This window comes from Okeania sp. (genome assembly GCF_035285525.1).
Taxonomy (GTDB): Bacteria; Cyanobacteriota; Cyanobacteriia; order Cyanobacteriales; family Microcoleaceae; genus Trichodesmium.
Genome location: NZ_JAYKGW010000210.1, coordinates 1 through 57,671 on the forward strand (window position 1 = coordinate 1; position 57,671 = coordinate 57,671).

Sequence of the window (57,671 nt, forward strand, 5' to 3'; positions counted from 1 at the left end):
TACACCTGACATTCCGATACCCATACCAGAAGCAGTTAACCCTATTCCAGAAGTTGTTAACCCTATTCCAGAAGTTGTTAACCCTATTCCAGAAGTTGTTAACCCTATTCCAGAAGCAGTTAAACCAATACCAGAAGTGGTTAAACCTACACCAGAAGCAGTTAAACCAATACCAGAAGTTGTTAAACCTACACCAGAAGCAGTTAAACCAATACCAGAAGTGGTTAAACCAATACCAGAAGCAGTTAACCCTACACCGGACATAGTTTGACCTACACCAGAAGCAGTTAAACCTGCACCGGACATAGTTTGACCAATACCAGAAGCAGTTAAACCTGCACCAGAAACATTACTACCAGATGCCCACATTCCTATACCAGATGCCATAGCATAAGAACTTAGTCCTTCCTCTATCATCTGGCCAGAACCTGGAACCATTTGCACAGAACCAAACATAGAACCAGCAACTCGCTGTTCCTCAACTTCAGCAATAGCAAACATTTCCTGATGAATATTATTGGGATTCTCGTAAAAACTAATTTCACGACTAGTAGGAACCAGTTCCATAAAAGTTTTGCCACGCAAATCTTCATCCCAACTAACTGTAATAAATTGGTCATCAATCCAATCTGAGGGATAAACTGGAGGAATATGTACTCTCTCAGAACGAGCCAAAATTAACCACCGACCATCAGCACACCGATATCCTATTTCCAAAGTATAGTCGCGATCGCTTACTGGAATAGGTATGTACCATTCACGAGCTAACTCATCGCAAGGATATTCTTGAATACTATGAGGACTTTGGTATTCCAAGTTAATATCTGTTACATCATATATGCGCAGAGCTAACTGCTGTCCACCTTGACGACGTAGTGCTTCTTTCAGTTCATTCGGAATATCCCAATAAGCGTATGCCCACTCTGGGTCTCTTGGCATTAATACTATTTGGCTTTTACCATAGCCATTGGGCAAATCTTTTAAACCTTCATCAACTGATGAACTAAAATCATCAACCTTGTTTTCGTGCCCCAACTCAAACTTTTTTGCTTCTACTTCTTCTTGTACCTCTAAGGTTGGCAGTGGAGCAGATGAGACATGATTTATATTGATACCTTGAGCTTCCATTACTGCTGAGAGCAGTTGTGCTTTACGCATTCTGCTGTAACGAGAGATACCTAGTTCACTAGCTACTTTCCGTAGCTGTCGTAAAGTCATCTCTTCTAGAGGTGGACGTTCTCTAACCATTGTGTATATCCTTGGTGTTTCTTTACTTTCTTTATTCTCAAAATCTACCAAGAAATTATTTGTAATCACTTGTTTCTTTTGAGACTACTTTTCCTTATCAAACTATTAATGAGATAAGCATTCAGCTATTAACTATCAGCTATCAGTAATAAAGTCTTTTGCTCAAACACGGCGTTTAAATGGACATAAACTTTAGAGTTGACTTTTGCAGTTCGTTTCTTAGTCAATAAAGCTTTTATCAGTTACTAAAAGCAATAGCTGACGGCTGAATGCTTACTTCATGAGTTTGATAAATGCCTAGAAACACTTAACATTTTAGAGAGAGAGATTCTAGACCAAGAAAAGCATTTTTTTGGGATCGTTTAGATCGCCTTATAACAATATAGTTTTGCAGAGAAAATCTGATTTGGTCAAGGGTAGTTACTAAGAAATTATGAACATATATGCGGGTTTATAGGTAATTATGGATTAGTAATGTTATGATTTCTTAACTTTATTTCAAACATCAGAAATTAAATCAAATTAGTTAATAAAATTATTTGATAGTTTGATTAATTTTTTTTATAATATACTAAATATAATTATTAGTAATTAATTAAACTAATGCCAAGGAAATTGTGTATTTTTAACAAAAATATCACAGCAATAAATCGAGTTTATTAGTCGCTTTGCGAGGTTCTGTTAATTTTATAGGACTCAAGCCATGAGGTAGGAAAAACAGGGGTTTGAGATTGCTTCCTGTTGTCGTATCGGACGAAAATAGGTTGCACTTGCGTAAGTCCTGTTTTATTTAGGAGTTTAATAATTAGGTTTGGCGCTCAAAAGTCTTACAGCGCTTTTCAAATGAATGAACCACATCGCCATAACCAAAATTTTGTAGGGACGTTTTCCACGCTTGAGCGGAAATGTTTGCGGAGCATTCCGTAAGGAAAACGCATTTTTGCCGATGGAACGTCCCTACTGTGGTTTACTGAAATGAAAACTGCTGTATGGGTCGGAGAAGACAGGAAACCCACCCCTAACCCCTCCCAGGAAGGGAAGACAGGAGGAGTAGGGAATTTACAGGAGAGCGGTTTTCATAAAGGTAGACTACAAAACTTCTTCCTTCTTCCTTCTTCCTTCTTCCTTTTATCTCACTATCTTCCAATTACTAATTTGCCATTTTTCATTCTGACGAACTAAACTATAACGAACCAGTAAGTTTTCATTATTAGAATTAGTCAATCTGTCATTTTCATAAAAACTAACCCTTTCTCTAACTTCAGCCTCTACCTGAGCTTGATTCGGATTTGTATTATTTACATCAACACTCTTGACCTCCAAATCATGCTCATATCTCCGGTAAGATTTCTCTTCCTTCAAAGTATTAGCTGTAGACACCCAACGAGAAAGTGCTGGATCTACTAGAATATCCGGTAACTTTTCAACTTGATGATTAGGACCAAAAGCAGCAGCTTTAATCTCCAACCAATTTTGAATCGCTAACTGTGCTATTTCTTTAGTTATTGTTCCTGACTCTTCGAGGCTAACCTGATTAAGCTCTGGAATTTCTATTGGAGGTCTATCCAATTGCACCATAGGTTCTTCCATTTGGGAAACTGGTCTAACTAACCCTAGAGCAGTTGCTAACCAACCAAGAACCTGAATTATCATCCACCCAATTATTCCTATTGATAATAATCCCAAAATAGCAATCAAAACTAAACGACGAACCTTAAAAGGTTCTCTTCTAGTAGAGGTTCTGTGTGGATTATACTCTGACATAGATTGAGGTAATTGTTCACTTCCTAGTGACTTACCCTCATTAAACAGAGGTAAATTACTCTGACTTCTTTCCCTCTTTCTGGCTGAGTAGCGACCATAACTCGTATTAGTTAAATGTTTTTGCCCACCTGTCAATGATGATTTTTCTGATTCTTGAACCAATTTTTCAGAATCAGTTCCTTCTAAATTAGCAGTTTCTTGGCTCACAGAACCAAAACTAGCAGTAGCAGCGCTACCTAAACCAGATATACCTTTATTTTCTAGATTTGATACGGTCAATTTTTCAACTTCCTTCTGGTGTAACTGTTCCGTATCGCGATCGTGACGAGGTTGAACAACTACCCATTGATTAGCTGCTTCTACTTCCGTTGGTAAAGCTTCTAGATAAGCTTGAACATGCTGATCTGCAAAATAGTCTTTTAAAGAAGCTGACTTATCAGACAAATCACGGAAATGGGGAAATACCTCCTCTGTTAACCAATGTTCAGCATAAAGACACAAACCTGGTAATAAATCTGGAGATTCTTGAGAATTTTCCTTAATAAAGGACAGAGGTTCATTTTCTTGGCTAAGCTCCAATGAACGACTAGCCTCTTCAGTTTGCCCTAAAAGCAAAGCACAAACAGACTTCTCTAAATTTACATCTTGACTCCGACCCAACTGCATCAACATCAACTTAGCCTTACGAATCAAAGCTGGTTGTTTTTGAACAAACCCTTGAGCTAAAAAAGTATAAACCGCTAAGTATGTGCCAACTGCCGAAGGACGACGAGCTTCAACCTCAAATAATTTCTTCTGCTCTGTTGTAGTTAAATGTTGACGTAGTTGCTGAACAAACTTCAAAAAATTCTCTACATCAAGTCCAGAACTATCCTCACCTTGACCATCTATTCCGCCCCGTTCATTCAACATATCTTGGAGAATCTCTAGTCCACGGCGACGTTCAAGAGCCATTTCTTCTGGTAATGATATTAACTCTATTACTCTATAGGGCCGTAACTTATAAAGGTCAGCTTGTATTTCCCCTCGAACTTGGACAAACAAGTTTTCTCGCAGTAATAATCCTTGGCCCGCTTCTAAAGCTGTAGCCGCAGTTTCATATTGTCCTTGTTGCCATTGTTCTCTGCCCAATTCTAAATTCGCTAAAGCAACTGTCAGGACAATATCTGGCAAAACTAATGCTGGATCGCCAAAGCGTCCATCTTTAATAGCAATACTATTATTATTAAGATAAGGATAAGTAAGTTTTAATACCAGCTCATATTCTCCTAGTTCCTGTAAAATCAGAATTGCTCCCACAAATTGGGAATTTTCTATTTCTATACTAGGAGTATTAGGATCAAACTCAGAACCACTTATACTCTCTATACCTTGAGAGCTTATCCTTTTTGCTAAACGCCTAGAAGCTATTGTGGGGATAACTTCTCTTGTTTCCTGAAGTTTTGTATTTTTTTCCTCTACTTTATCAAGACTTATATTAGAACTTGGACTTAGTTCTTCTAGCTCTGGTTCGTAGGTTTTAGCTAAAAAGCTACCATCGTAGGTTTGACGTTGTTCTGGATCAGACAGAACAGCATAAGCCTCATCTATAAGTTGTTTACGAGCAACTATTGTTGCCTCAGAATACTCCCTTCTAGGAAATTGCTGGGTGCGATCTTTATGTGCCTGCTGTAACTGTTCAGCAGTAGCTTGAATTGGTAAACCTAAAATTCGATAATAATCTAGTGGAATCCGCACAGTGCATTTCCTCAAAGGCGAGCTACTATATTGACTGTATTGTATACTTTGTTAATAACTAACATAGGTATTTTTGACTACTTTAGAGCAATTTTTTTGATGCTCGTCTCTTCTCTTAATTATCTAGGATTTTTTCACCAATAAGCATCAAATGCTTAAAGGAAAATCTACTGATACATCAATGTGGTTTCCCACTAAAGTATACCTTTCACTAGGAATATCAAGTGACAGGTATTTTGTTACCCAACTTGAATAGTAAAACTTAAGACTTATTCCATTAAGCCCATACATATTGTTAAAGTATTCAACCCATACTTTAACATCAAGCTAGTAAAATTTATTTACTCTCCTAATAGGAATTTTCAGATATCCTACTAAATTGCTCAAAAATAAATTTGTGCAACTTGTACAGAAGAGTAATGTTAAGTTTAAAAACTAGAGACTTTTAGTAAATTATGTCTCTGGCAACATTGCAAAACTAAATTTATCACCGATTATACTAGCTTAGGAAAAATTAAATGATCCAAGAACGCACCTTACCTCCCTTTGACACCAATAGTATAAAAATCAGCAAAGAAGAAGGATTAACACTATATGAAGATATGGTTTTAGGACGCTTGTTTGAAGATAAGTGCGCTGAAATGTATTACCGAGGTAAAATGTTTGGCTTTGTCCATCTTTACAATGGACAAGAAGCAGTTTCTTCTGGTGTAATTAAGGCCATGCGACAGGATGAAGATTTTGTTTGCAGCACTTATAGAGACCATGTTCATGCTTTAAGCGCAGGTGTACCAGCAAAGGAAGTAATGGCTGAATTATTTGGTAAGGCCACAGGTTGTTCTAAAGGTCGCGGTGGTTCGATGCACATGTTCTCTGCTGCACATAATTTATTGGGTGGTTATGCTTTTGTGGCTGAGGGTATTCCTGTCGCGACTGGGGCAGCTTTTCAGAGTAAATATCGACGGGAAACTATGGGAAATGAAACTGCTGACCAAGTGACAGCTTGTTTCTTTGGAGATGGAGCTTGTAATAATGGCCAGTTTTTTGAATGTCTAAATATGGCAACATTATGGAAATTACCTATTATTTATGTAGTAGAGAATAATAAGTGGGCAATTGGTATGGCTCACGAACGTGCTACTTCTGTACCAGAAATTTACAAAAAAGCTCACGCTTTTGGCATGGTTGGTGTGGAAGTTGATGGTATGGATGTATTGGCAGTCCATTCTGTGGCTCAGGAAGCTGTGGCCAGGGCGAGAGCAGGTGAAGGGCCTACCTTAATTGAAGCTTTAACTTATCGGTTCCGAGGCCATTCTTTGGCTGACCCTGATGAATTAAGGGATCAAGAAGAAAAGGAATATTGGTTTTCTCGTGACCCTATTAAGCAATTTCAAACTTATCTGACGGAGAATAATTTGGTAGATGTTGCTGAGTTAAGAGCAATTGATGAAAAGATTAAGAGGTTAATTACTGAAGCTGTTGAGTTTGCAACAAATAGTCCAGAGCCAGGATCAGATGAACTTTATCGGTATATTTTTGCTGAGGATTAATTAACTAAGTTTATTAATGGATAATTAATTAATCTTACAGAAGTTTCTGAAGTTATGAGGTCTATAATATCTATAGTTTTATCCTTTTTAGATGTCAAATTAAAAGGATAAAAATCAAATAACTGGAGGTTAATTATCGTAAGCATTCAGCCGTCAGCAATCAGCTATCAGAAGAGTGATTTTACCATTCACTAAAAGCAATAATATTTAATTAAGCTAGAAAAATTTTTTGACTTTTGTCAACTCTAAAGTCTATATTCATTGAAAATTGTTCTTAAGAACAGGATATTATTGCTGTTTCGCTATGGGACATGTTTGCGGATAATTCCAGGAAAAAGCGCAGCTCCGCTCCAGGGAGCTAGTTGATGGCTAATAGCTGAATGCTTACTAATTATCAATTATAGTCATTCTGATTTAGATTGAGACAAGGTTTTCTTGCTGTGAAAGGGTTTTCGCTGAAAAAGTGTTCTATTCTTATTGGGAATGACTATATTAATTACTCTTACCTATTAACCATTACCTCACAACTAACTACTAAATAGTAACAAGATTTTTGATGCGAATAAAATAGGATTACTATATCTCTAATTATCAAAAAAAATTCTTGTAATTGTGATTAAGTTTTTTCTGAATTTTTGACAATTAAGTTTCTCGTTGATTAAGTTAAATGAATTTGTTTTACATCACAATTTTCAATTTTCTGTGTAATAAATTAAATATAGAGTAAATTAATAAAGTTAAAACTAACATTAATTTACACTTGTAGAACTTGCGCAGAAACACTATTCGTAGGGTGTGTTTTCGGCGCTTGAGCCGATATGTTTGCGTAGCAGTCCGTTAGGATAACCCTGCACGACATGAATGCGCTCCCATTCCCTAGAAAAAGCGCACAACGCACAACGCACCAAGGCACTATAATATATAGCCTTTGCTTAAGTCCTGAGTTGATTAAATAAATGTAGAAATCCTATCTACTTTATGAGATTTGGATAATGGTTTTCTATTTATAGCCATAAGAAATAATTTGTAAGAAGAAACTTTAGGGGTTTCGCCTCCAAAACCCTTGGCGCTTGAGTTGGAAAACCACACCCCTAATCTGAAATTTTACAATCTATTTAGGATTATTACAGTAACTGGATGTATTAAAAAAACCGGATAAATATTTTAGGGATTGTAAATATACCTACGGTCATATAGAAGCTCCAAACAACTTTTTATGGCTATACCTATAATTTCTTAACTTAGGAAAAGTTTGACATGGCATAATATTACAACAGAAGGAAAGATCGTTATTTCTCATAAAACCAGAAACTGGGAAAATTGGTTCTAGTAAAAAAAACTGTATTTCAATAATTATAAAAACCAATACAATCATTATATTATGAGGATTACTTTACTTATCAGTACCTTACAGTTGCAACTAGATAATTGAAATCCCAAAAGTTGATTTTTTTTCTTCCCTTTAACCAGGAAAAATATCAACCTTATTTATTAGCCAAATCGCTAATGATACCAATTTTTAAACTTAACATACTACTCTTAAATATGAATCTATTTAAAAATTTATAGAGTAAACAGCAAGAAAGTTACGGTTTTAAAAATATCCTTTTGAATTAAACCTAAAATATCAGGGAAAATAAAAATTGGAGCTGACTTTTTTTAGCAAGATTATATTTTTCGTTCCTCAATCAAATATCGCTTTTATCACTAACCAAAAGCACTTTTCTGATAGCTGAATGCTGAATGCTTACATTTATTTTTTCCCATTCTTTAAGTAATAGACAACCTAGACATTGTAGAAAAACTTAAAGACTTCTCTTTCAAGAAAAAAAAATTCATTATTCATTCTTGACAAACTATCCAATTTTAGATAAATGAACAAAAAAAATACCACAGAGAAAATATTTTGGAAACAACCTTTAACCTACTTATTAGTATTAATGGGAGCAGGTGGGGCATTATTAGGAGAACGCTTAATATTCCAGACAACTAGCTCTGGGGAAAATTCCAGCCAACTTACTCAATCATTAGTTGCTCAGTCCCCTAACAAAACTGATACTAATTATAACTCAGAAAGGTCTAGTTGGTTGCCAGTTAGAACTCCTATTTCCAATAACAATTTTATTGTAGATGCAGTCCAAAAAGTTGGCCCAGCAGTGGTAAGAATCAATGCTTCTCGCGCTGTTGGCCAAAGACCTAACTTTGGTAGAGAGATGCCAGAAGATTTCTATGGCTTTGAAGGACCTGGGTCTAATTCTAGTCCAGTTGAACAAGGTACAGGTTCTGGTTTTATTATCAGTGCTGATGGTAACATTCTGACTAATGCTCATGTTGTTGAAGGTTCAACTACTGTAGAAGTTGTACTCAAAGATGGCCGTCGTATTGAAGGTAGAGTTTTGGGCACAGATTCTGTAACTGATGTAGCAGTTGTTAAAATTGATGCTAATAATCTCCCGACTGTTTCTCTTGGAGATTCAAGTAATTTGCAACCTGGAGAATGGGCGATCGCTATTGGCAACCCTCTAGGTCTAGATAATTCTGTCACAGTGGGTATAATTAGTGCGACGGGTCGTTCTAGTAATGATGTGGGTGTCCCAGATAAGCGGGTAGGATTTATTCAAACGGATGCTGCTATTAATCCTGGGAATTCTGGTGGCCCTCTGTTGAATCAAAATGGTGAGGTAATTGGAATTAATACGGCTATTATTGATGGCGCTCAAGGTTTAGGATTTGCTATTCCTATTAATAATGCTCAACAAATTGCTCAACAATTAATTAAGGTAGGGAGGGCGGAACACGCTTATTTAGGTATTGCTATGCAGACTTTAACACCAGAATTGAAGGAAGAACTGAATCGAAATTTTAATAGAAATATTCAGTTTTCGACTGATAGAGGGGTATTAGTGATGCAAGTTGTTCCTGGTTCTCCTGCCGATCAAGGTGGTTTAAAGCCTGGGGATATAATTCAAAAAATAGATAATCAAACTATTAGCAAATCTGAAAATGTACAACAAATTGTTCAGAGTAAAACAGTGGGTAGTTTGTTAGAATTAGAAGTTAATCGAAATGGTGAAAATTTTAATTTTCAGGTACGAACTGGTAATTTACCATCTCGATTAAGAGGATAGATAATTGATAATTAGGGCTAGAGCAAAAAGTCTGAAAGTATTTTATAGATAAAGGTTTTAGCAACTTGTTTGTCGTAAAAAAGTACCAGCTTTTAAGTCAAAAAGGCGAAAAAAGTTAGGACAAAAGGCTCACGCTTGAGGTGAAAAATTAAGAGACGATTCTTCCAACTAATTCCTTTATAATTCCTATTCTTCCTGACTCTTGACTACTCCCTACTCCCTATCTCTACCATCAGACTTTTGAGCGCAAACTCTAATTATTGCTCTGCTGATTGAATATAACAATTCCCACAGTTATGAAGTACATTTATGATACCCCTAAATCTCCCTTGAAAACCTATGCTTTACCTACATATTTCTTAAAATAAAACTTGACAAAAGTGACAAACTATGTATAAATCTGGGAGTGGCTTTTACGGTTCCCGATTTTTCGGGAGAAAACTGTATTGAAAAGTACACTATGAGTGAAGATTGTAGACAAGATTCTTCCTCCCTCCTCTTCTTGGTCTCTTTTGTCTTCTTGGTCTGGCTTGTCTTCTTGGTCTGGCTTGTCTCCCTTGTTTTCCCCATCCTTTCACAAGGGTTTCAGGAGTTTCTTATCAGGGATAGTTTTCTCAGGGGGGGGTTAGGGGGAATATCTAGAACTATACTTCAGGAGCTTGGGAAATGCTATATCAAAGTATTTACAGATAAATATTTTGCCTTTTTAGATAGAAAAAAGTGCGAACTTTTAGGCTGCCGAGGTACGGTTCCCGAAAAATTAAAAATTGAGCATTTTTGGCTGACTATGACAGAAAATAACTATTCATAAATTTAGGTACTTTAAGTCTTTGCCAGTAATATTTCAGTCTAGAAAGCAAACTGTTTTTTTAAATAACTTTAGTATTCTCCAGCATTATTAATTAGGCTTTGCTGGTTAAATATAAAAGTATTCATAGATAAAGCTTTAAGTATTTTGAAAGTCGGAAAAAGCCCAATTTTTTGGCTGTTCAGGTTGAAAAACTTAGCATTTGAGGTTAACTAGGACAGAAAAATTGAGCAACTATTTTTTCAGTTACTTCCTCTGTAACTTTCTTAAATCCTTACCCTTGACTACTCCATACCCTAACAAAAAGACTTTTTTAGGAAACCCTAATTATCAATTATCTGTTGGTAACTTTAACTAAAGAGAATTTAGTGTTGACTGTGTATTTCTCTCATTTGAAAAGCTCTATAAATTGATGATAGAAATTTACAAAGGAAAAAATTATGACAGTATTACAAGTAGCTCAGTTAGGTAATGAGGTATTACGATATAAAGCTCAACCTATTAATAACATTAGCGATAAAAATTTACAGCAAATAATTGATAATTTAATTACTACAGTAATAGAAACAAATGGTGTGGGAATAGCTGCTCCTCAAGTTTCAATTAGCGATCGCTTATTTATTGTGGCATCGAGACCTAATCTCAGATATCCTAATGCACCTCAAATGGAACCAACAGCTATGATTAATCCTAAATTAGTATCTCATTCAGAAGATAGAGTTAAAGGTTGGGAAGGTTGTTTAAGTGTTCCAGGAATTAGGGGTTTAGTACCAAGATATAGAGTAATAAATGTAGAGTATACTAATCGAGAAGGAAAACTAGAAAGACAAGAATTAACAGATTTTGTGGCTAGAATTTTTCAGCATGAATATGACCATTTAGAAGGTTTAGTATTTTTAGATCGTGTGGAAAGTACTACAGATTTAATGACAGAAGATGAATATCAGAAGCAGATTATTCAGTCAAGGAATTAAAAGCATATTTGCGGATAATTAAGCAAAATATAACAATCCTAATTTTATTTATTTGTGTCAAAAATCTTACCTTTTTTCGGCAATCGGGAATAGGCAATGGTTAATGGGTAAAACTTTTCGAGTTTATTTCTAGTTTTTGATTTGTTACAAACTACTTAGGGCTTGCTGAATAAATCTTTTTGTGAAGGTAAGGAGTAGGGAGTAAGGAGTAGTGAAGAGGCTCGGAGGAATAAGAGTTATAGAGGAGTAGGGACGTTGCATAAGGGCATCCCTACAGAATAATTGTCTCTTAATTTTTCTATCCTGAATGAGCCTTACTAATGCTAACTTTTTCACCTTTTTGACCTAAAAAATGGTACTTTTTCCCGACATAAAGTTGCTAAAAAATTTATATTTGCATACTTTTAGGCTTTTTCAGCACACCCTACTTATGATTGCTATATTTATTACGGAAAAGAAAGAAAATAAATGCTAATAGCTGTTGGCGCAGCATTCCGCTGGAAATACTTACAAATAAATTATTTATCATAAGTTAGAAGTTAGAAATCTTAATTAAAATTTAGTTGTAGTTCTTTTGTTTAATGTGTATAGTTGTTATAGTTGTAGTCAATTGACACACCTAAAATTTGGCAATATGCTATGGGCGAATTATAGTTTGAATTTACAAGTTTAACCAAATGAAATACCCTCACCCTAAAATTTAACACACAAAATTAGTTGTGTTAGTTCAGTAGTTAAAAATAGTAAAAAAAAGCAAGAAAATATTTATGAGTATTAATCTTACCAAAGGTGAAAGAGTTAGTCTATCTAAAGAAGCACCTGGAATGAAAAAAGCGGCGGCAGGTTTAGGATGGGATGTTAATGTCTCAGATACAGGTTCAGATTTTGACTTGGATGTTTCTGTATTTATGTTAACAGCAAGTGGCAAAATTCCTCAAGATAAATATTTTGTTTTTTATAATAACTTGAAATCCCCTGATGGTTCAGTAGAATCTATGGGAGATAGTCGTACAGGAAAAGGAGAAGGAGATGATGAGACTATCACTGTAGATTTATCAAAAGTTGATTCGACAATTGAAGAAATTATTTTTGTTGTTACTATATATGAAGCAGAGAAAAGAAGGCAAAATTTTGGGCAGGTGAGAAATTCTTATATCAGAATTTATGATGGGGAAACTCAAGAAGAAATAACTAAGTATGAACTAGAAGAAGATTTTTCCAGAGAAACAGCTATAGAGTTTGGTAAATTATATAAAAAAAATGATGAATGGAAATTTCAAGCTGTGGGAGAAGGTTATAATTCTGGTTTAGAAAGTTTTGTACAAAAATACACCTAAATTAATAGTAAGCATTTAGTTATTAGCATTCAGGAGTCAACTTTGGAAAGAAGTAAATATTTGCTAAACTTCTACTATATTTATCATTAGAGAATTGAAAGATAATAAAAAGTTTAATTCTTCCAAATTCTCTTTTCCAGGAATTACTCAAAAAATCAGATTAACCAGAAATGTATGAAAATGTTATCAGATATTTCAATTTGCTTTTAACTATACTTGAGTATAGAAATTAAACCTGGGAAATACTGCGATTTTACTTCATTTCATCTGAAGCTAATTTCTAATTGCGGATATCTGAATACTTACTTTTTCACAAATAATTTTTTACTGGTATAAATTATTATAAAAAAATATAGAGAGGAAAAATAAATGTCTGTTAAACTCAGTAAAGGTCACAGAATTAATCTTTCTAAAGATGCACCAGGTTTAACAAAAGTTGCTATTGGTTTAGGATGGGATGTTAATCCTACGGATACAGGTACAGAATTTGATTTAGATGCTTCTGTATTTATGTTAGGAAACGATGGAAAAATTCCAGAAGATGAATATTTTGTTTTCTACAATAATTTAAAATCTCCAGATGGCGCCGTCAAGCATTGGGGAGATAACAGAACTGGAGAAGGAGAAGGAGATGATGAAACAATAGAAGTAGATTTAAATAATGTTAATTCTAGCATTCAAGAACTACTTTTTGTTGTGACTATCCATGAAGCAGAAAAAAGAAGGCAAAACTTTGGTCAAGTTAAAAATTCTTTCATTAGACTTTACAATTTAGAGACTCAAGAAGAAATAACAAATTATGAATTAGAAGAAGATTTTTCCAGAGAAACTGCCATAGAATTTGGTCGTCTCTATAAGAAAAATGGTGAATGGAGATTTCAAGCAGTAGGAGCAGGATATAATGCTGGGTTACAAACTTTTGTAGAAAAATACGTTTATTAAGTTAAAGAGTATTTTGGGTAGGGTGATCGCTAAAACTAAAAACTTGAAAAATACTTAGCAGTATGTTATTTATTTTCTTAATTATCCGAATCATATAAACTATAATTAATACTTTCTATTTGTACCAAAAATTAATTTTTTTTTAGAGTTTATAAAGGAGAACAAATATATGACTATCAATCTCAAAAAAGGACAAAAAATTGTACTTGATAAAAGTGAATATGATCTATCAAAACTGACAATGGGTTTAGGATGGGATGTAGCAAAATCTCAAGGTGGTTTAGCTGGTTTATTCGGTGGTAGATCGGATTTTGATCTTGATGCTTATGCAATCTTATTAGAAGCAAATGAAAAACTGAAAAATTACAAAGAAGATGTGGTTTATTATGGTCATTTAGAATCTAAGGATAAAACAGTAATTCATTCAGGAGATAATCTGACTGGAGAAGGGGAGGGAGATGATGAACAAATAATTTTGAAACTAAATTCTATTCCTGAAAAATACCAGAAAATTATTCTCGCAGTAAGTATTTATCAAGCTAAAGAAAGAAAACAAGAGTTTGGAATGGTAGAAAATGCTTTTGTTAGAGCTGTTGATAATAAAGGAGTAGAAATAGCACAATATACTTTATCTGGTAATGGTACTTATCAAGGTAAAATATCAATGTTAATGGGAGCAGTTTATCGAGATAATACACTTTGGAAATTTAGTGCTTTGGGCGATCCTTTAGATACTGATATGAATGGTGTAGTTGGTTCGTTTATGAAATAAATATTAGTTGCCGAAGAATTATAATTAAATAATAATTCGCCCCTTGAATGCTCCCCTTTATTTAAAAGGAAAAAAAATAAATTTTTTCTTTTTATTCAATCCTCTTCCTTTTAGGGAGAGGTAATCATGAATTATCCATTATTGAAGATTTTTTAAAATTACAAATTCTTTTTTAGATAGATGGACATTTTAAGAATCCAAAGTTAATTATTTATCAATCAATTTGATAGAGGAGTTTCTATTACACCCAAACTTTAAAGATAACATCTATCTTATCTAGTAAGGGCAAATCGCGATTCACCCCCTACAGATAGTCTATAATTTCTTTTTTGTATAAATTCTGATTATGATTAATTAAATGGTAGAAAAAATACTCAAATTTCCCTACCCAAGAAAATGATTTCATAACTGATAACTAATAGTTTATAGTTTACGTCTAATTTTTAATTTTTAATTTTTAATTTTGAACTTTGTGAAGGATTGTTGCTTTGTTTCCAAGAAATGAGATTGTGGTAGTGGCTATCTATTATCGTCATAAGCGGGTAAATATATAACTAACTATAACAATAACTATAAGTATCAATGTACAGACCATTTCTTGAATATTTAGAGAAAGATTTATTTGATAAATTTGACTTACGCAGTAGACCAATTCCTGCTGGTTTAGAAGGAAATGTTAGTAATAGAGGGAAGAATCAAGCGACGATTCAAAGTTGGTGCTATGAGTGTACTGAACTGAGAAAAATACGTTATACCTATATTGATGCGGGGTCTGCAGCTCAAGTTTTTAATAGCGTGATTTATCCCAGTTACCACTACGATATTCCACTGTTAGGAATAGACCTGTTATGTTTTGGTAAAAACAAAATCTTAATAGTATTAGATTTTCAACCTTTATTCCAAGAAGAATCATATTTAACAAAGTATATAGAACCGATGCGATCGCTACGAGAGAAATATAATGACTTAGCTCAAAATTTAGAAATGAAATTTTACGATGCTAATCAATATTTTTCCAAATATTTATTATTTGCCAAAACAGATGCAGAAACAGTAAAAACTACATTTTTCGAAGCTTATCAAGACTACATTAATTTATATTGGCAAATGTTAGACAGAGCAGAAATTATTGAGAAAGAAGAAGAGATTAAAAAGATAGTTAAAGCTCAAAAAGATTACGATCAATATAGTGCTGAACGAGATCCAGCATCAGGATTATTTAGTAGTTATTTCGGCCATGAATGGTCAGAAAAATTTCTCTACGAATTCTTATTTGAAGATGCTGTACCATTAGCAGTTCCTACTAAAGCTCGATGAAGTTGTTAAGTATTAACTTTAAGAACTTAACTCACACTTTTTCAATCATTTCAAAAGGGTTTTCAATAATTAGGGTTTGCTGAAAAAGTTTCATGGTTAAGGTAGGGAAAACTTAACTGGGAACAGGGAAAAGTAAACCCTAATTATTGATTATTAATTATTAATTCTTAATTAGGGTTTGCTTATAAGAAGTATTTTTCAGCAAACCCTAAATAATGTTAATAAAATCTGTTAGGATACTATGTTTTATGATTTAAAACTAAATATAAAACCTGACAAAATAGAGAAGTTATATATTTTCAATCCAAGCATTCAGTCGTCAGCTATCAGCTCTCAGCTATTGTTTTGAGTTTTTGATATAAGCTTTATGATAGGGTTCCCGATAAATCAGAAATTTTATCTGACTAAAAAGTTCAGTTTTCAAGTATATCAAGTATATATACATATATTTGTTTAAATCTTTTCCTTAAGGTAGAGGTTTTTATTGCTGATAGCTGAGATGCTAATAGCTGAATGCTTACTTTACAATTCATTCAATAGATATTTTATAAAGAGTAAATATCTTGAAAAATTAGGCTCTTTTTTCATTATGTTGTAATGATGAAAAAAATTTAACTTTAGTATTTCAATTTTCTAACTGATAACTGAATAATGACACAAACAGAAAATATTGTGAACCTATATCAACCTTTTTTAGATTATGCTCTGATTCAGCTCAAGCAAGAACTAGAACTACAACCTTACCCTATACCTTCTGGATTTAAGCATAAAGTTGCTACAACTGGCAAGGGCAAAAAAGAACAAGAAGTACAAACAACCAGTTATGGTTACTCTAGTCCCAAACTCCGGCAAATTAGAGCAGCTCATGTCCAAGGTGGCAGTGCCCTGCAAGTATTAAACTTTGTTATATTCCCTCATCTGAATTATGATTTACCCTTTTTTGGGGCAGATTTAGTCACCTTACCAGGGGGACATTTAATTGCCCTAGATATGCAGCCCTTATTTCGGGAGGACCCCCAGTACCAAGAAAAGTATACTCAACCCATAAGGGAGACTTTCCAGGAATATCAAAAATATTTACCTTGGGGAGGTGACTTCCCAGAAGAAGCAACCCCATTCTTTTCTCCAGCTTTTCTTTGGACTCGTCCTCAAAAAACTGAGTTAGTTGAGACAAAAGTATTCGAGGCATTTAAAGATTACCTGCAAGCTTATTTAATTTTTGTAAAGCAAGCCGAACCCATTACGAATCCAGAGAAATTAGGAGAAATTAAAGAGGCCCAACTGCGTTATATCAGATATCGAGCTGAGAAAGATCCAGCGAGGGGAATGTTTACCAGATTTTATGGCCCAGAATGGACAGAAGAATATATTCATGGCTTTTTATTTGACCTAGAAAGGAAATTGGCCCTAAATCCCACCTAACTTTCCAGTGTCAGAGAAGTTTGTTAATAATTTGTAATAAACAAACACACAACAGCATTGTATAAAGAATATCTGAAGGGTTTAAAAGATAGGGAAAATCAAATAAGACCACTAATAAATGAAGTTGAAAAACTTCTCATAAAGAGTGTAAGATTTTCTCAGGATTATTAAACAGTTCCGACTTACTTTTCCAGGTATGGACATATATTCCTATCCTGAAAAAAACTAAAAAAATACCCATAGCATCGAAAAGTAACTAAAATAAAGCAAATTAGGAGAATAAAAATGTTTGATGCTTTCACAAAAGTAGTTTCCCAGGCAGATGCCAGGGGTGATTTTGTTCCTGCTGGACAAATTGATGCTCTAGCAGCAATGGTTGCAGATAGCAACAAGCGGATAGACGCAGTTAACCGTATCACTAGCAACGCTTCTAGTATTGTTGCTAATGCAGCTCGCTCTTTATTCGCAGACCAGCCTCAGTTGATAGCTCCCGGTGGAAATGCTTATACCAGCCGTCGGATGGCTGCTTGCTTGCGTGATATGGAAATTATCCTACGTTATGTAACTTATGCTACTTTTGCGGGTGATGCAAGTGTACTAGATGACCGTTGTCTAAATGGTCTGCGTGAAACTTACTTAGCTCTAGGAACTCCTGGCGCTTCTGTAGCATTAGGTGTACAAAAAATGAAAGAAGCAGCTATTGCTATTGCTAACGATCCTAGTGGCATTACTCCTGGAGATTGTTCCTCTTTAATGGCTGAGATTGGTGGCTACTTCGACCGCGCAGCAGCAGCAGTCGCTTAAAAACACTGTAAAAAACTTTTTTGTAAGGATGCACTTTAGCATCTCTACAGATTTTAAATTTCTACCAAAATTTGTACTCACAATAATAAGGAAAGTACCTCAAAAATGAAAACCCCTTTGACTGAAGCAGTAACTGCGGCAGATTCTCAAGGCCGCTTCCTGACTAGCACAGAATTATTTGCAGCGTTTGGTCGCTATAAGTATGCTACAGCAAGTTTAGAAGCTGCTAAGGCTCTAACTCAAAAATCTCAATCCTTGATTGATGGAGCTGCTCAAGCAGTATATAACAAGTTCCCTTACACTACTACAATGCAGGGACCTAACTATGCTTCTACTCCTGTAGGAAAGGCCAAGTGTTCCCGTGATATTGGCTACTATCTCCGGATGGTAACATACTGCCTGATTGCTGGTGGCACTGGTCCTATGGATGAGATTCTCATCGCAGGTATTGATGAAATCAATAGCACTTTTGAATTGTCTCCTAGCTGGTACATTGAAGCTCTAAAGTACATCAAAGCTAACCACGGTATCACTGGCGATCCTGCTACTGAAGCTAACAACTACCTTGATTACGCTATTAACGCTCTCAGCTAATAGTTGGTAATAACTCAGTGGTGAATGTGAACTTAAGGCTCACACGACTACTATAGAATAATATTTAACGTAGCTCGGAAAGATATACAGGTGCTGACCTGTGGTTAGTATTTGTTAATCTTTTCGAGCATCGTTATTATTTAAGAAGGAAGAAGGCAGAAGCAGGCCATAATATCCGATAAAAATAATAACAATGGAGCAGCAGCAATATTTAGAATCACCTTCAGAACAAGTATCAGATAATGGCGAGTCTCTAACTGTGGAGGAGGCGATCGCTAACTTAGGCCATGAAGAATTAGGTAAAAGATATTATGCTGCTTGGTGGTTAGGGAGATTTAGAGTTAATACTCCTGATGCTATTGAGGGTTTACTTGCTGCACTAAAAGATAAGTCTGATCGTACAGAAGATGGTGGATATCCTCTGAGACGAAATGCAGCTCGTGCTTTGGGTAAGTTAGAAGATAAAAAAGCTGTGCCTGCTTTGATAGAATGTTTGGAATGTTCTGATTATTATGTAAGAGAAGCAGCAATAGAAGCATTGGGAATGTTGGGAGATGCTAGTTGTATTCCAGCGTTAGTCAAACTTTTAGAGGGAGGAGTTGAAACTGCAGTTTTGGTTTCTGGGAAACCTCATTTAATTCAACCCTACGAAGATATTATCGAAGCCTTGGGAACACTTCAAGCTCAAGAGGCAATTTCTTTAATTAAACCTTTTATAGAACATCCGGCAGAGAAAGTAAAATATGCTGCTGCCAGAGCATTGTATCAACTGACGGGAGAAGCAGTCTATGGAGAATATTTGACTCAAGCATTAGATGGTGATAATTTACAGTTACGACGTTCTGCATTGTTAGATTTAGCAGCGATCGGTTATTTACCCGCAGCGAAGGCAATATCAGAAACCTTAGCTGAAAATAGTATGAAATTAATTGCTTTGAAAGGACTTTTAGAATATCACCTCACCAAAAATTCAAAAGTAGAATCTCAAATATTATTATCAGATGAGGCTATTGAAGTAATGACTCTAATGGATTCGCTTTTATAAGGTATAGCAATCTGAAATTATTCGGGAAAAAATGTCGGGGGTTGGGAAATCAAACCCCTATTATTAAATACTACAACCTATTTAAGATTACTATATTAATTAGGATATATGATTCATATTTTTACTGCTATCCTACTTCCCCACTTCCCTACTCCCTAAAAATGAATAATCAACTCTCAACTATAAATAATCAACTTATCCAAGCAGTTGAAGAAGCAGACTCTTCTCAAGGTTTAATAGATGCAGTTAATGATTTAGCAGCAGCTCATCTAAAAGAAGCTATCCCCATATTAATTAAGGTCTTAGGTTATAATAATCCAGGTGCAGCAGTCGCCGCAGTTGATGGGTTAGTCGAAATAGGAGAACCTGCGGTCTTTCCACTATTAGAAACACTTGATGGTTATAACTATGGTGCTAGAGCTTGGGCAATAAGAGCATTAGCAGGTATTGGCGATCCTCGTGGGTTAGAAATATTATTAGATAGTGCAGTTAATGACTTTTCTTTTAGTGTACGACGAGGTGCAGCTAGAGGTTTAGGTTTTATTCATTGGGAAAATTTATCAGAAGCAGAAGTTTCCGATGGTCAACAGCGTGTTTTTCAAACCCTGCTGCAAGCGTCTGAAGATACAGAATGGGTAGTGCGTTATGCTAGTGTAGTGGGTTTACAAGGTTTAGCCAAAGTAGTCAAAGTTATTGGTGAAAATTGGTTTGAAGATATTTTGACTCATATTCATCAAATTAGTGATACAGATACAACTTTAGCAGTTAGAGCTAGGGCAAAATTTGCTGTTGAAAATTTGCATCGAATGTAATATCAAATTTGGTAGCATAGAACCCCTAACCGCGGATTTATAAAATTAGATGGGGGGATGGGGGGATGGGGCAATTTTTCTACCTTTTTCCTTATTCTCTTTCTCTCACTCCTGACTCCTGACTCCTGTTTGCGGAGCATTCCGTAAGAACTCCTGTATCCTTATATCAAAAATCCTCACTGCGTGCAAAGATACGCTTAGACTTTTATAGGTATAATTCTCTCTCTGTAGGGGTTTGGTCTCCAAACCCTCAGACAAAGAAACCCGGTTTCTCCAGGCAAAGAAAGAAACCCGGTTTCTTTGAGAAACCGGGTTTCTGAGTCCGAAATATGCTGTAATTTACAGATAACTGAAAAAACTGATAACTGCAATGACAGATATTACTACCTTAGCACGTTGGTTCGCTGCCGACTTCAGTAACCAACCACAAGCTTTTGAGAATCCACCCTTTTTTGCTCACATTCGGGTTTGTATGCGTCCTCTTCCATGTGAACTACTTGATGGACTTAGCCTTTATTTAGAGCAAGCTTACGATATTAGTCTCAATAAACCATATCGAGTTAGAATTTTAAAGTTAGTCCCTTCAGAAGACCATATAGATATTGAGAATTATGCCATCGATCAAGAAGCGGAATTTTATGGAGCTTCCCGTAACCCCCAACGCTTAGAAAATCTCAAAACTGAAGCTATTAAAAAATTGCCTGGTTGTACTTTTATTACTAAATGGACAGGTAATAGTTTTAGGGGTGAGGTAGAACCAGGAAAAGGTTGTACTGTAGTTCGTAACGGGAAAACTACCTATCTAAATAGTCATTTTGAGATAGATGAACATAAATTTATTAGTCATGATACAGGATGTGACCCGGAAACTGATAAACAAGTTTGGGGAGCGATCGCTGGACCTTTTGAGTTTGTTCGTTGGGCAAGTTTTGCCGATGAAGTAGTATAAAAGTCTCTATATATAAAGGTTTCAGGCTTTTTAAGTGGTGATTTATCGGGAACCGTAAAAGTACCAGATTTTCACCCCTTTTAGCTCAAAAAATGAGTGTTTGGGTAAGATTTGAGAACCCAAGTCAAGGGATAATTTTTCCTTTCTACATCCTGTAAAATCCCTGATTCCTCCTGACTTACCCTCCACCGGAGGGGTTAGGGGTGGGTTTACGGACTACGGACTACTTCCTACTCCCTACCTCAACCAAAAGACTTTTTCAGCAAGCCCTATTTATTTATAGTGGACTGTTTGATCTAAAATGGTGCATTAGGGGGTAGGGGAGAAACATTTTTGTAACCTACAGCTATTGCACCATTTAAGGTGAAACAATGCAATAGTGCCTTTGTGTAAGTCATGCACAAATTATTTAGAAATATTATTTTATCATTTTAAACGAATAAAAGTCAAGAATACCAGCAAATTTTATGAGTCAAACATCTAATAGTGAATCTAATATTAATAGTGATTTTGAATTTCTATTTACTCGTTCCATTGAGTTTCGCCAAGAAACAATTTACTTTATTATTGTAGACCGTTTTTTTGATGGCGACCCTAGTAATAATGAAGGTCCTAATCCTAAATTATACGACCCCAATAAAGAAAAATGGGGTTTATATTGGGGTGGAGATTTACAAGGAATAATTGATAAACTTGACTATCTCAAAAAAATGGGAGTTACTGCTATTTGGATGACTCCTTTATTTGAACAAATAGAAGAAGAATTATTTGAAATGGCTCCTATTCATGGATATTGGGCGAAAGATTTTAAACGTTTAAATCCTCGTTTAGTAGACAAGAATGATGAGCTTTCTTTAGTAAAAAATCAGGAGACTGTTTTTGATAAATTAATAGCAGCAGCTCATAATTTGGGGATAAAAATAATTTTAGATATTGTATGTAATCACAGTAGCCCAGATGCAGGAGGAAAGAAAGGTCAACTGTTTGATGATGGAGTTTTAATTGCTGATTTTCATAATGATGTTAATGACTGGTATCATCATTATGGAGAGGTAGAAGATTGGGATGATAAATGGCAAGTTGAAAATAAAGAATTGGGAGGATTAGCAGATTTTAATGAGAATAATCCTGACTATAGAAAGTATATAAAATCAGCAATAAAGTTATGGTTAGATAGAGGAGTTGATGCGCTACGAATAGATACAATTAAACACATGCCATTATGGTTTTGGCAAGAATTTTATGCAGATATTAAAAGTCATCAACCATCAGTTTTTGTTTTTGGGGAATGGATTTTTAGCGGACCTTATGATGCTCAATCAGTGGAATTTGCTAATAAATCTGGAATATCAATGTTAGATTTTGGTTTCTGTATTGCTATTAGAAATGCTCTAGGAAAATGTGAACCGGGAGGATTTCATATTATTCAAGAATTACTAGACCAAGATAATGTTTATAATAGTGCTACTGAGTTGGTTACTTTTGTTGATAATCACGATATGCCGAGATTTCAAAATTTGAATCCAGACCCAGGAATTTTGAGATTAGCTATTAATTTAATTATGACTTCTCGTGGTATTCCGTGCATTTATTATGGTACTGAGCAATATCTTTATAATAATACGGATGGTGGAGAAGAACCTTATAATCGCCCAATGATGAAAAAGTGGGATACAAATACGCCTATTTATCGAGATATTAAATTATTATCAAAAGTACGTCGAATTAATCCGGCTATTTCTTTGGGAAGTCAGTGGGCAAAATATGTGACTGAGGATGTTTATTGTTATGTTCGACGTTACCGAGATTATCGTTGTTTTGTAGCAATTAATCGTGGTAATCCAGTGACAATAGATCGGGTAGAAACTGATTTGGAAGATGGGGAATATTTTTGCAGTTTAACGAAGCGATTTTTTGAGGTAAAGGATGGAATTTTATCTAATTTAGAATTGGGTGTACAGGATATGATTGTGATTAATTATTTGGGTAATCGTGTTCAGGGAAAAGTTATTGTTCGAGCGCAGTTAAATGGTATTTCAACTAATCATGGTGAGGTAGTAGTAGTAACTGGAGATTGCCCAGAGTTGGGAAATTGGGATATTAGTAAAGCTTACCAGTTAGAGTATATTAATTCTAATACTTGGTTTAATGAAATTCCGTTTAATGAAAGTGTAGGAAAAGTGATTTCTTATAAGTATGTAATTGTTTATCGAGATGAATATGGAAATGAAACTGATATTCCGAAGCGAGAAAATTTGGTTTCTCGACAGTGGTTATTAGCTAAAGAAGGTACGGTGAAATGGCAAGATAATTGGGAATTTTGAAGAAGGAAGAAGGAAGTTTAATTCAAAAGTCATGCATTAAAAATTTTCAATTTAAAATCTAATGCACATTTTAGGTGAAACAATTCACTACTAGACCTATAATTAACTGATTCAATTATGGAAAAATATGTTAAATAAGTAGCTTCAGTAGGGTGCGTTACGCTTTGCTAACGCACCATTTTTCCGAGATATCTAATAAATAATGTTAGTTTTTATGATGGTAAAAATATAAAATAAATGATGGAATTAGCCGAATATTCTATCTATTATTTACCTTACTATTTACCTGATTTAAACACGCAGATAAAATTGGTGGGAAGTCTAAAAAATATGGATAAAACAAATATTTTCAGAATTGGAAACAGTGAGAAGTTGAATTCAAAAGTCATGCATTAAGAATTTTCAAGTTAAAACCTAATGCACATTGTAGGTGAAACAATCCACTACTGTACCTATAATTAACTCATTGAATTATGGAAAAATATGTTAAATAAGTACAAGTAAGAAAAAAATTTACAGTAGTTTCCGAAGCTATAAGGTAAAGCTATTTTTCTTATTTTCTGTTCCCTGTTCCCTGTTCCCTCTCTTAAAAATGACTACCACAAAGACTAAATTACCTTTACCACCAGGAAATTTTGGTTTACCTTTTGTAGGTGAAACTATTAGTTTTCTAACAGATAATAACTTTGCTGAAAAACGAGAAAAACAGTATGGAAAAATCTACAAAAGTCATATTTTTGGAACCCCTACAATATTTTTAGCTGGAGCAGAAGCTAATAAATTTCTGTTTGCTAACGAAAATAAATACTTTACTCCTACTTGGCCAAAAAGTACCAGAATTTTATTAGGTCCTAATTCTCTAGCTGTCCAACAAGGTAGTGTTCACCAGCAACGACGTAGACTTTTAGCACAAACTTTTCAACCTAGAGCTTTAGCAGACTACACTCCCACAATGGAAACTATGACTGCTAGCTATCTGGAAAAGTGGGTAGAGATGGGCACCTTAACTTGGTATCCGGCAATTCATGACTATACTTTATGATATTGCTAGTCATTTGTTTATGGGAAGTGACGGTGGTTCCCAGACAAAATTAGCTAGTTTATTTGAAGAGTGGGTAAAAGGTTTATTCTCTATTCCTGTGTCATTACCTTGGACAAGATTTGGTAAAGCACTCAGTTGTCGGCAAAAGCTATTGCAATATATTGAAGAGATAGTTTTGCAACGACAGCAAGAGGAAAAATTTGGTGAGGATGCTTTAGGTATACTTTTGCAAGCACGGGATGAAAATGGTAATAGTTTACCTTTGGGTGAATTGAAAGACCAGATATTATTGTTGTTATTTGCTGGACATGAAACCTTAACTTCGGCAGTTGCTTCCTTCTGTCTATTAACCAGTCAACACCAAGATGTACTTACTCGTCTGCGTGAGGAACAAAAACAATTTTCCTCTACAGAACCTCTAACAACAGAAAGCCTCAAACATATGACTTATTTAGATATGGTTCTGAAGGAGGTTTTAAGATTAACTCCACCTGTGGGGGGTGGGTTCCGACAAGTAATGCAAGATTGTGAATTTGGCGGATATTCGATTCCTAAAGGTTGGTTAGTTCAATATCAAATTGGTAAGACTCATCAAGATGAGACTATTTACCCAGATCATAAAAATTTTGACCCCGAACGTTTTGCACCAGAAAATGCTGTAGATAAACAAAAGGTATTTGGCTATATTCCCTTTGGTGGTGGGATACGAGAATGTTTGGGTAAAGAGTTTGCTAGGTTGGAAATGAAAATTTTTGCAGTCAAGTTGTTGCGTGATTATGAATGGGAGCTTTTGCCAGAACAAGATTTAAGTTTAGTTGCAGTACCTACACTTCATCCCCGTGATGGTTTAAAAGTGAAAATAGGGAATAGGAAATAGGAGTTATTTCAGTTATCAGTTAACCTCCGACTTTAGTCTGAGGCTTTAGACCTCATTTTTTGGTAATAAAGAGTGTGGGAAGGGTGGTTTATATCAAATCCGCTGGCTTTGGAGAATAAAGTTCGACCATCCATCAGTATAGGAAAAAATTCCTAGTTTGTAGAGGGTATGGTTCCCGAAAAATTGGAGACCAAACTCCTACAGTTCCTAAATTGTACCGAATTAAGCAGATTTGATATTATAGGGGTAGGGTAGGGAGTATGAGGAGATTGGGTAATGCTTCAAAACAGAAGATTTTTTCTACCAAATTAAGCGGATTTGATATAATCTCATTCCAGACAAAAGAATAATGAAAAGTATTCTAAAATACAGTAAATATCAAACTTTTTTGCAATACCCAGCATAAATATCTCTGGTTCAAAATTTTGACAACTCGGTATTATAAGTTAATTAGGCAATTTCCTAGTTACGGCTCTCCTCACTAGGCACTGTTCTATGTCATCAGACTATATTTGAGTTACTATAAGTAAATAAAAATTTACATTTGCTTGGGTTTATGGCCACTAAATGGTTAGTAATTAGTCAAAAATATTACTACTAGGGAAATATCTTTTCTGTGACTATAAACATATAATTAAAGAGGAAATAATAATGTTTGAACGTTTTACAGAACAATCAATCAAAGTAATCATGTTAGCTCAGGAAGAGGCCCGTCGTTTAGGACATAATTTTGTGGGGACAGAGCAAATTCTCCTGGGATTAATAGGTGAAGGTACAGGTATTGCATCTAGAGTTCTGAAAGAGTATGGTGTAAATCTCAAGGATGCTCGGAACGAAGTAGAAAAAATAATTGGCCGTGGTTCTGGGTTTACTCCGGCAGAAATTCCTTTCACTCCCAGGGTGAAAAGAATGCTAGAAATTTCCCTAGAGGAAGCTAGGAAATTAGACCATAACTATATTGGCACAGAACATTTGCTACTGGGATTACTACAAGATTCTGAAGGAGTAGCTGCTAAAGTTTTGGATAATTTAGGAGTCGATCGAGGCAAAATTCGGACTCAAGTAATTCGCTCTCTAGGAGAAGTTGCTGCTGTTTCCCCTGGAGGTTCTTCTCCTAGTGGTAAGAAAGCAGTTACTTTGGAAGAATTTGGTACAGATTTAACCAAGTTAGCAGTAGAGGGGAAAATTGACCCTATAATCGGCCGAGAAGTTGAAATTGAACGGATGATTCAAGTTTTAGGCCGGAGAACTAAAAATAATCCTGTGCTTATTGGTGAACCTGGAGTGGGAAAGACTGCTTTAGCTGAAGGGTTAGCTCAACGGATTATTAATCAAGATGTTCCTGATATTTTAGAGAATAAGCAGGTAGTTAGTTTGAATATTGGTTCTCTGATAGCTGGTACTCGGTTTAGAGGAGAATTTGAGGAACGCTTGAAAAAGATAATGGATGAAATTCGTGCTAATGGTAACATTATTTTGGTAATTGACGAAATTCACACTGTTGTCGGTGCTGGTGCGATTGAAGGTAGTATGGATGCTGCTAATATTCTCAAACCTGCTTTGGCAAGAGGTGAGTTACAATGTATCGGGGCGACTACTTTGGATGAATATCGCAAGTACATTGAAAGGGATGCTGCTCTGGAACGTCGTTTTCAACCTGTGAAAGTAGGTGAACCTAGTGTAGAACAGACTATTGAAATTCTCCAAGGGGTACGTTCTGCTTATGAGCAACACCATCGGTTGATTATTTCTGATGAAGCTCTGACAGCAGCAGCAGAATTATCTGACCGATATATTAGCGATCGCTTTTTACCAGATAAAGCTATTGATCTAATTGATGAAGCTGGTTCCCGCGTCCGGGTAAAAAATTCGATGGTTTCACCACAGTTGAAAGAGTTAAGACGAGAACTTTTGAAGGTGACAAAGGAAAAGGAAGAAGCGGTTCGTCAACAAGATTTTGAACAAGCAAGTCAACTACGCGATCGCGAACTAGAAATTCAAGCAGAGATTGAAGAAACTACTTCTGGAAAGAAAGGGAAAAAACCTAGTAAATCTCCTGTTGTGACTGAAGATGATATTGCTCATATTGTGGCATCTTGGACTGGAGTTCCAGTGAGTAAGTTAACAGAATCAGAATCTGAGAAACTGTTACACATAGAAGATACTCTGCATCAACGTTTGATTGGTCAAGAGGATGCGGTGAAAGCTGTTGCTCGTGCTTTACGTCGCGCTCGTGTTGGTTTGAAAAACCCCAAACGACCTATTGCTAGTTTCATTTTCTCTGGTCCGACTGGTGTTGGTAAGACAGAATTAACTAAAGCATTAGCTGCATATTTCTTTGGTTCTGAGGAAGCCATGATCCGGTTGGATATGTCAGAATATATGGAACGTCACACTGTTTCTAAGTTGGTTGGTTCTCCTCCTGGATTTGTTGGTTATGATGAAGGTGGGCAGTTAACTGAAGCTGTACGTCATCGTCCTTACACTGTAGTTTTATTTGATGAGATTGAAAAGGCTCATCCAGATGTATTTAATATTATGTTGCAAGTGTTAGAGGATGGTCGTTTGACTGATTCTAAAGGTCGAGTAGTAGATTTCAAAAATACTCTCATCATTATGACTTCCAATATTGGTTCTAAAGTCATTGAGAAAGGTGGTGGTGGTTTAGGTTTTGAGTTTGCTGAGGATCAGGAAGAAGCTCAATATAATCGTATCCGCAACTTGGTGAATGAGGAATTGAAACAATATTTCCGCCCAGAATTTCTCAATCGTCTCGATGAAATTATTGTCTTCCGTCAGTTGAATAAGGATGAGGTAGAAAAGATTGCCGAAATTATGTTGCGGGAGGTATTTAGTCGTTTAAGCGATCGCGAAATTACTCTGACAGTGAGCGATAAGTTTAAGGAGCGTTTAGTTAAAGAAGGATTCGATCCTAGTTATGGAGCGAGACCTCTACGTCGAGCTATTATGCGTTTGTTAGAGGATGTTTTAGCAGAAGCTTTATTAGCTGGTGATATTAAGGATGGGGAAAATGTTTATGTAGATTTAGATGAAAACGGTGAGGTAAAAGTTACACCTATTGCATCTCTTGAAGAAAAATTCCCAGAATTTGCTTACAGTAATAATTAATCGGGAGTTACGCACACAACCCCAGAAACCCGGTTTCCTCAAGAAACCGGGTTTCTTTGTGTGAATTTATAGCCACTTACAGTGCTTTTCAAATCAATGAACCACATCGCCATAACCAAAATCTTGTAGGGACTATGCAACGTCCCTATTGTGGTTTAATCAAATGAAAACCGCTGTATGTTGATGTACGAAAATTTTCTCCTATTCTAGGCTATATTTTTGGCTTTGTTGCACCAAAGTATATAGCTTCCACACTTCCTCGACATATATACAACAATAACGCGCGGAAACTACTGTAACTATTGTACAATAAATGAATAAAATATCAATTATGGAGATAAAAAGACTGAAATTTTGAGCTGTAAATTCTTGGAAATTCAATTATAGACATCTAAATAACTATTGTACAATAGATGAATGAAACATCAATTATCGCCAAACAGAGCAATGTAGCTGCTGCCACCATCTTCCGCCAACGCTTTCTCAGCAAAGCAATAACTATTGTACAATAGATGAATAGAACATCCTTCGAGCGATCGCTCAAACCCAGAAACCCGGTTTCTTGAAGAAATCGGGTTTCTGTGCGACACTTCAAAAATATTGTAGGGGCGGGTTTAAGCAGAGATTTTTCGGCCTAACCTCGGACTTATGTAAACCCGCCCTCATGTAAGGTGTTAGTTGTGTCAGTCTAGTCTTGGGGCGGGTTTATGTAACTTCTAGATGAAAACTTAACTTAACTGAGAAACCCGCCTATAATTGGGGGCGGGTTTATGTAATTTCTAGATGAAAACTCAACTTAACAGAGAAACCCGCCTATAATTGGGGGCGGGTTTATGTAACTTCTAGATGAAAACTCAACTTAACTAAGAAACCCGCCCCTACCGTATATTATTAGTTGTGTGGCAATCCAAATGCAATCAGCACACTAACTCCTAAACCTGCAAACGCTTTTAAAGCATCACTAAAAATCATTTTACCAGTTTCTTTCATTTCACGGTGTTGGAAATTGTAAGTTATTGCTACTTCTCTACCAGCTAAAAGACCAAGAAATACCCAAGTTGTACTCATTGGTATTTTACTCCATTCTTTAAATAATAACAAAATTAACCCATAAATAAAATCTAAAATTGTTGCTGAACGAATATCCTGAGTGTTGGTTTTAATTGTTACTATTTCTTCAATTTTACCGCCTTTTTCGTAGAAAATAAATGCACAGAAAATTAAGATTACCAAAATTGAAAAAAATAGCATTCCAGCATTAAGATTTCGTGGTAAATATACAAAGATATTTGCCATATCTTGAATTAACCACTGACTCCACAAAAATCCTGTTGAGCTCCACTGTAAAACTACCCATTGAATAGGTGGTTCTTCATAAGGTGTATTGATAAATTTATCTTCTAAAGATTTTGTCAGAAGATTATAAACAAGTATAGCTGTTAAAAAAGCAATGCCATATCCAGATAATGATTTTATCAGCATATCTGTGATATTTTCAGGGGCAAAAGTTGTGAGGATTAGAAAAGTTGTACTAACAGGAATCCCTAAATTTGTTAAAAATATCAGTGCAATTGGAGGAACAATATAAATCCAATTAAAATGTTCAGGAAAAGGAAATTTTTCTAAGCGACCATAAGCTAAATCCCCAGAATTTGTACTCCAGCTATAGATAAAAACTACCAGTAAAATAGAGCAAGCAAATAACCATAATACCCACCAACGACGCTCTTGATTAGAACTTAAAAAAGTTCCTATAGTTTGAATCGCATCGTTCGCTATAACTGAATATGATGCTAGGATAAATCCGATCAACATAAATACATATTGACTATTCATATATACACTCAAATATTGAAAGTAGAAGATAAGCATTCAGCCATCAGCTAGCCTCTTTCAAAGGAGCTAACAGCTATCAGCTATTACTTTCAATTTTAGTTTGAGATAAAAGCTTTGCTAATTGAACCCGAATTAAATCTTAACTACAAAAGCTGTCTTTAAAGCCTATATTCGATTTAAAATCCCTCCTGTTACTGATATGTGACAGCTAATAGCTGAATGCTCACACTGAAAAAACTGCCTCTTGCTTACTGTTGAGACACTTCACTAATGCTTTAGCTTAGAAGAAATTATTCATTATTTGCTGACTACTTACTGCTAATGGCTGAATGCGAGCGCATTCCCCAGGAAATACTTACACTTTTAGTTGCGCAATAAAAGCTTGATTTCGGCTTCTCCCCTGATTGGGCAGCAAATTTTATCTTGATAAAATACAACTGTGATAAAAAAGATACCTGTGATACATTAATAATCAAATAAACTCTTAATAAGATTATCATACAATCTTTATTTTTAAGTTAACAATAGGTTAATTTTTTTGACAAATTATTGATTCAACTCTCAACATATAAATGATATAAAACTTTAATAATAATATAAAGATTTAGTAAGATAAATAAAATATTTCATATTTAAGCTGCTATTATCATAATTATCTAAATACTTTAGAACTTAAACAAATCAACTAAGAAACCGGGTTTATTGCCCTAATATTGTTGTTAAAAACACAAAATTTCGTTCATAAACCCGGTTTATCCATAAGTCCTGTACTTAATATTGTAAAGAATTAGATTTTTGGGGAGGCTAATTTTAAGATGGCATCATTAGGAAATATTTGTCGAAATGTTCTAACTGTAACAGTTGCAGCAATAACTATTTCGGTTGGGACTTTAGGTGAAGCGATCGCTCAAACTATTGAGGGTGCAGGAGCATCTTTTCCTGCTCCCTTGTATCAACGTTACTTTCAACAACTAAAAAAAGATACAGGAATTACAGTAAATTATAATTCCGTCGGTAGTGGTAAAGGTATTGAAAGTTTTGTTAAAGATACAGTAGACTTTGCTGGTACAGATGCGCCACCAGTCGCAGCAGAAATAGAGCAAATGCCAAAGGGTTTAGTTATGGTTCCCACGGCAGGAGGTGCTGTAGCAGTAGTTTATAATCTTCCGGGAGTTAGGGAACTGAAACTATCTCAGTCTGTACTACCAGATATTTTTGCCGGAAAAATCACTAAATGGAATGATCGCAGAATTGCTAAAGATAATCCAGGAGTTGATTTACCTGACTTACCTATTCAAACTGTAGTCCGAGCTGATGGTAGTGGTACAACCTTTATTTTCTCCAAACATTTGAGTGCAGTAAGTCCCTTATTTAGTAGAGAAATAGGTGCATCCAAAAAACCTCAATGGCTAGGAAATCCCCTAAAAGGCAACAAAAATGATGGTGTCGCTGATTTAGTGAAGAAAACTGAAGGGGCGATCGGTTATGTTCAGGACACTTTTGCCCGCCAAAATAACCTGTCAACAGCAATGTTGGAAAATTTACGAGGTGAGTTTGTGAAACCTAGTCTGGAAGAGGCAAATAAAGCCTTATCAGGACTTCGTTTTTATCAAAATTTTAATCCTGTTAACGAAGCTAATCCTGATGAGGGGTATCCTATTGTTGGTATTACTTGGCTATTAATTAAGCAAAATTATGATAGTTCAGATGATGCAAATGCTATTAAAAAAATGGTTAGTTGGATTTTGAATCAAGGTCAAAATTTGAACAACACCCTTGAATACACTCGCGTTCCCAAGAATATAGCTGTAAAAATACTCGAAAAAGTAGAAGCTCAAGTTACAAGTAAATAGTTTCTCATAGATAACTTTAGGAGTATTTACAGCAGATTCCAAGCAGAAGACCTACAGATATTAATAGTTAATCTTACAGTGCGATTTTTCGGGAACCCTGCATCTTGCTCGCGTCGTGGATGTACCTTACTAAACTGGAATCCGCTGTCTATAGAGATTTTCTGCATTACAGAGGTTTTCATTTCAGTAGATCGTAAGTATGGGCGAATGGCATTTTCGCTTCGCGACATGAAACTCCCTTATAGGTTTTTGCTTATAAAGATGTGGTTTATCAAGAAAGAAAAGCGCTGTCATTTCAGTTATCAGTAGAGAGTGAACCTCCGACTTTAGTCGGAGGCTTGAAATACTAATAGGACTTACGCACAATAACGTAATTCTCTCATTACGAGCGACACCGTTTGCGGAGCATTCCGTCAGGAAACCAATCTCAAACCCTGAAATTGTGTTCTTAATGCGTAAGTCCTGACTAAGTTAAAATTTTTTCATCCCCTTAAAAGGGGAAGCTTTATACCTCTTTTTTTTTTGGTAATATCATGTCCGGATAATTAGACATCTCCAAAAATAAAAAATTAAATCAATTCTTATCCATAAATTATCAATTATTTCTTCCTGTTCCCACATATCTAGTGTTCCCTGTTCCCTCATTTGGAGGAGATGTCTATATAAAAAAACTTCCTCTTCTTCCCCTCCACCGGAGGGGTTAGGAGTGGATTTACTCCTGACTTGTTATTTATCACTATTCAACCGCACATAATATGAGATGTACAAAGTAAATCCCGAAAAAAATTTAGTGCGAGCATCTTGCCCTCCATAGTCCATTTGATAACAACAGGAAGCACTGTAATTTAAGACTTATGCAAAGAAACCCGATTTTTCCAAGAAATCGGGTTTATGAGTTTAGTTATGTAATGGTTTTTGTGTAAATCTTGCTTGCTTGAAAACCTGCGCTATCCTAAAAAGAAAACGTCAGCATGTTTGCATTATTCAATTACTTCCATTTCAGAAATTACCTGTTCTTTGCGAGTTTTACCACATGGTTCACTGCTTTCGCAATCATTAACATTAACTTCTTCATAAGTTAATCTCACTCTTTGATCTAAGTAAAAATCTCGATCGTCGCAAATTTCAAATTTAGCTCCGATAGAATATTCTTTACCATCATCATCTACCAAAGTTGCATAGCACATTAGATCGCCAGCAACTAATTCTATTACCATTCCCTCTTCAAGCAAAGATTCTTGAGCAATGGCACTGATCGAAAAAGTAGCCAGAGCAATGGCAATCAAGGAAAAAGAAGCCATGATTTGTTTGAGCATAGATTCTCAGTAATCTAAAGATTTCCGAATAATAGCACAAAAAAAATAGAATTTGTCAATAAAAAAACAGAATTAATTTCTGGTAAGCTAGGAAACTGGACTACATTCAGAGGGATTATTTTTAAATGACAGAAGCATTAAATGTACTGGGTGAAAAACTAGAAATTTGCTGCACTTCTCCCATGACTGGATTTTATCGAGATGGGTTTTGTCAAACTGGAGCATCTGATTTTGGCTCCCATGTTGTTTGTGCAGAAGTAACAGCAGATTTTTTGGAATTTACGAAATATCGTGGTAATGATTTAAGTACACCCAGACCAGAATTTTCATTTCCTGGATTAAAACCAGGCGATCGCTGGTGTTTATGTGTATCTCGTTGGAAAGAAGCGCTTGACTTTGGAGTTGCACCACGAGTAATTTTGTCCGCAACTCATCAAAAAGCATTGGAGGTTGTACCTCTGGAAGTTTTGCAGGAACACTCTCTTGTTATTAATTAGGGTTTGCTGATTAAATATAAAACCTTTGACAAATAAAGCTTTTAGCCTTTTGAGTTTTTAGGTATGCAAAAAGTACCTGGTTTTGAGCTGCTTCTTGCTCCTCAAGTTACCATTTTAGGGAAAAGTTAGGGAAAAAAATTACTCCCCGACTCCCCTAATCCCCGACTCCCGCCCTCCCTAAAAAGCTGGAAGCTAAATACTAATAATTTCTAGTTCTTAACTTCTGCTATTTCTATAACTCGACTATTCCAGTCCTTTACCAATAAATTAAGAGGTTTTTCTGACCTAATCTTATACTTAAGACCACGCATCTGTACCCGCAATAATATTTGTTCTAAACAGTCTTTATCAAAACAAACATGACGTTGACGGTTTTTAGCACCAAGACTCGCTCCACTAATAATGTGTAGTTGGGAATTTTTCATTAATTGATACCACAAACCATCTGGAACTGATGTTTCTTGGTTATTAACACTGGGTCTGGTATAATCATTTGCCAGATAGAGTGGATCTATACCAGTTGCTCCTAATGTTTGTTCATAATTGTAGTAGTAATGTAAAGGTACTTCTGCTACTGGCAACTCGAGCATACCCTCATAGAATTGTTGAGCGATCGCCAAATTAGAAACCATAATTGTATAAACTTTTGGAGCGCTGGTCAAAAACATCCACATAGCTACAGCATAAGCAGCTAATAGCATGACCATTATCCCTTGAGTAGAAAATAGACTATCAAGGGGTAGTTCTGGTAAAAAAGCACTTAGAGGTAACTGGGGAAGCCAAAAAGCCATAACATTTACTACTAACATTCAGTCTAAAAGAATTACTATTGAATTTAATTTTAACTTCGGTCTATTATTTTAACATATCTACTGTTGTTTATTATGTAGTGGCTAAAATTTAGTAGCGGAATGTTTCATCTAAAACTGTGCAGAGCGATTTTCTTCTTTATCTATCTGCCTTGTCTTCCTTGTCTAGCCATAACCAAAAATTAATATACCATTTAAGATCAAACAATCTAGTAGATGTAGGTTGGGTTGAGGGACGAAACCCAAAAACAATCTTCCTCTCTTACTCCACATAATGCACTATTTTAGGCAAAACAGTCTAGTGGACTGTTTCACCTAAAAATGTAGGTTAGGTTGTTGCTTACTGACCCGTAGCGGTACGACAGTGACACCCAACAAAGCTTTAATTATTGTTGGGTTTGGTGCCTCAACCCAACCTAGGTCTAATTATTAGTTATTCGGTAAAATTTAGTAGTTTCTAATTAATCTAAATGAGTTACCTAAGAGTATTTGTCTATGGTACTCTCAAACCAGGAGAGGTAAACTATCAATTCTATTGTGCGAAATATATTGTGGAGTCTTTTCCAGCAGTTGCCAATGGTCTCTTGTATGAACTACCTATTGGTTATCCAGGGATGACTAATGGAAAAGGTAAGGTATATGGATTTGTATTATCATTTCTAGAGCCAAAGATTTTGCTAGAGTTGGATGAATTAGAAGATTATCATCCTGAACGCCTTTCTGAAGAAAACGAGTATCAAAGACAAAAAGTTCCTATTTTTGGACTTGATGGGCAATATTTAGGAGATGTTTGGAGCTATTTAATGTTACCAGAAAAGGTAAAGTTACTTGGTGGTAAACTTTTATATGATGGTTTTTGGACAGGTGATTCAACAATTAATAATTAACAATTAATTAGGGTTGACTGAAAAACTATTTTTGCTCTTTATAGGGAATAGAGAATAGTTATAAGTTAAGAGTTATCTTTCGTAAGCATTCAGCAGTCAGCTAATAGCTATCAGCTTCTGAAAAACATCTATAATTTCCAGCTATAAATTATATGGGTTAAAAGCTCATATCTATAGTTGAAAAGTAGAATTAGAAGTTGAAATATCCCTTGACTTAACTTCATAAAAAACTAAGAACTGACTGCTGAGGTGCTAATAGCTGAATGCTTACTATCTTTCTGTAATAGTCAACCCAAAGTGCCCACTTTTTTAACCCTCAAAATCATCAAATATTTATCAGTAAAAACTTTTATATTTATTCAGTAAGTCTTAATTATTACCTCTTCTGATAAAGATAAATAAGAGAATTGACTAAAAAAATTTTTTGGTCTTTTTTCTCCATGAATAAATTAGAATTAATCTCTTAAATATAATTATTTGATAATTACTAATTACTATTAGACATCTCCACAAATTAAAAATCAAATCAATTGTCGTACAGAAATTATCAACTCTTTCTTCCTATTGCTCATTGCCCATAGCCTATTTTCTGGAGATGTCTATTTATTTTCCAGAGGCTTAACAGAGGGTTGAGGAATTTCAAACAATGGTTCATTGACAGTTAAGATAACATTATTGGGATTAACTATTTCTATAACAGGTTCATTTAAAGCTATCTGTACAGGTTCAGAATTCGATACATCTGCTAACTGAGTTACTGGAGAACGAGTAGCTGAAATAATCCCTGATATAACTGCTATTGCTAGAGCAGCAATAGCACTACCACCCAAAATAACAGTCCGTCTCGATCTGCGGTCAATTTTTTCAAATACTTCTTCAACTGTCCTATCTACAGTGTCTAAATTTTGGGAAGTTATTGGCATTCTTTCAAACTCATAATGTAGTTGTAGTAGTCTTTGATAAAGATGTCTAGCAACTGGATCTTTATCAAGTAAAACTTCTACTTCTCTACGTTGTAATGCTGTTAACTCACCATCAATGTAAGCACTTACTAATTCAAATTTTTCTTGTTTCATAGTTATTTTTTCACCCCGAAACTGATTATCAAAATCATTTGAATTTATTTTTTTACTCATAAATTAACACTTATAAATTAATCGAATAATTGATACTTAATTGTTTTTATTTAGATGGAATTATTGATATGGCAATTTTTATTCTGGCAAAGTCAAAAATAACTTATTTTTAGATAATAAAAAAACTTTATATATCGAAATTTAAAGATATTTATTTTGACTATTTACAAAAGAATTTCATAAATAAATTCAGCCTATTTCAAGTATCCAAATATTTTTGCAGTTGCAATTGTAATCTTTGTCTAGCTCTAGCAATTCTTGATTTAACAGTTCCTAGAGAAACTTCAGTAATTTCTGCAATTTCTTCATAAGATAAACCCTCAATTTCCCTCAAAATAATAGTTACTCTAAATACTTCAGGTAATTGAGCGATCGCATTCCTCAGATGATCGTAAAATTCTTGTGTGCTTAATTGTTCTTCTGGTCCTGGAGTATCTGTAGCAATTTCCCAATCCATAACACCATCATCCAAAGCCAAAGGAGCATCCAAAGATAGAGGAGGAGTAACTCGTTTTCGTTTCCGTAATTCGTCGTAAAATAAATTAGTAGTTATCCGACTTAACCAACTCTTAAATTTTCCTGGCTCTTGTAACCGTTTAATATTACGATATACCCGAATCCAAACCTCTTGAGCCAAATCTGACCGATCTTGCCATTCGGGGGCTAAATGATATAAAATTTTCTCTACATGGAGTTGGTATCGATGTAGAAGTTCTGCAAAACTTGTACGATCTGGGCGACTACCTTGTTGGCACTGTAATACTAGATCGTAGTTAGATAGTTTTTCGGGTGGTAATTCCACTTGTGAAAGGGTTTGTTCAACCTTAGACCATTTTACAAACACATATTGACTCATTTGGCAATTGGCTCAATCAATAGTTTTTTGTTTTTCTACTTAGCTTTAGCTAGGGGTTGCTAATTAATCTATTAGCATTTTGAGAGCATAAAAATCTGCTCTTGTTTGAGATATTTATGCTGCAAAAGACAGCGCTCTCTTGGAGGCAAAAGCTAGAAAGAGTTGGAGAAAAAAATTACTCCCCATCGCCTCATTTCCTTAATTCCTTAATTAAAGACTTTTTCCGCAAACCCTAGCTATATTGAGAATAGACGAGGAATATTTTCCAGAGTTCCCTGCCTCTTGAGTGTTAATTCCATTATTTCTCAGTATCTATTTCACAAGCTCCAATACTTACCCAACTACTCGATCCATCTGCCCAATGTTCTTTTTTCCAGATAGGGGCTGTATGTTTTAGGGTATCTATGGCATAACGACAGGCTGTAAAAGCTTCTGAGCGATGTGGACACCCAATGGCCACTAAGACGCTAATTTCACCAATTTTTAAACGTCCCACCCGATGATGAATTATGACTGTATTAACTTCTGGCCATTGACAGCGTATTTCTGACGCAATTTGTTCAAATACTTTGATAGCCATAGGTTGATAGGATTGATATTCTAGAGCAACTACAGATTTACCGTCTGTTTGATTACGAACCATTCCGCTCATTACTACTACGGCACCATTTGCAGGATTATCTGCTAAAGCGTAAATTTCTGCTATGGATAAAGGAGCTATGGTAATAGAAAAGTTGTTCTGTTCTTGTTTTGGTTTAGTAGATAAAGACATAAATAATTAATAATTAATAATTGATAATTCAACAACCAAGAAACCGGATTTATTGCTATGATATTATTGTTCAAACTACGAAATTTATTCCATAAACCCGGTTTCTACGTAAGTCTTATTTTACAAGTATGGAAATTGCTATAATTGATAATTTATCAATTAATCAACAGAAGTTTAAAGTCTCTCCTTTTAAGTGAATAATTGTTGATTAGAGATAGTTTTCATTATTCATTATCCATTAATTATAATTTCAGCAAATGAAAACATTAATTAGATTAAAAATTGAGTGTTTTTGGGAAAATAAAATGGAATATTTTGTCGCTTTCGGCAAGAGTTCAGCAAAAAAATTACTCCCCATTTTCTCATCATCTTAATCTAATTAAATTAGAAATAACTTTCATTATCCATTATTAATTATTAATTATTAATTATCAATTATCAATCTTTCCTCCTCCTAAAAGATATAATAAAGCCATTCTTACAGCAATACCACTGGTAACTTGTTGAGAAATTAAACTTAACTCTGGATCATCCATTAAATCAGAACTAATTTCTACCCCTCGGTTCACAGGTCCTGGATGTAATATTTTCACCCCTGGTTGACAAAATTTAAGGCGATCGCGTGTAATGCCAAATAATTGATGATATTCTCTTAAACTAGGTAATAAATGTTGATTCATTCTTTCTTTTTGCAGCCTTAAAGTCATTACAAAATCTGCCTTTTCTAATGCAGGTTCAATATTCCAATGTACAAATAATTTACTAGGTCTATTATTACCTAATTCAGCAAAATATTTAGGCAATAAACTAGGAGGTCCTGCTAAATGTAATTCGGCACCAGAAGCGGTTAAACTCCAAATATTAGATCGTGCTACTCTAGAGTGAAGAATATCCCCCACAATAGCAATCTTTTTTCCTTCTAAAAGTTCTATTCTCGGTTCAGTTGAATTTAACAATTTACAAATAGTAAATAAGTCCAGTAAACCTTGAGAAGGATGTTCGTGTTGACCATCTCCAGCATTAAGCACTCGGACTCGATGACCATTTCGATCCATTGCAGAAGCGATCGCTGCGGGAACTCCAGAATCTCGATGTCGGATGACCATCATATCTGTTCCCATTGCCAGATAAGTCATTGCTGTATCTAGAATGGTTTCTCCCTTGGTCAGAGAGGAAGTTCCTGGGGCAAAATTTAGGGTATCTGCGGATAAACGTTTAGCAGCTAATTCAAAACTATTACGGGTGCGGGTTGAGGGTTCAAAGAATAAATTGGCTACGACTTGACCTTGCAATGCAGGTACTTTTTTGGTTCGGCGACCTAGAACTTCTTGAAAACTACCTGCTGTTTGTAATATAATATTATATTCGGTCGTTGTAAATTCTGCTAGAGAAAGAATATGATGACGAGTCCAAGAATTTGTAGACATTTGTGATTGAATTTTTGTCTAAGTATTATTACAGAATTTATGTAGGTTATTTCAGTTATCAGTTATCAGTTATCAGTAGAAAGTGAACCTCCGAGTTTAGTTAGAGGCTTGAAATACTGAAGTTAAATATTTCTCTTGGTCGATTAGATATGGCTCTGTAAGAGCAGGAAACCTGTCCCTCCGAGACGCTGCGCGACATATAAAGCGGAGTTTTGGGTCAGCAAAACGACCGCTTTTTCATCCCCTGAAAAGGGGACGCTTTAGACCTGATTTTTTGGTAAACAAGAAATTGGGTTTATGGTGTATTCTATCTTAAGTTTTGTAACACAACCTGGAAGGTTGTTACACCCTTGAAGGCTGTGTTACCAATCATTACTAGCTTTGATCGATCTTAAATGGATGTCCACACAATAGTCTTGATATTTTTATCATTTTTTTTGCAGCTTTTCTCAAGGGGGTTACAGGATTAAGTTTTTCTACCATAAGTTTGCCTACCCTGGCGATTTTTCTCGATCCGAAAATAACTATACCTTTAGTTATTGTGCCTTCTTTGTCTAGTAATTTTCTGGTGATGGTACAAGCTGGAAAGTTTCCAGATGCAGTTAGGAATTTTTGGCCTATTTATTTATCAACGTTCCCTGGGTTATTTCTGGGGGTATATGTTCTCAATTTTGTAGAGGGTAAAATTAGTCGAGCTATTCTGGGAGCTATTTTATTTCTCTATGTTCTCTGGACGTTGCGTTCAAAACTTATTATCCTTTCTGGGAAAATGAGGAAATGGTTAACTGTTCCAGTAGGATTGACAAGGGGAATAATCAATGGTATTAAAACAGGTTCTTAGATTATGCCTATTTTGCCATTTTTGCTGGCTTTAGACCTCAATAAAGAAATTTTTGTACAAGCGATTAATCTTTCTTTTACTCTTTCAAGTATAATTATATTGTTTTTACTGAGTAAAATTGGATTGCTTGAACCATCTTTATTAGGTATTTCTGTGGTGGGTATTTTGCCAGTTGCTGTAGGTATTAATTTTGGTGGTAGATTGAGAAAAAGGTTGCCGGAGGATAAATTTCGGACAGTAGTTTTGTTGTTTTTATTGGTGCTTAGTTTCAGTTTGATTATGCGGTCTATTGATAATTAATCATTAGAAATTAAGTAGATTTAGGCATTAAATTTAGAACAAATAGGACTAAAGCCATGAGGTAGGAAAAATAGGGGTTTGAGATTGCTTCGCTTCAGTCATATCGGAGGAAAATACGTTGCAGTTGCGTAAGTCCTATAAATAATATTACACAAAAAAAAATTAGTTAATTTACCCAGGACTTACGCAAAGGTACTATATATAATATATAGTTAAAAAACTATTGCGTATGGGGTTTTAAGAACTATATACAGGTTCGCTGCTTCAGCAATTAATAATGAACAATTAACTATTAATTATTAGGTAATTTCTGTTAGGATTAAACTTTGAATAACATAAATATCTGGTTGCATAGTTCTCCCTATTGACGAAGCGGAAGCAATCTTCTAAAACCCTAAAATTGCTCGATCCTAAGGTTTTACCGCTCCCAAGGACTTCGATATAGTAATTGCCCGGTTTTATATAAATTGTTGCCATTCCCAAATATCTAGGTTATATTAAGAATACATCTAATAATAAATATGGTTTAGAAGGTAGATTGACTGTAAAGATAAGCTAGAGAGCATCCTTCATACTACTCTTGGAAAAGGTGGAGGCAGAAGGATTAGAGAGAAAGAGTGAAAAATCACCTTTTGATAACTAGATTTGGTGTGAAAGAGTTAATTGCAGAGTATTAACTTAATACGAAGACTAAACGCATAATTTAAAAATGGGGCATTAACCATTATGGTCAACAATCAAGTAAGCTCAAAAAAATTTTTAAACTTTTTGCTGTCATAGACAGCAAAAAGTTTAACTACTGCTATAGCAATCACTACAATAACAGCCGTATCTGAGGCTAAAGCTGCTACTATCACTAACGGATTCACATTTTCTGTTGCTAGCGGATCCGACCAGTCTATAGGAAATCACTTTCACTCTTCGACTGGTGGTCAATTTGGTAACCCTGCTGGAAAAGCTGAAGTTGGTAATTTTTTCAGTGAAGAAGTTCGTGGACTTTCAGAATACAATTTGGCTGGTTTGAGTACATCAAGTTCAGCTTTTGTAACTTTTGATGTATTCAATGATGGAGGATTGTTCTCTGGGGCGAATGACTTTTCTTTTCTAGGAGATATTAATATTGTAGCCTATCAAGGTAACAATTTTGAGAATATTTATGATTATCAAGCTACGTCTATCGGAACTGTTGGTACGTTCAATACAGCAGGTCTTTCTGTAGGAGATACTTTGAGTTTCGACATTACTTCAATTTTCAATGATGCTATCTCCAATGGGTGGTCTTCTTTAGGGATTCGTTTAGAAAGTGCGACAAATCCACAAGGAGCAGCTTGGACTTTCGATAATTTCCACCTTACCAATGATAATCAAAGTACAAATCTATCGGAGACTGTCCCCGAACCAACTTCAGTTTTAGGTTTATTAGCTGTTGGTGCTGTTGGTGTTGGTTCCATGTTAAAGCGCAAATAGAATTACTAAAGTTATAAATATTAGTTGAAAGCGATCGCTATTTAGTTTCAAGAGCGATCACTTTTTTTAATAGGCAATATCTTTCTTCTTCCTTGTTTATACAATACCAATACTACCGGATAGGATATTATATCAAACCTGCTGGCTTTAGAGAATAAAGTTCTACCATCAGAAAAGAGCAAAAACTCCTATTTGGTAGATGGTAGGGTTCTCGAAAAATTGGAGACCAAACCCCTACGGAGCATTAATTCTACCAATACTATCAGACAAGACATTACTTCTAACTAGCGTAAGGAAAAATTAGAACGCAATCTTAAATTCAAATCATCTTCAGGATAAATCACAAATACCTCTGCTTTATCCTTACCCACGAACACTCCACCCAAAGCACCTAACCCAGCACCTATCAATAACCGTTCCACCTCTAGAAGATTATCCCCAAGAATACCAGACAATAAACTAGCAGCAGCACTACCCACAGCAGCACCCTTCAAAATATCTCCAGCACTAGCACCCTTTGTTATTTCTTCAGTCTCAGTAATTACCCTAGAAATAGCATTAATTGGAAATCGGCGATCGCCAATAATTAATTGTTCACCAAAAAATTGAGTACCATTAGAAACAGGTCGTAGTTCACCTTCTATCTCACTACCAGCCGGTATTACCACTCTTCCTTGAGAATCTCGAATATCTCGACTCACTTTCAGTCTTAACTCCATAGACTCATCTGGAGTTACCACAATCTTTTCTGCTTTCTCATATTCTATAGGGATAATTCTTCCTGCTGGTATTTCTGCTACAGAAAATTGTCTTTGTTGGTTACTAGGAACTCCTCGTTGAGGAACTCCTCGTTGAGGGACTTGTCGTTGTGAGTAAAATTGAGCCATTGCTTGATTTGACATTAAACCTGGAGTTCCTGTACCTAATGTCATGCCTAGACTTAATAATAAAGATGTGCCAAAACGGTATTTTTTTGAATTAAACATAATTATTTCCTCCAATATTGGTTATAAGTTATTAATAAGTTCTCCTAAATTTTTTTAGTGAGAGGTAACTTTTGAATTTTGAATTTTGAATTTTGAATTTATATCCTCTACAGCTTTTAAAGCTAAAAGTGCAGCACCATAAACAGGTTGATGTCGTGGCCAAATAACTTGAGCAGTAGGAGCGATCGCCGTGATAGAATTTTCAAACCAACTGCGAAAGTTTTCCATACCCCTCCAGACACTTCCAATAGTAACTACTTCAAAAATTTCGTGAGGCTGAAATAAGGTAGATATGACAATTTTTGTAGCTTTACTTAACTCCTCGATAGCACCTTGAATAATTTTTTTAGCTACCTTATCTTCCTTATTTGCTGCGGCAAAGACAATAGGAGCAAGTGTGGCTACATCTTTTGCATTCCATCCACGGCGATAGACTATTTCTATTAGGCCCTCAATATTTTTCAGACCCAGATATGTTTGAAAGTCTGTAATTAAGGTAGTGGGGGATTCACGCCCATCATAACTTTTCAAAGCTGCTTGTAAACCTTGAATAGCTATATTATAGCCACCCCCTTCATCTCCCAACAGATAACCCCAACCACCAACCCGTTTAGTTAAGCCTTGATTATTCTGGCCAAATATTAGGGAACCTGTACCTGCCATGACCACGACACCCACAGCATCTCCAATACCTCCTACCAAAGCGATATTACTGTCACTACAAATAATAGTAGTATGAGTTTGTAAATCCCATTTTATCGGCAAATTAGTAATAATTTCTTGGATGAATTTTTCTGCTACTATAAAATCTTCAGCTCTGCCTACTCCTGCTAAACCAAGACAAATTCCAGAGATTGGTTGATGGCTATTACTATTAATAACGGCTTGAATAATAGCGCTTTGAATCGAATTTTTAGCGACTTCAATTCCGACACTCTGATAATTTGACGGACCGCTTTTACCACTACCAAGAATTTGATAATTTTCATCCATTAAAACGGCTTCGGTTTTGGTTCCCCCGCCATCAATTCCTAAAACATTTATTTTTTTCATCATTAGAAAAACACAATTATTTTGTCTGTAATAACTTTACACTGTATTTATAGAAATAGGGTTATTTCAGTTATTAGTTATCAGTAGAGAGCGAACCTCTGACTAAAGTCGGATGTTTGAAAGACTGATTTATCGGGAACCGTGTTAAAATTTTTTCATCCCCTTAAAAGAGGAGGCTTTATACCTCTTTTTTTTGGCAAGCAATTAACAATTAAAAATTAATAATTAGTAATTACTCCTTTTTCAAAGAAGGGGATTTACTAAAAGGATTTTTTTATTTATATCCTTAAAAGGGGAGGCTTAAAGACGCGAATTATTGAATGAATAATTATTGACTATAAACTTTTAATTATTAATTATTAACTATTAATTGTTTGGTAAGCATTTAGTTATTAGCACCTCAGCTATCAGCAATAAGAACCTGTACTTAAATACTGAGTTTAAATGAGTATATATTTTTTATAGTAATATTTTTAGTTTCTCAATTAAATATTACTTTTATCACTCACTAAAATCAATAGCTTAATTGCGCAGTTTCGACCCAGGATGCTAGCTAATAACTAACGGCTGAATACTTACGAAATATGAAAAAATTTCACAAGAAAATAAGGTATCAAAATAACTATTAATTGAAATTAAATATAACTATCTTTGCCAGAAATAAATTACCACAAATAGTCAGGATAAATTATATCTAACTCTCAAATTTCAAAATTAAGAGATTTTTTAGTGAATAAAATCCTAGGAAATAACAAGAAACATATTAAATCAGATTTAAGCAACCTAGAAATATTTGCCAAATCTCGACTGCCCCTTTCAGGAGCATTTTATAGAAAATTTACTCAATAAAATTATTTCACAAATCGACATTAAACCCAATCTTAAATATTTAGAGTTTGCCATCGGTACTGGCAATTTTATTCTGATATTAGTTAAACAATTACTAACTAAATTTAATTTTGATTATATAGATGAGATATTAAATTCAATCTATGGATTCTAGCTAGATTGGGCAGCACTATAAATTTGTAAAATTAGGTTTTTATTAGAATTAGATAATTTTTTTAAGATTGATATTTCTACTTATCAAAACCTAAGTTTTTATCAGATTGATTTTACTGTCAAAACTGCACAAGGATTTTACTTTATCAATGATTTTCACATTATTTATAAAGATTCAAGCCCAATCATAAATCTTAAAAAAAAGAGCTAAAGTTTGATTATATTTTCGGGAATCTATCTGAGTGAATCTCGATTTTAAATAAAGCCAAAAACTCACTGCTTTTAGGGAACACTTAACCGGGAAAAAGTATTTTGGCAAATATGAGATGCACCCTGAATTTTGTCATTACATTAAATATGATTATGAATTACAACTTCGACTTAGCGAATAAATTAGAGTGAGATTGGAAAAAGAAGAAATTAAAAATAAAAAGTGCATTGGTTTAGGTCAAGTGGAAATTTACCGAAATAATTAATAATTAAACAATTAAATAATTCGCGCCTGGAACCCTCCCCTTCGATAGGGGAAAAAGTCGTCGTTTTTGCGCTTCGCTTTATATGTCGCGCAGCGAAACGGCGCTTGAGCCGACATGGAAAGTGCACCATTCCCTATACGAAAACGCTGCGCGACATGGAAAGCGGAGCTTCCCGTAGGGTGAGATGGATGGTTCCCTAATCATATCTAATCGACCAAGAAAAATAAATTTTTTCCTTAAGCGCCAATCCTCTCCCTAAAAGTGAGAGGTAATTATCCATTATCAATTAATGAATGATCGCCTAAAATTTTTATTCCGCAATCCAGCGATCGCTTAATTGCTAAATTTACTAATGAAAATTTTATGCCAAATAATAGTTTATATGCATTAACTTCTCTTTATTCTAATTTCAGAAAGGAAAACTGGGAAAATATTTTAATTTATACGGAACGCTTACTAAAGTCGAAATTATATTTATATCTAGATTATCAAATTAATATTATTAGAAAAAATCCCAAGCAGCAACCTCAAAATCAAAATCAGCGATTTAAAAAGATTACCTTTTTGGTTGGATGAAAAAAGTTTATTTCTTGAGAAAGTAATTAGTATTAATCCCATAGATAGAAGTAAAATTGATTTACTGATTTACCAATAACTAAAATTTACCAATCAATAAATTAGCCAGATAGAGTCTTTCTCACTTCTTGTTCAACATCATCAAACTAAAATGATAACTAATAATTAATAACTTATTTCGGAGAACCTGCAACTTCAATAATTGTTTCTTGTTGCTGTGCTATCTCAACAAATTTGTCTTCTAAAACATTACTTATTTCTACCCTAGATCTAAATACTTCCCTAATAGTTAAAGTAGGATTTTCTAGAATTTTTTCTGAAAAATTACCTCAATTCAACTAATAATCTTTTCCTCTTTTTCCTGCAATTTCATATTGATAAAAACTTCGATTATAAAAATTCCTGAATAGATTCTTACTTAGCATTCAATTGTTTCATTTATTCAACTTTATCTTTTTTAGCGTAAAACTTCGGAAATACAAATAATGGTTTTTATATTTTCTGATATTATAGTTTTATTGATTTATCTTTGTTCTAATTTTCTGGAACTATTTCTAACAAGATTATCAAATAAGAACTTATATATTTCAACAGAAAAATATTAATTTTCTGACAACCGATAACTGATAACTGAAATGACTCTTTTTTCCTTTTTATAAGATTATAAAATAACTATACATTAATCAAACTTATACTTAATCAATCAACCTATTTAAAATTTAAACTGATTTTTGCAAAAAAAGTTGAAATGAGATATTTAGGGCCAAATTTTCGGGAAAAATGGCGATTTTGCGCCTGTATTAACAATCTTTTCAGAAACGCTACAAGTCTTCATATGCAATAAATACAGGATTTTTGCTTCCTAGCTAATTTTGATGTATATTAATAACAAGTCTGTCGCTCTGCGCAGGTGCTTATTAAAATGAAAAAGAGCATTAGGGAGTAGGAGTGCGATCGCATCAGCAAAACATAATTTTATCCGACAATGGTATTAATTAAGATTGATAATGTTTCCTACCATTTCATATCTGATAAAAATTTTGACTGTAGTAGACCGACACAGCTAAAATGGTGCATTAGGAAATCAGGAACTGTAGGGGCGGGTTTCATAGGTTAGTTAACGAGTTTTCATGCTTCTGTCAGCTAAACCCGCTCCCCACAATATAAGTCACCGTCCCAGGGGCGGGTTTATATAAATCTTAGAGTAAGCATGAAAATCTCCTCATAAACCCGCCCCTAGTATTGCACTATTTAAGGCGTGTCAGTCCAGTAGTTTGAGAAAGAATTGGTTAAAACTTAGACTGATGATAAATTTTAAACTAGGAAATATTTTTCCAACTATTGCCTCCATACCTGTTCCCTCCATACCTGTTCCCTCCATACCTGTTCCCTCCATACCTGTTCCCTGGCATATAAAAATTGCTGAATAAGCAACAACACCTATTCAGCCTTCCTGGAAAGCAATAGAAAAATTCAACCTATAGCTAAGAAAAAATTGGTGAGAACATAGACAGATGATGAGCCCTAAACTAAGAAATTTTTTTCCAACTATTCCCTATTCTCTGTTCCCTCCATACCTATTCCCTGCTATTATTGTAATTGAGGTAAAGCCTTTCTTGCCCTTTCAGCACGAGCATCCGCTGACCCCATTACCTCATCAATTTTTTCCAACATTTCTCCTGGATAATTTTCCAACACCTTAGTAGAAAGAGAAATTCGCTTTCGACCTTCATCCAAATCTACAATCATCGCCTTAACCAAATTACCTGGAGCAAAAATTGTTGATAAAGAATCAACCCGCTTTTGACTAATCTGGGTAATATGTAGCAAACCAGTTAAACCTTCCAAATCGACAAAAACACCAAAAGGCTTCACTCCTGCAACTGTTCCCTCAACCAACTGACCAACAACTAACCTACTAAAACCAGCAGACTGAGTAGCCAAACGCTGAGACATAACAATTTTCTTCTTTTCTTGGTCTAACTCCAAAAAATTGACAGTCAATACTTGGTCTATCAAGGACTCCAAATTATCCTTTGCCAGAAGATGGGAGCGCGGAATAAAACCTCGTAAAGATTCTACATCCACCGTCACCCCACCCTTATTAGTACCAATGACTCGAACTTGGAAAGACTGACCACCTTCTTGTAATTCAGTCAACCTCTCCCAAATTTGATTAATTTCTAGCTGCCTCACAGAAAGAAGCACTTCACCTTCCGCATCTTGGTCGCGGATAATTAAAAATTCTCTTTCTAGTTTCAGTGGCAGAACTTCGGATAAATTTTGTGTTGCTCCCAAGGAAGCTTCTTGAATGGGTAAAAGAGCCAAAGACTTACCCCCTATATCAACATAAATGCCTTCAGATTCATAACTATATACTTTTCCAGTGACTATTTGTCCTTTTTGAAATTCATAATTATACTGAGGTTGTTCGAGAGCTTTAGCAAAGTCGTCCATTGAAAAGGACTGTTTACTTCCTTGAGAGCTAGTTGATTCGGGATTCATATTTAGAGTAAAAAAAACACTAGGCTACTTAAATATAACTAATCTCTGGTCATTTCAGTTATCAGTTATCAGTTATCAGTAAAATTAGGCAGGGAGATGGGGAGATGGGGAGATGGGGAGTCGGGAGATGGGGGGATAGATATTTTTCTACCTTTTATTTATCAATATCCTGATTTCCATTCCATTGTTCTAAATTTTTCCAAGTTTTCTCTGTTAGTGCTATTAGATTTAATCAGCAGAGTAATAATTATTCTATTAATTATTACTTATCTAGTTTAACTTCGTAGTTCTTTGAAACTTTTAGTTACCAAAAAAAAGACTTGAAATTTTCTCTGTTAGTGCTATTAGATTTAATCAGCAGAGTAATAATTATTCTATTAATTATTACTTATCCAGGTTAACTTCGTAGTTCTTTGAAACTTTTAGTTACCAAAAAAAAAGACTTGAAATTTTCTCTGTTAGTGCTATTAGATTTAATCAGCAGAGCCATAATTGTTCTATTAATTATTACTTATTAATTATTCATTATTCATTATTACAGCACTTTCCGTTGTTATGAGGTACAAAATTTGAGGTTTTAGGGAATAGGGAACACAGAAGGTGGGAACAGAAAAGAAGAAAAACAACTGTACCTCATAGCTTCGGAAACTGCTGTAATTATTCATTATTAACTATTCATTAATTCTTGACCAAAAAGTTTCTTTGTCTTAACCCAAGCATCAGCAGCAGCTTCACCATCGTAACTACTACGATGGTCGCAAAAGAAACCGTGGTCTGCTGGATAACGAAATACTTGATGCTTTATTTGATGTTTCTGTAATTCTGCCTCTATTTGGTCTACCTGTTCTATCGGTATTAAAGGATCTTCTGTACCAAAGAAACAATATATTGTACCACTAATTTTCGGAGTTAAAATAATAGTAGGTTCGCCACCACCAGGAGTACCAGTAACAATACCCGCTCCATAAAAAGAGGCAGTTGCTTTAATTTCTGGTAAAGTAGCTGCTAGATAAGTGACATGACCTCCAAAACAGAAACCTATACAGCCAAATTTATCTGATTTAACAGTAGGTATAGTTTTGAGATAATTAATCGTAGCTTGAATATCGCTGAGTAGTTCTGAAGCTTTGGTTTGTTCTTTATATTTACGACCTAATATTAAGTCCTCTTCTGTATACCCCACTTCAAAACCAGGAGCTTGACGTTGATAAATTGAAGGAGCGATCGCTACATAACCTTCTTTAGCAATTTTTTCTGTTACTTCCCGAATATGGCTATTAACTGTTATAGTCGATGGGAGGTATTATCCTCCGCACCTCTACTTCAGAACCGGACGTGCGACTTTCACCGCATCACGGCTCCTAGCAGTCTGTGGTAACATCTCAATTAGAGACAAAATCCGTTGATTAGGACTAAACCGGGTCAAGGTTTAGTTGATCCTAATCTTCCACCGTCTCAGTCAGGGAGTGCCTTTGGCCTACCGCCTTGGAGTTACTTACTTCTGTGTCGTGTTGCATTCGACTTTCGCCTGGGCAATTTCAGGCTAGAGGTTTTTACCCTGTACGCATAGGCTTAGGAAACTTCACTCTCAGGTGTCTAAGCATCATCACCCTTCCTTTGAGGTTTCTCGACTGCCGGGGGTAATTTCGTTCCCCCATCCTACCCGTCAAGCAAGAGTTCCGAGCTTTCCTCCTACTAGCCACAAAACCTACATGACCAGACTTGCTTGCCGTTTTTTCTCGTTCCGAATTACAGATTGTTTTGACGGTTTAGGGCTGTCCAATTCGCCTACACGATCCCCAGGGATGCGTCTAACATTTGGATTTGACGCGGGGATTCTCGTGTGCGGTCAGGAGATTTGGAGTGACTCCTTGCCGAGAAATAAGACGCTTTTTCAGGGCATTCCGTAATGTACCCATGCCGTCTCCCCATTACCCCCAGTGCGCCTATCACCCTTAGCTCTGATTGGGGCCTGATGCCAGCTTCGCTCTGTCAGTGAAAAGGTCTGACTCGGCGTGGCCAGGTCGGGAGTCCGCTGTCCCTCAGCGGGTGGGACTTTCACCCACATCCGTAACTCAGTTATCACTATAAGGCTCTTCATTGGTGGCCTCGCTTATTGCAGGCTCTTCCTCTGTGGCTTCATTGGACCCTATTCATACCCCTCTAGTTGCTAGAGGCTCCTAATAGGAACGAGTCGCACCCAAATATTTCTTGTACCACTATTACTGCTGGAAATGGACCTTCTCCTATCGGTTGTGCTAAATAGGAATCTATTTGTAGGTCTCCATTGGGGACTTGAATATGGTTTGTCTGGATTTCTAGTTCTGTCATTTTAGTTATTAGTTATTAGTTATTAGTACCTCCTGAAATAAGAAGGTTCCAAAACTGGAATTTTCTTTCTCGTGGTCGATTGAATATGGAGTTTTGCTTTTTCTCCTGAAAAGGAGAGACTTTAAACCTTTGAAGATTAATTATCCATACTCCCTACTCCCTCTTTTATAGAACCTCTAACCGTATCTTTACAAAGAAAGGTGTGTTTTTTTGCCAAAGAAGTAAGTCAGGAGTCAACCCACCCCTAACCCCTTCCAACAGGGGAAATAAGGAAAAAGCTAGAATTAGAGCCTTATATTCACCATCCCCCCATCTCCCCAACTAATTTTAGAGACCCGTTTAGGGGTTCTATAGAAATTGTTAATTCTTTCCCCCCTACTCCCTCTTTTGCTGGAGATGTCTATTATTAATTATCTAAGCCGAATAGGACTTAGATACCAAACCTCTAAAATAAAATGTTACAACCTATTTAGGACTTCTATGTATCATAATCTATAGATAATATGGCACTACCCCAATAATTCATAATTAACAATTAATAATTACCTCTTCTTATAAGTAAGAGGATTGACTAAAAGGATTTTTTTCTTTAACGACCACTTTTTCTCCATAATTACTTTTGACTTTTGACTTAATTGGAGGTTTGATACCTTAATTTTTCGGTAAATGCCAAAACTTAGTCATAGATTACTTTTTACTTTTAACTTTTAACTTTTGACTTGATTTATGGTTAATTTTCAGATTAAAGCAGATAGTGATATTTCCGCATCAAACCAATTATTTAATCAAATTCGGTTTGCGATCGCCTCCCGACAGTTTCCCCCTGGCCATAGATTACCCAGTACCAGACAACTGGCTATGCAAACTGGATTACATCGTAATACCATAAGTAAGGTATATCGTCAACTAGAAGATACTGGTCTTGTAGAAGCTCTAGCAGGTTCTGGTATATATGTAAAGGCTCAGGGGAATGAATCAGGGTCAAAGTTAAAGTCTCCCACTTTTGATAAATATCCCGATGCCAATAACATAGTCAAGGATAGCTTAGATCAATTATTGTCCCAAGGTTGTAGTTTAAATGAAGCTAGGGAAATGTTTTTGACTCAGATTGACTGGCGATTACGTTGTAGTGCTAGGGTTTTAGTTACGGCTCCATCTAATGATATTGGTATTGGCGAGTTGATGACTAAAGAGTTGGAAGAAGCTTTAAATATTTCTGTACAGTTAGTTCCTCTAGAAGAACTAGATGGGATAATAGACCAAATATCTTCTGGCACAATTGTTACGAGTCGTTATTTTATTGGGCAAGCTGAAGAAATAGCTGCTCCTAAATCGGTTCGAGTTATACCGATTGATATATATGATTATGGTCAAGAGTTTCAATTACTACAGACATTATCTCAGGGAAGTTATTGTGGTTTAGTGAGTCTGAGTTCTGGTTTATTAAGAGCTGCAGAAGTAATTATTCATAGTTTGCGTGGAAATGATGTAATTGTGATGACTGCTCAACCTACAGAAATCCATAAAATAAGTGCTATGGTACGGGTAGCTAGAATAATTGTTTGTGATAGATTTAGCTTTGATATAGTTAAATCTGCTTTACAGAAAAATAGGGAAAATATTATTCGCCCACCAGAGATTAGGTGCATTGAAAATTATATTGGCGCAGATTCAATTAATCTTTTGAGACGAGAGTTGGGTTTAGTATAAGTAAACAGCATTCAGCTATTTGCTATCAGCTTTATTAACTTTAACTGATAACTAAAGTTACTTATTTTTTAATTTTATAGTTGAAAATATAGTAGAAGTTAAGTTAATATTTGCTTCGTTTAAACTTCACTTTTCAAAGCTTATTTATTAAAAATCTGGTAAGCACTTCCTGCGGAGTGCTTACCTAAAATCAAGAGTTGAATGTTTAAGGTTTCGTTGCTCAATAGGAAATGTGAGAAAATGGAGGAGTTTGGGAAATAGAAAATCAGAAAAAAATTAGGTACAAATTTAATAATAGATAATTTATAATTACTTCTCCCTAAAAGGAAGATGATTAAATAAAAAGAAAAAATTTATTTTTTTCGTTTTAAAAGAGGAGGCTTCAAGGCGTGAATTATTTAATTATTAATCCTTCGGTAAATGGTAAAATATTATTGTAGTGTAGGCTAGAAAGCTAGCGATAGGTGTACCTCATAACAACTGAAAACCCCGTCATTTCAGTTATCAGTTATCAGTTATCAGTAGAGAGTGAACCTCCAACTAAAGTTGTAGGCTTGAAATACTGAGTTAAAATTTTTTCATCCCCCAACAAGGGGAAGCTTTATACCTCTTTTTTTGGTAAAAATAAAATTGCTATAATAGACAATTTTAAACTAAATTACATACAGCAAATTTCAAGTAGATGAAGTATAAATATTAATAATTAAATATTACCAGTACAAGCCGGAAAGCTCCCGTGGGTGTACCGCACCAAATTGGAATCCGCTGTAATTTAAAAAAATCCCAATTAACGAATAAATTATTAAGGTAAAGCAATGAAAACAGCAATTAGAAATATTGATACAGAAATTTTAGAAAAGAACTTACAAAAAAGCTGGGAAGCTTTCAAAAAATATAATGATGCTTGTCAAATTGAATGCGACTTAAAAGCAGGAACATTATTAGTAGTTTGTAAGCATCCAGCCAATATATTAATAGATAGAGAAAAAACAATTGCTCAGTTAAAAAGTATAGTCAAAAAAGAAGAATTAGAATCTATAGAAAAAGTAGGTATTTGTTTGAATGTAATAGGTCATATATATCCTTATTCTTATCATTCATTTTTTACGAAGATTCAGCAAAAAGAATCGACCCTAAATTTCATGCCGAAATGGATAGATAAAGATGTAGATTCTGAAATAACAATCACACCAGAATTATTAGAATCTTTGGATAATCCATTTAATTTAAAAGACTTAGATGCAATATCTATTAGATTAGAATCTCAGGATAAATCTGGATCAAATACTAATTTTATCAATCAGAATATTCCTGATTCAGAACTTAAAATAACCTCAAAATTACTCGATGATTTAGATAATCCTTTTAATGTAGAAGAATTAGAACTATCTGCTAAAAAATTCACCAAAAAAGTCAAAAATCCTGTAGAAGAAAAATCTGTTAACTTAACTACATTTAGTCAAATAGAATTTCTCAGCGCCACTTTAAGTTTAGCAATTTTAGTAGGCTGTTTTTATGCCATAACTCAACCTTGTGTAATTGGAAAATGTATGATTATACCAACAGCAAAAGAGTTAAATCAACAGTCACTAGAAACAATTAAAGAAGTCAAAAACTCCTTAGCTCCAAAACAAGCACAAGAAAAATTAGAAACAGCAGTTCAAGATTTAGAAAAGATACCATTCTGGTCAATTCGTTATTTAGAATCACAAAATTTAAAATCTGAATACCAAACAGAAACTGAACATTTAGAAAAAATTAGAAAAGCTTTAATTAATGGTCAAAAAGCATCTCAAAATAGTAAAAATTTACCACTCCCAGCAGAAAAATGGGTAGAAACTCAATCACTTTGGCAAGAAGCGATAACCCTCTTAGAAAAAGTACCAGAAGATAGTAAAGCTTATCCTTTTGCGAAAAATAAATTACAGCAATATCGCAAATATTTAGTTGTAATAAAAGGAAGATTAACCATAGAAGAAGAAGCTAATCAAACATTAATAGATGCGAAAAAATCAGCTCAGTTAGCAGAGACAAGAGAAGTAATAGCTCAGTATCCTGAAAGTTGGAAAAATGTATACTTAAGTTGGGCAAATGCGTTGGATAAAATATTATCTATTCCTCCAGAAACTATGGCTCATTTAGAAGCCAAAAATCTACTACCTGAGTATGAAAAAAAACTTCAGCAATCAGAGCAACGTAGAATCACAGAAGAATTAGCTGAAGAGTCTTATAATCTAGCTATTAGTTATTCTAAACAAGCTGAAGTTTTTGAAATGAGGGGTAATTGGAAAGAGGCAACAGAATATTGGCAAAAAGCTATAAATTCTGCTGAAGAAGTACCACCTAATTCAGCTTATTTTGCTTCCGTCAAACCTCTAATTAAATCTTATGATACTTTATTTAGAATAGCCCAAGCTAACCAAAGATTATTAGAAACTTTAGCAACAGCTAATCAGGACTTAAGCAAGACTTGTAAAGGAACTCCCAAAATTTGTCAGTATAGTGTTACGAAAGATTTAATTACTGTACGATTAACTTCTGAATATGTGAATAAAATTAAAAATACAGCTAAAGCAATAGAAAGTAGTAAAGATGAAAAGAGTCGTACCGAACTAGAAAAACATTTGAAAATTTTACAATTAGCTTTGAAAGCTATTAGTGATAATGCTAAAATTCCTTTAGAAGTTTATAATCCACAAGGCTTAAAAATTGCTGCTCATTTTCCTAACCTTTAAATTCAGAAAATAGGCATTAAATAAGTAGGGTTGGCTGAAAAAGTCTGTTGGTAAAGATAGGTAATAGGTATGGGGGCAATCGGCAATAGTTACAAGTGTTAATTTTTCTACATTTTTTAAAGTTTGGCTCAGAAAAATCTAGAGTTTTCATTTATTAATTTATTGGCACTTTTTGTGACCCAAAAAAGCCTTGAAACTTGATCTGTCAATGGCAGCAAAATATCAGTAGGGTTGGCTGAAAAAGTCTGTTGGTGAAGGTAAGCAATAGTATTTTTGAAATGTTGATATCCACCCAATATAACAACTTATCCCCAATAAAGCTGAAAAGATTATTCAAGGAACTATTTTTTCAACTACTTCGTCTTATATCTCCCCTAAAAGACTTTCCATAAGCCAACCTAACTCAAAGATGCTAACCTAAAAGACTAGCCACTTGACGATAATACCATTGATTACGCTCGCGGTAGTCTGGCAACAACTGGGGATAGACTTGACAATGTGACAAAGCATCACGCCATCCTTTTGTGTTACAGCTAAAGTGCTTACTATAGCCAAAGTCGTAGAGTTGCTTACCCAAAACCTTTAACTCTCGCCTAGATTGTCGCCAACGGTCTATCTCAAAGTTAACGCCAGGATACTTAAGGGTATAAAATTTACTACTGAAAGGAAAAGACAAAACTTTACGGCCTAATAATGTGCCCCAATAAACACCATGATAAGAACTGGTTAAAATCGTTTCCCCTGAACCTAAAAAGTCCAAAACTTGAGTAAAATTATGAGTTCCATTGGTCATACGGGGGAAGTTGCCCAATTTAATCTGATACTTCTTGTGGGAAAAGACCACAAATTTATGTTTGATGGGTCGGGGTTGATCAAACTCATTGCTCATACAACTAACACAGGGAACCCAATTATAATTAGGGTTGGGATGTTCAAAGTCACGGATTCCAATCAGGTCAAACTGTTGCAAATATTTTGGGTAGTCAAACTTTTGATAGTAACGTTGACGATTTAGACCTGTGCGATAAACTTGTTGGCCAATACCCCAAGCTATGATCTGAATAGGAATCTGGTCTTGATACTGAGCTTTAAACTGTTGCAAGGCCACAAAATCGTTGACAAAGCGAGGGAATAGAAGTCCTCCTCCACCTAAAATGAAGCATAAGCGCTCATATTCCCCTAAACTGCCATTTTGAAGTTGTTGTGCGATTTTTGCTAGCCCTTGATCGAGATGACGAATATCAATTTTAGTGGTTGTAGATTGAGGAAACTGGAAATATTTCAATGGGGAAGAGTATAAATCTCCTACATTGGTTTCATCAACTACATGAACATTAATAAGAAGATTTTTTACAGTCAATTTTTCCATTATTATGTTTTCTTTGATATCTAGGATATTTAGGGTAAGCATTGAGGAGTCAGCACTCAGCATTTAGCAGTCAGTTATTTATTTGACTTTGAGATAAAAGCTTTATGATACGGTTCCTGATAAATTAGCAATTTTATCTGATACAAAATACAGCTTTCACTGGCTTTATTCATTTAAATATCCTCCTCAAGATTAAGGTTTTTATTGCTATTAGCTGACAGCTAATATCTGAATGTTGACGTTATGGGTAAACTAAGTAGGGTTTTTATCCAAGAAACTTAGCCAATAATTATTACTCACAAGATAACTCCAAAATTAACTAACTAAGTTTTTCAGTAGGTAAAGCTAATAATTGT

39 protein-coding genes and 2 pseudogenes are annotated in these 57,671 nt (G+C 35.0%); 25 read left to right on the plus strand and 16 right to left on the minus strand.

Annotation, left to right across the window (positions count from 1 at the left end; genetic code table 11):
• Window positions 1–1,317 (minus strand): DUF4912 domain-containing protein (locus VKJ25_RS19710; RefSeq protein ID WP_324238346.1); only part of this gene is annotated, 1,317 nt, incomplete at its 3' end.
• Window positions 1,318–2,376: 1,059 nt separating this feature from the next.
• Window positions 2,377–4,749, minus strand: a complete 2,373-nt coding sequence (locus tag VKJ25_RS19715) for an IMS domain-containing protein (protein ID WP_324238347.1) — start codon at window positions 4,747–4,749, stop codon at window positions 2,377–2,379.
• A 518-nt stretch (window positions 4,750–5,267) separates the two neighbouring features.
• On the opposite strand from VKJ25_RS19715, the gene pdhA reads away from it, so the two are divergent.
• The 18 genes from pdhA (at window position 5,268) to VKJ25_RS19805 (ending at window position 28,575) form a co-directional block, all read left to right on the plus strand.
• On the plus strand, window positions 5,268–6,299 hold the full coding sequence (pdhA, locus tag VKJ25_RS19720) for a pyruvate dehydrogenase (acetyl-transferring) E1 component subunit alpha (protein WP_324238348.1): 1,032 nt from the start codon (window positions 5,268–5,270) through the stop codon (window positions 6,297–6,299).
• A 1,874-nt stretch (window positions 6,300–8,173) separates the two neighbouring features.
• Window positions 8,174–9,427, plus strand: coding sequence for an HhoA/HhoB/HtrA family serine endopeptidase (locus VKJ25_RS19725; RefSeq protein ID WP_324238349.1), 1,254 nt, complete (start codon window positions 8,174–8,176; stop codon window positions 9,425–9,427).
• A 460-nt stretch (window positions 9,428–9,887) separates the two neighbouring features.
• A complete protein-coding gene (locus VKJ25_RS19730; RefSeq protein ID WP_324238350.1) occupies window positions 9,888–10,238 on the plus strand; it encodes a hypothetical protein in 351 nt (116 codons plus the stop codon).
• A 437-nt stretch (window positions 10,239–10,675) separates the two neighbouring features.
• On the plus strand, window positions 10,676–11,209 hold the full coding sequence (def, locus tag VKJ25_RS19735) for a peptide deformylase (RefSeq protein ID WP_375340356.1): 534 nt from the start codon (window positions 10,676–10,678) through the stop codon (window positions 11,207–11,209).
• 767 nt (window positions 11,210–11,976) lie between these two features.
• A complete protein-coding gene (locus tag VKJ25_RS19740) occupies window positions 11,977–12,546 on the plus strand; it encodes a TerD family protein (RefSeq protein WP_324238351.1) in 570 nt (189 codons plus the stop codon).
• Window positions 12,547–12,915: 369 nt separating this feature from the next.
• Window positions 12,916–13,488 carry a TerD family protein gene (locus VKJ25_RS19745; protein WP_324238352.1) on the plus strand — a complete coding sequence of 191 codons (573 nt, stop codon included), beginning with the start codon at window positions 12,916–12,918 and terminating at the stop codon, window positions 13,486–13,488.
• Window positions 13,489–13,657: 169 nt separating this feature from the next.
• Window positions 13,658–14,260 (plus strand): TerD family protein, encoded by a 603-nt coding sequence (locus VKJ25_RS19750; RefSeq protein WP_324238353.1) that lies wholly within the window; start codon window positions 13,658–13,660, stop codon window positions 14,258–14,260.
• A 582-nt stretch (window positions 14,261–14,842) separates the two neighbouring features.
• The gene (locus VKJ25_RS19755; protein ID WP_324238354.1) at window positions 14,843–15,577 is read left to right on the plus strand and encodes a 15,16-dihydrobiliverdin:ferredoxin oxidoreductase; all 735 of its coding nucleotides are present in this window, start codon (window positions 14,843–14,845) and stop codon (window positions 15,575–15,577) included.
• Window positions 15,578–16,228: 651 nt separating this feature from the next.
• Window positions 16,229–16,999: a phycoerythrobilin:ferredoxin oxidoreductase gene (locus VKJ25_RS19760; RefSeq protein WP_324238355.1), complete on the plus strand. Its 771-nt coding sequence runs from the start codon at window positions 16,229–16,231 to the stop codon at window positions 16,997–16,999.
• 285 nt (window positions 17,000–17,284) lie between these two features.
• Window positions 17,285–17,803 (plus strand): C-phycocyanin subunit beta, encoded by a 519-nt coding sequence (locus tag VKJ25_RS19765; RefSeq protein ID WP_324238356.1) that lies wholly within the window; start codon window positions 17,285–17,287, stop codon window positions 17,801–17,803.
• Window positions 17,804–17,908: 105 nt separating this feature from the next.
• Window positions 17,909–18,397 carry a C-phycocyanin subunit alpha gene (gene cpcA / locus VKJ25_RS19770; protein ID WP_324238357.1) on the plus strand — a complete coding sequence of 163 codons (489 nt, stop codon included), beginning with the start codon at window positions 17,909–17,911 and terminating at the stop codon, window positions 18,395–18,397.
• Between the two features lie 193 nt (window positions 18,398–18,590).
• Window positions 18,591–19,442: a C-phycocyanin alpha-cysteine-84 phycocyanobilin lyase subunit CpcE gene (locus VKJ25_RS19775; protein WP_324238358.1), complete on the plus strand. Its 852-nt coding sequence runs from the start codon at window positions 18,591–18,593 to the stop codon at window positions 19,440–19,442.
• Between the two features lie 161 nt (window positions 19,443–19,603).
• Entirely contained in the window at window positions 19,604–20,254 is a 651-nt protein-coding gene (locus VKJ25_RS19780; RefSeq protein WP_324238359.1) for a C-phycocyanin alpha-cysteine-84 phycocyanobilin lyase subunit CpcF, read from the plus strand.
• 361 nt (window positions 20,255–20,615) lie between these two features.
• The gene (locus VKJ25_RS19785; protein ID WP_324238421.1) at window positions 20,616–21,203 is read left to right on the plus strand and encodes a chromophore lyase CpcT/CpeT; all 588 of its coding nucleotides are present in this window, start codon (window positions 20,616–20,618) and stop codon (window positions 21,201–21,203) included.
• A 467-nt stretch (window positions 21,204–21,670) separates the two neighbouring features.
• Window positions 21,671–23,527, plus strand: a complete 1,857-nt coding sequence (locus tag VKJ25_RS19790; protein WP_324238360.1) for an alpha-amylase family glycosyl hydrolase — start codon at window positions 21,671–21,673, stop codon at window positions 23,525–23,527.
• 592 nt (window positions 23,528–24,119) lie between these two features.
• Window positions 24,120–24,569, plus strand: a complete 450-nt coding sequence (locus VKJ25_RS19795; protein WP_324238361.1) for a cytochrome P450 — start codon at window positions 24,120–24,122, stop codon at window positions 24,567–24,569.
• Entirely contained in the window at window positions 24,553–25,446 is an 894-nt protein-coding gene (locus VKJ25_RS19800) for a cytochrome P450 (RefSeq protein WP_324238362.1), read from the plus strand. Before VKJ25_RS19795 ends, VKJ25_RS19800 begins: the two co-directional genes overlap by 17 nt.
• Window positions 25,447–26,097: 651 nt before the next feature.
• Entirely contained in the window at window positions 26,098–28,575 is a 2,478-nt protein-coding gene (locus VKJ25_RS19805; protein ID WP_324238363.1) for an ATP-dependent Clp protease ATP-binding subunit, read from the plus strand.
• A 391-nt stretch (window positions 28,576–28,966) separates the two neighbouring features.
• Here VKJ25_RS19805 and VKJ25_RS19810 read toward each other — a convergent pair whose 3' ends face one another.
• Together VKJ25_RS19810 and VKJ25_RS19815 are read right to left on the minus strand one after the other, a co-directional pair.
• Window positions 28,967–29,170: a hypothetical protein gene (locus tag VKJ25_RS19810; protein ID WP_324238364.1), complete on the minus strand. Its 204-nt coding sequence runs from the start codon at window positions 29,168–29,170 to the stop codon at window positions 28,967–28,969.
• A 296-nt stretch (window positions 29,171–29,466) separates the two neighbouring features.
• Complete coding sequence (locus VKJ25_RS19815) at window positions 29,467–30,411, minus strand: hypothetical protein (protein WP_324238365.1); 945 nt, start codon at window positions 30,409–30,411, stop codon at window positions 29,467–29,469.
• A gap of 815 nt (window positions 30,412–31,226) precedes the next feature.
• On the opposite strand from VKJ25_RS19815, the gene pstS reads away from it, so the two are divergent.
• On the plus strand, window positions 31,227–32,264 hold the full coding sequence (pstS, locus tag VKJ25_RS19820; protein ID WP_324238366.1) for a phosphate ABC transporter substrate-binding protein PstS: 1,038 nt from the start codon (window positions 31,227–31,229) through the stop codon (window positions 32,262–32,264).
• 980 nt (window positions 32,265–33,244) lie between these two features.
• Here pstS and VKJ25_RS19825 read toward each other — a convergent pair.
• Window positions 33,245–33,580 carry a hypothetical protein gene (locus tag VKJ25_RS19825; RefSeq protein ID WP_324238367.1) on the minus strand — a complete coding sequence of 112 codons (336 nt, stop codon included), beginning with the start codon at window positions 33,578–33,580 and terminating at the stop codon, window positions 33,245–33,247.
• Between the two features lie 125 nt (window positions 33,581–33,705).
• Here VKJ25_RS19825 and VKJ25_RS19830 point away from each other — a divergent pair, with 125 nt between their 5' ends.
• A complete protein-coding gene (locus VKJ25_RS19830) occupies window positions 33,706–34,077 on the plus strand; it encodes a DUF2237 family protein (RefSeq protein WP_324238368.1) in 372 nt (123 codons plus the stop codon).
• 209 nt (window positions 34,078–34,286) lie between these two features.
• Here the strand turns inward: VKJ25_RS19830 and VKJ25_RS19835 are convergent, their stop codons facing one another.
• Window positions 34,287–34,868, minus strand: a complete 582-nt coding sequence (locus VKJ25_RS19835) for a glyoxalase-like domain protein (protein WP_324238369.1) — start codon at window positions 34,866–34,868, stop codon at window positions 34,287–34,289.
• Window positions 34,869–35,356: 488 nt separating this feature from the next.
• On the opposite strand from VKJ25_RS19835, the gene VKJ25_RS19840 reads away from it, so the two are divergent.
• A complete protein-coding gene (locus VKJ25_RS19840) occupies window positions 35,357–35,773 on the plus strand; it encodes a gamma-glutamylcyclotransferase family protein (RefSeq protein ID WP_324238370.1) in 417 nt (138 codons plus the stop codon).
• Window positions 35,774–36,372: 599 nt separating this feature from the next.
• Here the strand turns inward: VKJ25_RS19840 and VKJ25_RS19845 are convergent.
• The 4 genes from VKJ25_RS19845 to VKJ25_RS19860 form a co-directional block, all read right to left on the minus strand.
• A complete protein-coding gene (locus VKJ25_RS19845; protein WP_324238371.1) occupies window positions 36,373–36,909 on the minus strand; it encodes an anti-sigma factor family protein in 537 nt (178 codons plus the stop codon).
• Window positions 36,910–37,108: 199 nt separating this feature from the next.
• Window positions 37,109–37,765, minus strand: coding sequence for a sigma-70 family RNA polymerase sigma factor (locus VKJ25_RS19850; RefSeq protein WP_324238372.1), 657 nt, complete (start codon window positions 37,763–37,765; stop codon window positions 37,109–37,111).
• A 298-nt stretch (window positions 37,766–38,063) separates the two neighbouring features.
• Window positions 38,064–38,537 carry a molybdenum cofactor biosynthesis protein MoaE gene (locus VKJ25_RS19855; protein ID WP_324238373.1) on the minus strand — a complete coding sequence of 158 codons (474 nt, stop codon included), beginning with the start codon at window positions 38,535–38,537 and terminating at the stop codon, window positions 38,064–38,066.
• A gap of 431 nt (window positions 38,538–38,968) precedes the next feature.
• A complete protein-coding gene (locus VKJ25_RS19860) occupies window positions 38,969–39,964 on the minus strand; it encodes an aspartate carbamoyltransferase catalytic subunit (RefSeq protein WP_324238374.1) in 996 nt (331 codons plus the stop codon).
• A 430-nt stretch (window positions 39,965–40,394) separates the two neighbouring features.
• Between VKJ25_RS19860 and VKJ25_RS19865 the strand changes: the two are divergent.
• A pseudogene (locus VKJ25_RS19865) lies at window positions 40,395–41,105 on the plus strand (sulfite exporter TauE/SafE family protein).
• Between the two features lie 1,011 nt (window positions 41,106–42,116).
• Window positions 42,117–42,572 (plus strand): PEP-CTERM sorting domain-containing protein, encoded by a 456-nt coding sequence (locus VKJ25_RS19870; protein WP_324238375.1) that lies wholly within the window; start codon window positions 42,117–42,119, stop codon window positions 42,570–42,572.
• 284 nt (window positions 42,573–42,856) lie between these two features.
• On the opposite strand, the gene VKJ25_RS19875 is transcribed toward VKJ25_RS19870, so the two are convergent.
• The 5 genes and pseudogenes from VKJ25_RS19875 to VKJ25_RS19895 all read right to left on the minus strand — a co-directional run bounded on the left by VKJ25_RS19875 (window position 42,857) and on the right by VKJ25_RS19895 (window position 51,501).
• Window positions 42,857–43,558: a TraB/TrbI/VirB10 family type IV secretion system protein gene (locus VKJ25_RS19875; protein ID WP_324238376.1), complete on the minus strand. Its 702-nt coding sequence runs from the start codon at window positions 43,556–43,558 to the stop codon at window positions 42,857–42,859.
• 54 nt (window positions 43,559–43,612) lie between these two features.
• Entirely contained in the window at window positions 43,613–44,611 is a 999-nt protein-coding gene (locus VKJ25_RS19880; RefSeq protein ID WP_324238422.1) for an N-acetylglucosamine kinase, read from the minus strand.
• Window positions 44,612–48,255: 3,644 nt separating this feature from the next.
• Window positions 48,256–49,170, minus strand: coding sequence for a S1 RNA-binding domain-containing protein (locus VKJ25_RS19885; RefSeq protein WP_324238377.1), 915 nt, complete (start codon window positions 49,168–49,170; stop codon window positions 48,256–48,258).
• 667 nt (window positions 49,171–49,837) lie between these two features.
• Window positions 49,838–50,452, minus strand: a pseudogene (locus VKJ25_RS19890) (dienelactone hydrolase family protein); the annotation flags it as partial.
• Between the two features lie 881 nt (window positions 50,453–51,333).
• The gene (locus VKJ25_RS19895; RefSeq protein ID WP_324238378.1) at window positions 51,334–51,501 is read right to left on the minus strand and encodes a hypothetical protein; all 168 of its coding nucleotides are present in this window, start codon (window positions 51,499–51,501) and stop codon (window positions 51,334–51,336) included.
• A 726-nt stretch (window positions 51,502–52,227) separates the two neighbouring features.
• Between VKJ25_RS19895 and VKJ25_RS19900 the strand changes: the two genes are divergently transcribed.
• Together VKJ25_RS19900 and VKJ25_RS19905 are read left to right on the plus strand one after the other, a co-directional pair.
• Window positions 52,228–53,211: a GntR family transcriptional regulator gene (locus VKJ25_RS19900; protein ID WP_324238379.1), complete on the plus strand. Its 984-nt coding sequence runs from the start codon at window positions 52,228–52,230 to the stop codon at window positions 53,209–53,211.
• A gap of 815 nt (window positions 53,212–54,026) precedes the next feature.
• Window positions 54,027–55,946, plus strand: coding sequence for a hypothetical protein (locus tag VKJ25_RS19905; protein ID WP_324238380.1), 1,920 nt, complete (start codon window positions 54,027–54,029; stop codon window positions 55,944–55,946).
• Window positions 55,947–56,358: 412 nt separating this feature from the next.
• Here the strand turns inward: VKJ25_RS19905 and VKJ25_RS19910 are convergent, their stop codons facing one another.
• A complete protein-coding gene (locus VKJ25_RS19910; RefSeq protein ID WP_324238381.1) occupies window positions 56,359–57,315 on the minus strand; it encodes a hypothetical protein in 957 nt (318 codons plus the stop codon).
• Window positions 57,316–57,671 lie beyond the last annotated feature (356 nt).

What these genes read in the sequence shown, in the direction of transcription:
- VKJ25_RS19805 (WP_324238363.1), top strand. Translation starts at nt 26,098, where the DNA reads ATGTTTGAACGTTTTACAGAACAATCAATCAAAGTAATCATGTTAGCT.
- VKJ25_RS19780 (WP_324238359.1), top strand. Translation starts at nt 19,604, where the DNA reads ATGAATAATCAACTCTCAACTATAAATAATCAACTTATCCAAGCAGTT.
- VKJ25_RS19830 (WP_324238368.1), top strand. Translation starts at nt 33,706, where the DNA reads ATGACAGAAGCATTAAATGTACTGGGTGAAAAACTAGAAATTTGCTGC.
- cpcA (WP_324238357.1), top strand. Translation starts at nt 17,909, where the DNA reads ATGAAAACCCCTTTGACTGAAGCAGTAACTGCGGCAGATTCTCAAGGC.
- pstS (WP_324238366.1), top strand. Translation starts at nt 31,227, where the DNA reads ATGGCATCATTAGGAAATATTTGTCGAAATGTTCTAACTGTAACAGTT.
- VKJ25_RS19910 (WP_324238381.1), bottom strand. Translation starts at nt 57,315, where the DNA reads ATGGAAAAATTGACTGTAAAAAATCTTCTTATTAATGTTCATGTAGTT.
- VKJ25_RS19795 (WP_324238361.1), top strand. Translation starts at nt 24,120, where the DNA reads ATGACTACCACAAAGACTAAATTACCTTTACCACCAGGAAATTTTGGT.
- VKJ25_RS19760 (WP_324238355.1), top strand. Translation starts at nt 16,229, where the DNA reads ATGACACAAACAGAAAATATTGTGAACCTATATCAACCTTTTTTAGAT.
- VKJ25_RS19725 (WP_324238349.1), top strand. Translation starts at nt 8,174, where the DNA reads ATGAACAAAAAAAATACCACAGAGAAAATATTTTGGAAACAACCTTTA.
- VKJ25_RS19775 (WP_324238358.1), top strand. Translation starts at nt 18,591, where the DNA reads ATGGAGCAGCAGCAATATTTAGAATCACCTTCAGAACAAGTATCAGAT.
- VKJ25_RS19840 (WP_324238370.1), top strand. Translation starts at nt 35,357, where the DNA reads ATGAGTTACCTAAGAGTATTTGTCTATGGTACTCTCAAACCAGGAGAG.
- VKJ25_RS19740 (WP_324238351.1), top strand. Translation starts at nt 11,977, where the DNA reads ATGAGTATTAATCTTACCAAAGGTGAAAGAGTTAGTCTATCTAAAGAA.
- VKJ25_RS19845 (WP_324238371.1), bottom strand. Translation starts at nt 36,909, where the DNA reads ATGAGTAAAAAAATAAATTCAAATGATTTTGATAATCAGTTTCGGGGT.
- VKJ25_RS19815 (WP_324238365.1), bottom strand. Translation starts at nt 30,411, where the DNA reads ATGAATAGTCAATATGTATTTATGTTGATCGGATTTATCCTAGCATCA.
- VKJ25_RS19895 (WP_324238378.1), bottom strand. Translation starts at nt 51,501, where the DNA reads ATGACAGAACTAGAAATCCAGACAAACCATATTCAAGTCCCCAATGGA.
- VKJ25_RS19730 (WP_324238350.1), top strand. Translation starts at nt 9,888, where the DNA reads ATGAGTGAAGATTGTAGACAAGATTCTTCCTCCCTCCTCTTCTTGGTC.
- VKJ25_RS19835 (WP_324238369.1), bottom strand. Translation starts at nt 34,868, where the DNA reads ATGGCTTTTTGGCTTCCCCAGTTACCTCTAAGTGCTTTTTTACCAGAA.
- VKJ25_RS19900 (WP_324238379.1), top strand. Translation starts at nt 52,228, where the DNA reads ATGGTTAATTTTCAGATTAAAGCAGATAGTGATATTTCCGCATCAAAC.
- pdhA (WP_324238348.1), top strand. Translation starts at nt 5,268, where the DNA reads ATGATCCAAGAACGCACCTTACCTCCCTTTGACACCAATAGTATAAAA.
- VKJ25_RS19860 (WP_324238374.1), bottom strand. Translation starts at nt 39,964, where the DNA reads ATGTCTACAAATTCTTGGACTCGTCATCATATTCTTTCTCTAGCAGAA.
- VKJ25_RS19905 (WP_324238380.1), top strand. Translation starts at nt 54,027, where the DNA reads ATGAAAACAGCAATTAGAAATATTGATACAGAAATTTTAGAAAAGAAC.
- VKJ25_RS19765 (WP_324238356.1), top strand. Translation starts at nt 17,285, where the DNA reads ATGTTTGATGCTTTCACAAAAGTAGTTTCCCAGGCAGATGCCAGGGGT.
- VKJ25_RS19745 (WP_324238352.1), top strand. Translation starts at nt 12,916, where the DNA reads ATGTCTGTTAAACTCAGTAAAGGTCACAGAATTAATCTTTCTAAAGAT.
- VKJ25_RS19750 (WP_324238353.1), top strand. Translation starts at nt 13,658, where the DNA reads ATGACTATCAATCTCAAAAAAGGACAAAAAATTGTACTTGATAAAAGT.
- VKJ25_RS19800 (WP_324238362.1), top strand. Translation starts at nt 24,553, where the DNA reads ATGACTATACTTTATGATATTGCTAGTCATTTGTTTATGGGAAGTGAC.
- VKJ25_RS19790 (WP_324238360.1), top strand. Translation starts at nt 21,671, where the DNA reads ATGAGTCAAACATCTAATAGTGAATCTAATATTAATAGTGATTTTGAA.
- VKJ25_RS19880 (WP_324238422.1), bottom strand. Translation starts at nt 44,611, where the DNA reads ATGAAAAAAATAAATGTTTTAGGAATTGATGGCGGGGGAACCAAAACC.
- VKJ25_RS19855 (WP_324238373.1), bottom strand. Translation starts at nt 38,537, where the DNA reads ATGTCTTTATCTACTAAACCAAAACAAGAACAGAACAACTTTTCTATT.
- VKJ25_RS19825 (WP_324238367.1), bottom strand. Translation starts at nt 33,580, where the DNA reads ATGCTCAAACAAATCATGGCTTCTTTTTCCTTGATTGCCATTGCTCTG.
- def (WP_375340356.1), top strand. Translation starts at nt 10,676, where the DNA reads ATGACAGTATTACAAGTAGCTCAGTTAGGTAATGAGGTATTACGATAT.
- VKJ25_RS19885 (WP_324238377.1), bottom strand. Translation starts at nt 49,170, where the DNA reads ATGAATCCCGAATCAACTAGCTCTCAAGGAAGTAAACAGTCCTTTTCA.
- VKJ25_RS19875 (WP_324238376.1), bottom strand. Translation starts at nt 43,558, where the DNA reads ATGTTTAATTCAAAAAAATACCGTTTTGGCACATCTTTATTATTAAGT.
- VKJ25_RS19755 (WP_324238354.1), top strand. Translation starts at nt 14,843, where the DNA reads ATGTACAGACCATTTCTTGAATATTTAGAGAAAGATTTATTTGATAAA.
- VKJ25_RS19850 (WP_324238372.1), bottom strand. Translation starts at nt 37,765, where the DNA reads ATGAGTCAATATGTGTTTGTAAAATGGTCTAAGGTTGAACAAACCCTT.